At 40.8% G+C, this 57,671-nt stretch carries 46 protein-coding genes and 3 pseudogenes (1 of these 49 cut by a window edge); 3 read left to right on the forward strand and 46 right to left on the reverse strand.

Annotated features, from left to right (window positions below):
- Nucleotides 1–3 precede the first annotated feature (3 nt).
- The 38 genes and pseudogenes from NST47_RS32875 to NST47_RS33060 all read right to left on the reverse strand — a co-directional run bounded on the left by NST47_RS32875 (nt 4) and on the right by NST47_RS33060 (nt 47,568).
- Complete coding sequence (locus NST47_RS32875) at nt 4–1,074, reverse strand: S-layer homology domain-containing protein (RefSeq protein WP_341158901.1); 1,071 nt, start codon at nt 1,072–1,074, stop codon at nt 4–6.
- A gap of 186 nt (nt 1,075–1,260) precedes the next feature.
- Nucleotides 1,261–1,512 (reverse strand): hypothetical protein, encoded by a 252-nt coding sequence (locus NST47_RS32880; protein ID WP_341158902.1) that lies wholly within the window; start codon nt 1,510–1,512, stop codon nt 1,261–1,263.
- Nucleotides 1,513–2,388: 876 nt separating this feature from the next.
- A complete protein-coding gene (locus tag NST47_RS32885; protein WP_341158903.1) occupies nt 2,389–2,796 on the reverse strand; it encodes a hypothetical protein in 408 nt (135 codons plus the stop codon).
- A gap of 11 nt (nt 2,797–2,807) precedes the next feature.
- On the reverse strand, nt 2,808–4,163 hold the full coding sequence (locus NST47_RS32890; protein WP_341158904.1) for a deaminase domain-containing protein: 1,356 nt from the start codon (nt 4,161–4,163) through the stop codon (nt 2,808–2,810).
- A 531-nt stretch (nt 4,164–4,694) separates the two neighbouring features.
- A complete protein-coding gene (locus NST47_RS32895) occupies nt 4,695–6,044 on the reverse strand; it encodes a copper amine oxidase N-terminal domain-containing protein (protein ID WP_341158905.1) in 1,350 nt (449 codons plus the stop codon).
- A 149-nt stretch (nt 6,045–6,193) separates the two neighbouring features.
- A complete protein-coding gene (locus NST47_RS32900; RefSeq protein ID WP_341158906.1) occupies nt 6,194–12,796 on the reverse strand; it encodes a glycoside hydrolase family 78 protein in 6,603 nt (2,200 codons plus the stop codon).
- 321 nt (nt 12,797–13,117) lie between these two features.
- Nucleotides 13,118–14,206 carry an S-layer homology domain-containing protein gene (locus NST47_RS32905; RefSeq protein WP_341158907.1) on the reverse strand — a complete coding sequence of 363 codons (1,089 nt, stop codon included), beginning with the start codon at nt 14,204–14,206 and terminating at the stop codon, nt 13,118–13,120.
- A gap of 315 nt (nt 14,207–14,521) precedes the next feature.
- Complete coding sequence (locus NST47_RS32910; RefSeq protein WP_341158908.1) at nt 14,522–15,070, reverse strand: TcaA NTF2-like domain-containing protein; 549 nt, start codon at nt 15,068–15,070, stop codon at nt 14,522–14,524.
- Between the two features lie 79 nt (nt 15,071–15,149).
- Complete coding sequence (locus tag NST47_RS32915) at nt 15,150–17,123, reverse strand: C40 family peptidase (RefSeq protein WP_341158909.1); 1,974 nt, start codon at nt 17,121–17,123, stop codon at nt 15,150–15,152.
- On the reverse strand, nt 17,110–17,316 hold the full coding sequence (locus NST47_RS32920; protein WP_341158910.1) for a hypothetical protein: 207 nt from the start codon (nt 17,314–17,316) through the stop codon (nt 17,110–17,112). Before NST47_RS32920 ends, NST47_RS32915 begins: the two co-directional genes overlap by 14 nt.
- A gap of 60 nt (nt 17,317–17,376) precedes the next feature.
- Nucleotides 17,377–17,601 (reverse strand): hypothetical protein, encoded by a 225-nt coding sequence (locus NST47_RS32925; RefSeq protein ID WP_341158911.1) that lies wholly within the window; start codon nt 17,599–17,601, stop codon nt 17,377–17,379.
- A 521-nt stretch (nt 17,602–18,122) separates the two neighbouring features.
- Complete coding sequence (locus tag NST47_RS32930; protein ID WP_341158912.1) at nt 18,123–18,788, reverse strand: hypothetical protein; 666 nt, start codon at nt 18,786–18,788, stop codon at nt 18,123–18,125.
- Between the two features lie 315 nt (nt 18,789–19,103).
- Nucleotides 19,104–21,008, reverse strand: a complete 1,905-nt coding sequence (locus tag NST47_RS32935) for a hypothetical protein (RefSeq protein ID WP_341158913.1) — start codon at nt 21,006–21,008, stop codon at nt 19,104–19,106.
- Nucleotides 21,009–21,091: 83 nt separating this feature from the next.
- Nucleotides 21,092–23,308: a C39 family peptidase gene (locus NST47_RS32940; protein WP_341158914.1), complete on the reverse strand. Its 2,217-nt coding sequence runs from the start codon at nt 23,306–23,308 to the stop codon at nt 21,092–21,094.
- A gap of 31 nt (nt 23,309–23,339) precedes the next feature.
- Nucleotides 23,340–23,804 carry a hypothetical protein gene (locus NST47_RS32945; protein ID WP_341158915.1) on the reverse strand — a complete coding sequence of 155 codons (465 nt, stop codon included), beginning with the start codon at nt 23,802–23,804 and terminating at the stop codon, nt 23,340–23,342.
- Nucleotides 23,805–23,821: 17 nt separating this feature from the next.
- Complete coding sequence (locus NST47_RS32950; RefSeq protein ID WP_076238390.1) at nt 23,822–24,235, reverse strand: hypothetical protein; 414 nt, start codon at nt 24,233–24,235, stop codon at nt 23,822–23,824.
- Between the two features lie 128 nt (nt 24,236–24,363).
- Nucleotides 24,364–24,513, reverse strand: coding sequence for a hypothetical protein (locus NST47_RS32955; RefSeq protein ID WP_179097812.1), 150 nt, complete (start codon nt 24,511–24,513; stop codon nt 24,364–24,366).
- Between the two features lie 12 nt (nt 24,514–24,525).
- Nucleotides 24,526–25,410, reverse strand: coding sequence for a hypothetical protein (locus NST47_RS32960; protein WP_341158916.1), 885 nt, complete (start codon nt 25,408–25,410; stop codon nt 24,526–24,528).
- 17 nt (nt 25,411–25,427) lie between these two features.
- A complete protein-coding gene (locus tag NST47_RS32965) occupies nt 25,428–26,084 on the reverse strand; it encodes a hypothetical protein (protein ID WP_179097811.1) in 657 nt (218 codons plus the stop codon).
- Between the two features lie 323 nt (nt 26,085–26,407).
- Nucleotides 26,408–27,889 carry an ATPase, T2SS/T4P/T4SS family gene (locus tag NST47_RS32970; RefSeq protein ID WP_341158917.1) on the reverse strand — a complete coding sequence of 494 codons (1,482 nt, stop codon included), beginning with the start codon at nt 27,887–27,889 and terminating at the stop codon, nt 26,408–26,410.
- On the reverse strand, nt 27,886–29,061 hold the full coding sequence (locus tag NST47_RS32975; RefSeq protein ID WP_341158918.1) for an AAA family ATPase: 1,176 nt from the start codon (nt 29,059–29,061) through the stop codon (nt 27,886–27,888). Before NST47_RS32975 ends, NST47_RS32970 begins: the two co-directional genes overlap by 4 nt.
- Nucleotides 29,039–29,860 (reverse strand): SAF domain-containing protein, encoded by an 822-nt coding sequence (locus NST47_RS32980; protein WP_341158919.1) that lies wholly within the window; start codon nt 29,858–29,860, stop codon nt 29,039–29,041. Before NST47_RS32980 ends, NST47_RS32975 begins: the two co-directional genes overlap by 23 nt.
- A 472-nt stretch (nt 29,861–30,332) precedes the next feature.
- Nucleotides 30,333–31,232, reverse strand: a complete 900-nt coding sequence (locus tag NST47_RS32985; protein ID WP_341158920.1) for a hypothetical protein — start codon at nt 31,230–31,232, stop codon at nt 30,333–30,335.
- Nucleotides 31,233–31,280: 48 nt separating this feature from the next.
- Nucleotides 31,281–35,288: a glycoside hydrolase family 78 protein gene (locus NST47_RS32990; RefSeq protein ID WP_341158921.1), complete on the reverse strand. Its 4,008-nt coding sequence runs from the start codon at nt 35,286–35,288 to the stop codon at nt 31,281–31,283.
- Nucleotides 35,289–35,346: 58 nt separating this feature from the next.
- Complete coding sequence (locus NST47_RS32995) at nt 35,347–37,977, reverse strand: CARDB domain-containing protein (protein ID WP_341158922.1); 2,631 nt, start codon at nt 37,975–37,977, stop codon at nt 35,347–35,349.
- Nucleotides 37,977–39,233, reverse strand: a complete 1,257-nt coding sequence (locus tag NST47_RS33000) for an S-layer homology domain-containing protein (protein WP_341158923.1) — start codon at nt 39,231–39,233, stop codon at nt 37,977–37,979. Before NST47_RS33000 ends, NST47_RS32995 begins: the two co-directional genes overlap by 1 nt.
- A 32-nt stretch (nt 39,234–39,265) precedes the next feature.
- On the reverse strand, nt 39,266–40,312 hold the full coding sequence (locus tag NST47_RS33005) for an S-layer homology domain-containing protein (protein ID WP_341158924.1): 1,047 nt from the start codon (nt 40,310–40,312) through the stop codon (nt 39,266–39,268).
- Nucleotides 40,313–40,713: 401 nt separating this feature from the next.
- On the reverse strand, nt 40,714–41,100 hold the full coding sequence (locus NST47_RS33010) for an immunity 22 family protein (protein ID WP_076238404.1): 387 nt from the start codon (nt 41,098–41,100) through the stop codon (nt 40,714–40,716).
- Between the two features lie 40 nt (nt 41,101–41,140).
- Nucleotides 41,141–41,386 carry a hypothetical protein gene (locus tag NST47_RS33015; protein WP_179097815.1) on the reverse strand — a complete coding sequence of 82 codons (246 nt, stop codon included), beginning with the start codon at nt 41,384–41,386 and terminating at the stop codon, nt 41,141–41,143.
- 585 nt (nt 41,387–41,971) lie between these two features.
- On the reverse strand, nt 41,972–42,364 hold the full coding sequence (locus tag NST47_RS33020) for an SMI1/KNR4 family protein (RefSeq protein WP_256711691.1): 393 nt from the start codon (nt 42,362–42,364) through the stop codon (nt 41,972–41,974).
- A gap of 14 nt (nt 42,365–42,378) precedes the next feature.
- Nucleotides 42,379–43,263, reverse strand: a complete 885-nt coding sequence (locus tag NST47_RS33025; protein ID WP_341158925.1) for an HNH/ENDO VII family nuclease — start codon at nt 43,261–43,263, stop codon at nt 42,379–42,381.
- A 65-nt stretch (nt 43,264–43,328) separates the two neighbouring features.
- Complete coding sequence (locus NST47_RS33030) at nt 43,329–43,802, reverse strand: hypothetical protein (protein WP_341158926.1); 474 nt, start codon at nt 43,800–43,802, stop codon at nt 43,329–43,331.
- Nucleotides 43,774–44,007, reverse strand: a complete 234-nt coding sequence (locus NST47_RS33035) for a CdiA C-terminal domain-containing protein (protein ID WP_341159805.1) — start codon at nt 44,005–44,007, stop codon at nt 43,774–43,776. The genes NST47_RS33030 and NST47_RS33035 overlap by 29 nt, the downstream gene beginning before the upstream one ends.
- Before the next feature lies 1 nt (nt 44,008).
- Nucleotides 44,009–45,219, reverse strand: a pseudogene (locus NST47_RS33040) (IS110 family transposase).
- A gap of 148 nt (nt 45,220–45,367) precedes the next feature.
- Nucleotides 45,368–45,916 (reverse strand): annotated as a pseudogene (locus NST47_RS33045) (recombinase family protein); the annotation flags it as partial.
- Nucleotides 45,917–46,139: 223 nt separating this feature from the next.
- Nucleotides 46,140–46,613: a DUF4274 domain-containing protein gene (locus tag NST47_RS33050; RefSeq protein WP_076237638.1), complete on the reverse strand. Its 474-nt coding sequence runs from the start codon at nt 46,611–46,613 to the stop codon at nt 46,140–46,142.
- Nucleotides 46,614–46,641: 28 nt separating this feature from the next.
- Nucleotides 46,642–47,160: a SecY-interacting protein Syd gene (locus NST47_RS33055; RefSeq protein ID WP_179097730.1), complete on the reverse strand. Its 519-nt coding sequence runs from the start codon at nt 47,158–47,160 to the stop codon at nt 46,642–46,644.
- Nucleotides 47,161–47,190: 30 nt separating this feature from the next.
- Nucleotides 47,191–47,568 carry a hypothetical protein gene (locus NST47_RS33060; protein WP_341158927.1) on the reverse strand — a complete coding sequence of 126 codons (378 nt, stop codon included), beginning with the start codon at nt 47,566–47,568 and terminating at the stop codon, nt 47,191–47,193.
- A 200-nt stretch (nt 47,569–47,768) separates the two neighbouring features.
- On the opposite strand from NST47_RS33060, the pseudogene NST47_RS33065 reads away from it, so the two are divergent.
- Nucleotides 47,769–47,855, forward strand: a pseudogene (locus NST47_RS33065) (helix-turn-helix domain-containing protein); the annotation flags it as partial.
- A 427-nt stretch (nt 47,856–48,282) separates the two neighbouring features.
- Here NST47_RS33065 and NST47_RS33070 read toward each other — a convergent pair.
- The 7 genes from NST47_RS33070 to NST47_RS33100 all read right to left on the reverse strand — a co-directional run bounded on the left by NST47_RS33070 (nt 48,283) and on the right by NST47_RS33100 (nt 56,752).
- The gene (locus tag NST47_RS33070) at nt 48,283–49,047 is read right to left on the reverse strand and encodes a helix-turn-helix domain-containing protein (protein WP_341158928.1); all 765 of its coding nucleotides are present in this window, start codon (nt 49,045–49,047) and stop codon (nt 48,283–48,285) included.
- Nucleotides 49,048–49,574: 527 nt separating this feature from the next.
- On the reverse strand, nt 49,575–49,913 hold the full coding sequence (locus NST47_RS33075) for a hypothetical protein (RefSeq protein WP_341158929.1): 339 nt from the start codon (nt 49,911–49,913) through the stop codon (nt 49,575–49,577).
- Nucleotides 49,914–49,929: 16 nt separating this feature from the next.
- A complete protein-coding gene (locus tag NST47_RS33080) occupies nt 49,930–51,060 on the reverse strand; it encodes a hypothetical protein (protein WP_341158930.1) in 1,131 nt (376 codons plus the stop codon).
- A gap of 56 nt (nt 51,061–51,116) precedes the next feature.
- Nucleotides 51,117–51,254, reverse strand: a complete 138-nt coding sequence (locus NST47_RS33085; RefSeq protein WP_341158931.1) for a hypothetical protein — start codon at nt 51,252–51,254, stop codon at nt 51,117–51,119.
- A gap of 199 nt (nt 51,255–51,453) precedes the next feature.
- Entirely contained in the window at nt 51,454–55,650 is a 4,197-nt protein-coding gene (locus NST47_RS33090) for an FtsK/SpoIIIE domain-containing protein (RefSeq protein ID WP_341158932.1), read from the reverse strand.
- Nucleotides 55,651–55,698: 48 nt separating this feature from the next.
- Nucleotides 55,699–55,974 (reverse strand): hypothetical protein, encoded by a 276-nt coding sequence (locus NST47_RS33095; RefSeq protein ID WP_341158933.1) that lies wholly within the window; start codon nt 55,972–55,974, stop codon nt 55,699–55,701.
- 19 nt (nt 55,975–55,993) lie between these two features.
- Nucleotides 55,994–56,752: a hypothetical protein gene (locus tag NST47_RS33100; protein WP_341158934.1), complete on the reverse strand. Its 759-nt coding sequence runs from the start codon at nt 56,750–56,752 to the stop codon at nt 55,994–55,996.
- Between the two features lie 128 nt (nt 56,753–56,880).
- Between NST47_RS33100 and NST47_RS33105 the strand changes: the two genes are divergently transcribed.
- Together NST47_RS33105 and NST47_RS33110 are read left to right on the forward strand one after the other, a co-directional pair.
- The gene (locus NST47_RS33105) at nt 56,881–57,174 is read left to right on the forward strand and encodes a WXG100 family type VII secretion target (protein ID WP_341158935.1); all 294 of its coding nucleotides are present in this window, start codon (nt 56,881–56,883) and stop codon (nt 57,172–57,174) included.
- Between the two features lie 42 nt (nt 57,175–57,216).
- Nucleotides 57,217–57,498, forward strand: coding sequence for a hypothetical protein (locus NST47_RS33110; protein WP_341158936.1), 282 nt, complete (start codon nt 57,217–57,219; stop codon nt 57,496–57,498).
- Between the two features lie 78 nt (nt 57,499–57,576).
- Here the strand turns inward: NST47_RS33110 and NST47_RS33115 are convergent, their stop codons facing one another.
- Nucleotides 57,577–57,671, reverse strand: the 3' end of a protein-coding gene (locus NST47_RS33115; protein ID WP_341158937.1) for an FHA domain-containing protein. Its footprint extends 784 nt past the window's final position; the window shows 95 of its 879 coding nt (coding positions 785–879); its start codon lies off the right edge, out of view; it ends in the stop codon at nt 57,577–57,579.

A 57,671-nucleotide genomic window follows, 5' to 3' on the forward strand; every position in this document is an offset into this window, starting at 1 on the left:
TAATTATTCTGCGATAGTCACGCTATTATTACCAATAGTCATTATTAAAGGTTGTGATTTGCCTCTGTCCGCGAACTGGGCTTGTTTAATTGACTTAGCCACAGCGTAACCAGTCCAACCCGAATAGGTCCCTGGTTTTCCTGTATCTAGTCCTGCCACATTTCCAGTAGGATTAAGATTGGCTCTGAAGTTTACATTACCATACTCCACAAGAGTGTCTGGTTTAAAGAAATCTCGATAAGCATAAACCCCATTATCTGTGCCATCGACAACGATATCAATCTGAAATGCAATAGTAACAAATTTTGTAAGGTCCATTCTGCTATTAGGATTATACCCATCAAACAAATACCCATAAGGTTGATCCGCACCTTTGTTATATTCCAGCATAACAACCTTATTGACTTTGATCGTCACACCGTTCCCCCAATGACCTTCCACAGGTAATGCGACAGGCTTAATCTTCCAAACTCTTTCAATATTAGTACCTATCTTATTAATCGTCGCCATATCCAGCGCCGCTTCATCCACAGGTAGCTCCTTACCTGCTCGTTTGGACAGAATCCGTTCAATGATCGTGACCGCCTGAGCACGAGTCGTATTCCCCTTCTCGTCCAACTCTCCGCCACCCACGCCACCGATCAATCCGAGCTTAACGGCATCTTCCATAGCTGCAGCCGATTTCGTATCCGCAGCCTTTGTCGCTACCATAGCCATCTCGCTTCGTACCATCGGGTAAGCCATATCATCCGAGTAAAAGGTTTCCGATAAAATTCCATCATCCTGGAGCGCTTTTACATAGGGCAGGTACCACAGATTCGATTGTTCAGGAGTCACCTTCTTCCCAATTGCAGTGGCAACCATTTTAATAAATTCCGCACGGGTCACAGCCCCATCCGGTTTAAACGTCCCATCAGGATAGCCGTCCACATACCCCGTGTCCACAGCCGTACGGATACTCGGTTGACTCCAGTGATTCACCGTGTCTGTAAAATCTTTAGCGGCAAGGCTTTCATTCCCGGCCACGACAAGCAAAGCTGCTGCCGTTGCTACGGCTATCATGATTTTCTTCATTATGTTCGCTCCTCGTATAGTGTGAATTTTCATTATTTCTCTTTATTCAATTTGTAATAAAAACCTTATACGGGTATTACATGGGTTAAGTCTGTTATTGGTTGAGTAAAGGGTTCAATCGGCACTGGATAGCCCCCACCAAAAAAAAACTTGAATAGTAAGAGACCAATCAAGATTTTCTATAAATTATGATTCAAATGCAGTTCTTTCTGGAAACTTGCCGCCTTCCCTAATCAAACAAACCACAAGCCTTTGAGCGGCTCTGTCAAAATAAAATTTGGAAGGAATATCAGGGTCAGGTAAAGTCTCTAACTCTGCAAATTTCTTCGTTACCTTATTCAATTCAATTTTCCCCATGACATTTTCATTTGGACCAAATCGGTAAACAACGGTTTCATCATCTTCATGTTCTTTTAGCAGTAATACATACGAAGCCAAATTCACTCCTCCTCAGGTGGATACCACGGACGATCAGAATCAACTGTCTATCGTGTGCAGTCCTATAATCTTTTAAATATACCTTCAAATTTAGATTAAAAAAGTTCATGATTTAATAAATCAATGTCTTGTTGTTGAAAATTCCCTTTTTGAAGCTTGTCCCATGCTTGTGCAATTTCATAATCTGCTTCAAAACGTCCAACACCATGTTCTTTAATATGCTCTTTAAAAAACAGATCGTCTTTTGTTCTCTGGATTCTATCCTCGAAATTCCTGTATTTTTAGCAATACTCTGAACATCAACATTCGATTTTCTAAAGGATTCATACATTGCATCAGCCGTATCGAGGTGCTTTAGATATTCATCAACTGAAAGTTCTCTCCGAAATCTTTATTCAGGTATTACATGGGTTAGATGTGTTATTGATTGAATGTTGGGTTCATTCGGCACTGGGTAGTCCCTATTTCCCGTGATGAAAATATTCTGATAAGTCCTGATACTATAATGGTCAACGTATCCCTATAGAAAGTTGCGAACTCATTATATTCATCATGACTCTTACTTCATATCTATCGTTTTGACGTTTTACATTGTTGCGATTAATTTGATAAAACCGTGAGAAAACGAAGATAACAAAAACAGGTCAATCATAGTGGTAACTGACCATAATCAACCTGTTCAATGTAACTGCATTATGCTATTTAGGTTATACATTTTGAAGCATTTATGTGCGTACAACCAAAATGGAGAAATCTTTATACGGGTATTACATGGGTTAACTGTGTTATTGGTTGAATGATGGGTTCATTCGACACTGGGTAGCCTAGCCGCCCCCACATGATTATGTTTGTAGCAATCACCTATACAACTTAAATTTAATCAACTTTCAAGCCTAAGATGTAATCTACTCCTGCTTTAGTAGAATCGCTTGTTTCCCTGATTTTATATTCATCTTTATTATCAATTAACTTTTTACAGATTTGAATGTCTTGCAACAGTTCTTCAATGTCGTTTTTATCTATATGCTCTTCAAATTTAGTGTCTTTCAGATAACTATCCAGTTTAGAATATATAAAATCAGCAATTTCTTTATATTTCAAACTCTCTATTGCAATAGAAACAAAATATAATGTTTTAGTAAACAAACTAACGTTTACTCTTCTCCAATCTTCTTCTAAAATTTTCGCTGAAACCTGCGCCACATTTAAACCCTCTTCTTCAATATATTCCTCAAAGTCCAACATTACAGAATTTTTAATTCTTTCATAGCTTATCATGCTCATATTATCAGTCCTTATCTCATATTTTCAGAATAAACATTAAGCTTAATATTGGGGAACTTACGTCTAAATTCCATAATTAAATTTGTGCAACTTTGACAGGCGTCTAATTCTGTATATAAATCTATTTTACCAGAAACATTAGGGTCTTTTATCTGAGAAGAAATATCTTCAAGAATTTTAGCCTCCGTATCATTGAGACGAGGAAATCTATCTTCAACATAGGTTTCAAAGGACTTTGTTTCTTTTGAATGAGTAAAATCCCCTAAGTTATTACCCAAACTATCAGAGGAATGAATTTGACTATGCGCTTGAAATTCCTTTTTAATACCAGTAATCTCCACTTTTGCGACAGCAATGTTTCCAGTAGTTAATTTATCTAGTTTTCTATCAAGTTTATCCCTCTGTGTTCTTGAGAGATTTTTGTATTCGTCAGAATTTCTTATTTTTTCTATTTCTCTATTAATATCATTTCTGATATTTTGCTTTCTCTCATAAAGACTGTCAATTAATTTATTAGGTATATCACCTTTACCCGTCCCCTCAGCATCCTTCAGTTCCTTCACCAAGGGGCTATTACCGGTATTCTTCACCTCCTCTACGGCCTCAGTGACGTTCAGCGGCTTAAGCTTCGGTACCCGTTCGATCGTTCCTAACGCTTTGGCAAGGGCTCCCATCCCTTTGGTACCTGCTACCGCTATCGCTACCTTGGCTGTATATTCACCCATTTGTTCCGCCCTCTGCTCCAGACCCCCTTCCTTCCAGCGCTCCAGTTCCTTGGTTACTTCTTCTCCCAATGCATCCGTGATCGGCGTCAGATAGGCCGGATCACCCGTTGTCGCATAGTTGTACACCATTCCCCCTAAGACTTTCATCGCTTCCGCCGTTTCCGTGGCCGCTTCCTTGCTTTGATTTATCGGATCACTCCAGAACTTCAAGTATCCTTTGGCTATATCCTCAACCACTTTCAGCTCACCTTGTTGGAAATGCTGAACGAATTGACCCGCCTGTCCGACTAATTCAACCGTACTGTCGCCCACGCTTTGCATATACGCTATCCCTTCATCGAAGTATCTCACATATTCTGCATAAGGGGCAATCTGCTCGTAGGCTTGCTTATCCGTCTCCTTCATTTGTGCTGTACGCACATCAACCTCGCTTTGCCCACCTTGGCTGTAGGCTTTGGCTAACTCCTGCATCCAACCCAGCAATTCCTGATGGTAGGCCTCCCATTGACCTCTCAATCGAATCCCGGACGCATTCGCCTCCGCGAGCTCCTGAATGCTCTTTCCCCCACTCGCAAGCAGCGCGTTGCTTTTCGTTTGTTCCATCATTAGGTTTGCCGACGGCGGGACGCGAGTCCAACTCATGATACCTTCTACCACCTGACGTGTCGAACTCATATATTTGATGATCGGTTCTCCATACCCTGACGGTCCCGTAAACCAGCGACTCCATAGGTTCCACGTGCTGGAGCTTCTGGACGGTTCATCCGACTGCAGCTCACGAATCGCATTATACGTAGTCTGCAATACACTCAAGATAGCTCCCAATTGATCGTTCGAACGTTTATATGCAGCCTCTAGCTGGATGGTACCTGAACCTGATTGCGCATTCGCTATCCGGAGATACCCCTGGCTTTCCTTGTACATCTGCTCTATATTCCTTTGAGTTTCTTTGGCTTGATCCAGTAAAGGCTTGAGATGGTCCAGGTCCACTGTCAGCTTCGTCATTCTGGTTTCCCCTCCGTATTCAACTGAGCCTTGTTTATCTACGCCTTCCATCCTCACGCTGCTCTTGGCTTCCAAAAAACAAACAAATAAGGATATAGCCACAATGACAATACCAACAAATGATAAAAAAGAGCCAATAACTGACGGGACGAACTTTATTGGGCTAATTCACCTAACAATATTAGTAAAATCGATAGCTGGAAGACGACTAAATTCTGTGTTCCTCCATAAATGAAACTCTTTCTCGTTGATGGTCACTTTGTAATCCGATAAATTGTAAGGAGCTACAAAGTTAATCACGGCCATCTCTTCATTTCGCAAACTATCGTCAATCATGCCGATCTTCGCCCGACGGTCTTGCCCCTCCTGATACAAATAATAGAGCTTATCTCTATAATAAAACGGTTGTGTGAATGAGGTTCCCTTCAGCTTCTCAATCTTGTCTTTTCCCTTTTCGTCGAAATTGATCTGTCCGGTCTCATAGTCCAATTGTTTGGCTGTATTATTGGAAATAATATGTATTTTTTTAGAAGAGCGATTGATTATATACTGTGTATTCGAATTTGAATTTTCAAATAATATGTTATTGAGATCTTTAATATCCAAAAGACCATTAGTAGCTTCCTCCGTATAAAGAGATACACTATTTTTGGCACCTAGAATTACACCTACTTTACCATCATCATAACGAACGGCTGACATGATTTCTTTTTCTCTTTGATTAAATTTTCTGGCAACGTACACATCTTGCGTGACAGACCCGGTTCCATCGATAGAGGATTTCAAAACTCCATCCTGTGTGCGCCAGTATAGTGAGTTTTCATAAAAAAAGTATTGAAATGCTGAGGTTTCCTTCTTGACATATTTAAAATGATTATTTTGATAGACCCATTTTCCATTGTTCAAGTCTGCTATGGAGCAATAAAAGTCAACAAAAGGGCCACTCTTCAATTCTTCAGACCAGAACAAAAATAAATAGCCATCTCTTTCGTACATGTAAGGGTTTGTCCTTCCTAACTGGTTAGAAAAGTTAGTTGGATAGTAGCTTTCTCCACCGTAGTTAGAAACCGTAGGTTTCACACTGAACTTATCTACAATGTCTACACTATTGGTCGCCGGATCCCACGTGACGACCTTGCCCATGGACTCGGATACAAAACGCAATGGTACCATCGTATTGCCGTCAATGATCTTAGGCTCGACTTCAAGTAATTTCTGTTCATTATTTACTAAGACGGTTTTCTTTCCTATGCTCATATCAATTTTCACAGCATCATTGGTTCCAGTCACACGCTTATTTGAAGATTCCCAGCCTACAGTGAGTCCAAACTCTTCAAAAACTCCTCGAAATGGCACTAAAACACTACCTACTTCCAAGACAGGAGGTACTTCAAAAGCTAAGGCTTTACCCTGATAATTTACTCGAATAGCAGGCTGATTTGTTTCACTAGCAAAGGCATTTGGAAGAAATGAAAAAAAGAGAGAAATTAAAGTAAGTAAACCTAATATCCTTTTCATCCCATACAATCCTTTCTTAATTGACAGTTCCTGTAGTTCTTGATGGCCGGTTGAATGCCAGCATCCGGGAGAGCAGTTATTACCTGCTGCTCCCGAAAGTTGGTTTCATTCACCTGCTTCTGCATAAACCCTTTATATTCCTGAAGTTACTATCTGGATCGGTGCTGCCTCCAATACCCGTCATCATCGATGGTTACCTGCACATCAGCTATTTTGGTATAACCTGTTGGCGTGTGAACTGTGAATCGGAATGTAACATTCTGGTTATCCCATCTTAGCATCGTTTCATCCCACAGCTCTCCCGTCCATATCCCATCGAACGTTCCTCCGCTAGCCTTGTTCATTTCTGTATCGAATGAGGTTCCTAATATTTGTGATGTAGTTCGAATCACATTCCCCAAGGTCGCAGCCTTTAACAAGAAACGCTCACCTGGGAAAAATACTTCATAGCCGCGCGGACTTTCATCGGTCCTTGTCTTGGATTGGTTATATCTCTTTCGATTTGCGTTCCAATCGTCAGTATGGTTCACATATCCGAGAATCACCATTTCACTTACTCCAATGATTCGAGTTAAACTGCTGCTCACCCCGTATATGTCCGTCACTGTCAAGGTAACCTCATAATTGCCCGGCTGGACAAAAGTGAGAAAGGGATCCTCTGTGTAACTTGATGTCTGACCTGACGGATTTCGAATCGACCAGTTGGATGTTATCGTGTGGATATCAGGATCCGTCGACTGATTAATCAACTGAATATGATCTCCTTCCCAAGCCGGTCCCTCAAATACAGCAACTGGTGGATTCACCTTCCAGGTAAATGCCGCTATTGGGGGACGGTTGATATACAACCACTTGTAGGGTGACCAGCCTGAGTCGGCCCCATATTGATCCCAGACTTTAACCCTTACCATGAGGTTTTTACCTGCTGGTAAATCTATAAATGGTGTATGCGTGTTGGTCCCGCTCGTCGTATTTTGAAGCATCATTCCGCTATCATAGACTACTCCCCCCGACGATTCTGCAACCTGAATCTGATAATAACTAAAACTGTAGCCTGTATCAGGGTCGCTTTGATTCCAGCCTATTACAGGTCTGAAATTATTCAAAACTATGGTTGGGTCAGACTCCGTTCCAGAAGGGAAAGTTACTGAAGCACTCGGAGCCCTGTTAATAATAAACCACGTGTACGGAGACCATGCAGACCAGGCATACCCATCCGTAACTCTCACACGTATTTGAAGCAAACGATTTGAAGGTAAATCGGATCCTATCGTAAACGAATTATGGTTGGCCGTTGTGCCCTGCCAATGCTGTATAGTGGGCAGCACAGGCGTACCATCCTCATACAAAATATCAAACTCCGCATACGTATAATTCGTGCCTGGATCCGGATCAGATTGATCCCACTCAAATTTAGGCCTCACCGTATCAAAAAACGTAGGTGCCCATTGGGAACCGTCAGGTACCGCCATCACGGCTGAAGGTGGCCTATTCGTAATCATCCATCCGATATTCGACCAATCCGATTTGCTTTCACCATCCGATGTACGTACTTGAACCGAGTATTGACCTCCTATTTGTAGAGGGGTATCCATCGTCCAAGACCAGCTGTTACTGGATGTGTTCATAATTCTGTTATTCATACATTCTATACAACTTCCCCAAATATCTTTTATTTCGATATCAAAAGTAGTGAATGTTGTAGGTACATCGATATCAAATTGATTCCACGTAATCGTCGGTAATAAGGTTACAGGACTCGGTGCCGCATACGTGCCGTTCGGAAACGTTAATTCAACCGTAGGCGGATTGTTGGGCGGAGGCAGCACATCTGGAGGTACATCGATGGTTTGCTCGTTCCAATCGCTCCATGCTCGATATTCATCGCCCACTGCTTTGGCAATCGTATAGGTTCCTGATTCCTGCGGACGGATCAGCTGCCCATTAACCAACACACCGGAAGGCGTGATGTAATAGTACTTTTCATTATAAATCCCATGATTATATGCATACTCTGCCTGACAATTTCCAGTATTATAGCATCGATCAGGGTCATAGGATGAGTCGTTCCAGTCTACCCTGCCATATTCGTTCAATGCGACGGCGTATATTGATAAAGGGCGACGATGCACAATCAGGCTTTGTGGATACCAATCCGAATACTTCGCATAGTCCGCAAACAATCCATCTCCATACAGCTGCCGGTGATCAGGGTGAGGATCATCCTTTACGCGATAATCGATTTTGTAAACCCCAACCTTATCGAAGGTTAAGACTGGATTCGTAACCGTGCTGTTATTCAATGCTGAGTCTCCAGATTTGCCATCATTCGCGTCCAATAGCTTTGTAGCAGAGATAATAGAATAAGGTAAATAAAGATCTATAGCTCTTTGCGTACTGATCTGTTCATAATGCCATTGAGTAGCCGGATCTAACCGTGGATCGTTTTCAGGATCTTTGTAAGTGACTTCATAGGTTACAGCGGTATCCACAATAGAAGTGCCTGCGGTATCATAACTTAGATCAGCATCTGACCACTGAAAATTAAGTCCTTTGAACTCCGCATTATCAGTAGTGGAGTAAGGTCCCATAGTTCCTGATGAGAAAGTACCGTCCGTTACATCTATAGCTAGACCATTGCCTTCATAGACTTTTATGCGAGTCCCAGTAAGCCTGATTTTATACGACACCCAGCTACTATTAATGGACGATCTGTTTACGGATGAAAGAATTGTTTTCCTTCCGTTAACAATACGAACCAATCGAAGAGAATCCCTGTAAGACTCCAGCCTGTACATATTTTTATGATCCTGAATTCTGAATCCAACACCTGCAGACATATTAAGATAATTCAGCTTTGATGTTCTCATATTCCAGGAAACCGTACCATTTACCACTTGCTGAGAATAAGGGTTAATTAGCTGCCCATACGTGTAGTACTCATTAGTTATTGGAGTTTGCGCAGTCTCTGGAGTATAAGAGTATATGCTGCCAGTACTGGAATCAACAATAGTGTCCTCATTGTATATGATTCCAGGTAATGTACCAGTTCCTGTCATGTGGCCTGCATTAACATCTCCTAAACCAATAGTTGGTGAAGTCATAGTACCCCAACCACTTTGACCAACCGTAAAAGAGTTAGCGTCCCAAGTGTTTTTTGGCCCTAAGGTAGCAAATGTATCAAATGCGCTTGGGGGAATCCAAGTAGTAATAACTCCAGAAGCTAAGATGACATACTTTTGATCTGAAGGCTCATCTACCCAATACCCACTGCCGTCATCTCCATCAACATAATAGTGATACCCAGGAAAATATAATGATATATAGTTTCCGTCCGGTGTAACAGTTTTTGAGTATTTATCTTCTGATGGAAACCCTGATGAGTCCCAAAGTAATGATGGCATTCCTGTTTCTCTATCAAATTTGTACATCTTCTTATCCAGACCAAAGAGGAAATAATCCCCATTATTGTTGGGCACTGCGGATAAATAACTGTCATTTCCGTCTGAGCTACAGAAATCAGGGAATTTTGTGGAGTTACAATACATCAGCCTTGAATACCTGGCCACAGAAGGCATATTTGTGTAACTTTCTACTTTATAAGGAGTGGCCTCCTTATTTCTGTAAGAAGACACTGTTCTTGCAGTTAAATTAATTTTTTTGAAATCTTTGTCAAAAGGCAGGTAATCTCCGGATTTCACATAACTGCCGTCAGACCAATTAGACTTAGTTCCCGTTCTTTGGATATCCGCAGAGGACAATCGTTCATGGAACTGTTCCAAAAAGGTTCCTCCACGCAAATACGTAATATTTCCATTCCTAAGATCACTTAGCCTATATACCTGATACCTCTCGGTATTAGTAGAATAGTAGTCCCCTCCGCTTCCCCCGCTATAACTATTAGACGTGGGAATTATACTATATACCATAAATTCATCAGTAAATTCGTTCTTCGCCCAAGACATATTACTGTAGTAGGAGAAGCCACCACCAAAAGGCACCTGGAAATCAGGAAATAAAGGGAACTGTTTACCAACCATATCGGTACCCATTAAGTAGAAATAGTGGCTATACCCAACATTACCTGCATCTTTTCCCCCATCCCCTATAAATTTATTGTTACCTATATACGAGTAACGCAAACTATCAACAGTATTCCAGGCCACACAAGGGCCAGCGGGAAATCCACGATCACCACAACTCGGCATGTTCCCTTGTTGAATTTTGCTTAATAATACTGCGTCATTTAAACTTGGAAAAGATGCGGTAGTATCTGTTATTTTTCTTCTGGGAGAAACCAAACTTCCTTCAGAATTAGCTCCCCAACCATTGGCTACACTTGCACTGTCCAAGCTGGTGTTAGCCCAAGTCTTAAGAACTGATGGAGAATAGCCGGCTACATTTATAGGTGCAGGCTCAGTAGCGATCCCTGTAGCTGTAAACTCGGCATCTGGGTTGTCGTTTATTACATTCATAGTAAACACCTTGCTAGCTGATTTTCCATAATCCTCTATGGCATATACGTTAAAGCAATAGTTACCAACTCTAGGAGGGGTAAAGGTAAAATAACTTGAACTGTTTGATATGAAGTTCTCATAAGGGTTACAGGATCCGTTATTTCCAGCATCATACCCCCAGGTGACACTATATCCAACAATCGTATCTCCATCGGGGCTATAGGATCGATTCCTGAAATTAGCCTCAGATCGGGTCATGGATGAACGATAGTCAAAATCGATTACCGGCGGCAGATCGGGATTGACGATGATCGTATGCTTAGCCGTTTCATCGGATTTCAAATCGGTATTATCAAATACCTTTAGGGTGACGACCACGTTTCCGGGTGTGTAGTAGACCGATTGTTTATTCACCCATTCATCCTTGGCGTGATTAATCGTTCTTCCCGGTACCGGTGAATAGCTGCTATCCGCATCCAATGGTGGATCCAGAACTCGACCTTCACGAACTACGGTCGATCCATAGATGACAGGTATAGGTTCCGGACCGATGACATCCAGATACTCACAAGCCGTTGTCGAACCACCGCGATTGTCCGTAGCCGTGGCACATATCTTATGCGAGCCTTTGGTCGTCGCGCTAAATCCCCCATAGCTGCTGCTTGTATAAGGTGAAGCTAGTCCGCGTGCAGCAGGTAAAGCTCCTACCCAGGCTGAGCTGCCTGTGTATCCGGAGAATTTCCAGGTCGTCGTTACTGGATCTCCATCAGGGTCGTGTACGGAAATGACCTTAACGCCGACTGTATCCCCAACAATAGCTTCACTGATCTGAGCCGACATACTGCTATTAAACCAACCAATCTGCAATTCAGGGGGTTGGTTGGGCGGAGGGTCTCCTATTATAAAAGGCTTGGGTCCTAACTGCAAAAAGCCATCGCAGGAATCCCTCACAACACCCTGTACAGAAACGGGACCGGCAGTAATGTTTCCGGGATACTTGGTGCCCTGCCAAGCAAATATCTCGAAAGTGCCAGGCTTGCCGCGAACATCTATCGGATCGTAATAGGCTGTTTCGTACACGGTGCCTGCGGAATCGGTTAATATAAATTTGAGTTTGGATGCCTGGCAGGTCGCGGTATCATTATTATCGATCACAATCTCAAACATATTATTCGATTTCCATGGAATAAAGGCTTGATCGACTGTCAGCTTTCCTTCGAGGTCACTTTTGACCTTACACGAAGCTTGAGCCTGAAAGGTTTTACTTACTGTATTGTTGGAGGTTAATCCCCCTTCATCAATGGCATTGTTGGAGTTCACGTTGAACGTAAAGTCCTTGGGTCCCGTGTCTGCGAAGGTATAGTTGTAGCTGCCTCCGAGCAGGATTCCGGTATTCGCTCCCTCTACGGTCTTGGTTTCTTTCACCACTCCATCCAGCTTGAGCTGGATTTCAAATGAAGCTGAGGTGCTGACCCCATTGTTTTTAAAGGAATATTTAATGGCTTGCGTCGTTCCTGCTTCGATACAATCCACATCGACCTTAAGGTCAACGACAGCAAGATCGGGTTTAAGAGGGGTTTCATAGGTGATGTCGGCATAACCTTTGTACAGATAGGTATAGGCTGTCCATTTGGTCTTCACAGACATGAAATAGTTTCGATCTTGCCCGTAGTTAGTGCCTTCGGAGTCGACAAGGATCTGGTAATGTCGGTCGACTTGTAATGATCCGCTGAGTAGTCGCATCACCCTAACAGTATTAACCCCAGTACTATCCGAGTCCCAATAAAATCCCAGGGCATCTGGTGATTTTTCGCCATCAGCTTCGGTTCCGTAAATTTTAGTGCTGTCTGACACTACCCTATCTGATCCGTAGTACTCCCCTGTTTCATTGACAACATCCAAATCTGACTTCCAGTAATATGACGGCTTAGGTGAACTGGTTGAGTAAGTTACAGCCCATCCCTCTTTACTGTAATCCATTACCTTCTCACCTACCGGATTGTTGTACTTATACCGCAGGTCAGTACCGCCCTTATCATCACGATAAGCAAAAGATTTGCCGTCATCTACGCGTTCCCCTCCAGTTGGAATTAACCCTGGATACTGTGACACTCCCTCTACAAAATCGGTTGAGTCTGGATAAAATCTAACAGCAGTAGCTGTTGTTAGAGCCTTGTGTTCCCAACCTTTCCCTGTTGGCAGCCTATACATTCTATGACCAGGATCGGTTTCTGCTCTACCATAAACGTCAGTTTTAGCTCCGTCAAAAGCAGCAGCTACCAACTTTCCTGACACTATTGAAGCTGGTTTGGATAACCCATTTATGTTTAATGTCGCAGAAACAGGATTCCCTGACCCATACCCAGTAACATCAAAATTTATGCTCTTAGTTGAGCTAGTGGAAGCAGATGAAGGTAATTCTATGGCACTGTAACTTGGACTGGAAGTTTCAAAATTAATATAAATACGTGTTGGAGGATCAGCAGCCTTTACCACGTCAGAACCTTCCGGAACGAATGGTAATATTAATTGAGAAGCTAAGATAACCAGTCCAGTTAATCCGTAAAGCTTACGTTTTCTCATGTCTCACCCCTAGTTGAGAATAGTTTATGATTATCATTCGGCAATCATAATGATGTCATTACCTATTCTCATTTCCAATGGTCGGGACTTACCTTTATCTGCGAACTGTGCTTGTTTAATTGATTTTTTGACACCATAACCTACCCAACCTTTGTAAGTTGCCTGTTTACCTGCATCAAATCCAGCAACTTTTCCGGTTGGGTTAATAGAGGCGTTAAAATCAACATTCAGATGTTGCACTGCCGTGTTTGGCTTAAACAAGTCCCTATAGGCATATACACCTGAATCAGTTCCGTCAACGGACATTTCAATTTCGAAAGCAAGAACATCATATGTAGTTAGATCTATATCGTCATACTTACGAACGACATCAAACAAGTAACCATACGGTTGGTCATGAGCTTTAGCATAATCCAAGTAAACAACCTTGTTTAGCTTTATAGCCACCCCATTCCCCCACTTGCCAGTAACCGGCAAAGCAATCGGTTTGATGTTCCAGTGACGTTCGATATTGGTGCCGATGGATTTGATATCTAGCATATCCAAAGAAGCTTCGTCAGCAACTAAAGCTTTGCCAGCCCGCTTTGCCAATATACGTTCAATAACAGTAATAGCTTGTGCCCTGGTAGTAACCCCCATCTCATCAAGTTCTCCACCACCAACGCCATTTAAAAGACCCGTTTTCACAGCAAACTCCAATGTACCGTCAGACTCTTTATCAACAGCCTTAGATGCAACCATGGCCATTTCAGCTCGGATCATAGGATAACCCATATCGTCCTCATAGAAATGCTGCGACAGAATGCCTTCCTCCTTCATTGCCCTAACATAAGCCAAGTACCACAACGAACCTTGCTCAGGATCGACTTTTTGCCCCAACGCTGCAGAAACCAACTTAATAAACTCAGCTCTTGTTACTTCCTTATCTGGCTTGAAAGTGCCATCCTCATATCCATCAACATAACCTTTCGCAACTCCGTCTTTTACAGGAACATTAGCCCAGTGGTCTTTCATATCCATGAACTTGATTTCATTTTTTTCTGAAGCACCATAAGAAATTCCAGAGCTTAACAATACCAATGCCGATGCAATAATCAATGACTGTAATTTAATTTTATTCATTTTTAGTAACCTCCCACTATAATGTGTAGCCCTTACATTCCTTCGTCCTGCTTCGGTAATTTCTTGTTCAACAGCCCACGATATGGGCTCGCTGTCTTTTAATTGTCCCCGCTATCGTATGTCTGATAATGCTTTGATTTTATAGGTCGAGTTGTTTAAAGTACTTTCTTCATATTGAGCATTTGTTGGCAAGCATAATTTTTTTACCTCTATACTTTGTATTCATTCTTCCGTAGCAGCATATATTCGGCGACTTGCCGCTTGCCCAATCACTTCTCATTCACCAAAATAAGAATGCTTCTCTTCCTGCAGATCCTATTTAATCCATTTTTCTATATTACTTAGCCCTGCTTTCTCACCGCTTTTCAATATCGTGTATATCCAACTAAATTCTTTCGTCTCAAAATCTTGCTTTTCTGGATATTTAATTGCGATGCTCTCTTTTACATATGCCTTGTAAACATCCTCTGTATCTGTTCTCTCAATATCTTTAATAGTGAAGTTAATTAATTTTTCTTGTACTTTTCTATGATATAAATCTTCTACTAGTTTCTTTTGGGAATGATATAAGGGGCTGTTAAGGATTAAAAGATTTTCAATTGCTGAAAATTCATTGTTATTTATGGCATGAATGAGTAATCTCTCATAATTTGCAATAAGTTCCCCAATAAAGAAATCATCTGCTTTTGCCCCACCCAGTTTGTCAACATCTTCAGGAATTTTTGATAGATCGACTTCCTTTGATGATTTACTTGCCATTGTGGAATTTGGTTTATCATTATTAGTTAATTGATCGTTTACCCTTTGATGGGTACATGATATTAATATAAGCGTTAAAGCTACAAATACAAATAGCCTCTTCATTGAATCCCCCATTTTATAAAAAGAACATATTAAGGATGCGCGGAACTATTTAGCATCTTTAAATAAATTAGATTACCTATTAACTGTGTAACATTTTCAGTGCATCGTTTAATTCATCAATGTTTAACCTTTGCCAGACACCTACTTGAATTTCTGTTGAATTCCCACTAAAGTACCTTAGATATTTTCCGTAGATATCATTCTGTTTCGAATAATTTAATGCTCTATCTCTCGCTTGTTGATTTAGGACACAATTTGCTTCTGTCATTGCTCTTTTTCCAGTATCAACAACTTTACCACTTTCCGCATATATTGCTCTGATTATTTGCTCATCAGATGCAGAATCCATATCCAAAGTACTTAACGCATTCTCAATTACATTAGGTGCACCTCCAATTCCGTGTTGAACAGCTCTTGACCATATCACATTTTTTAATGCTTCACTTTTTTTATTAAAGTCTACGCCAGTATCACTCCGTATTTGATTGACCACTACGTCATAATAAGCATATTTGGTATAGTCATGTTGCAATTGTAGAAACAATGAACTATTCTCATTCGCAATTGCTAGCCATTCCGTGTTGAAATTCAGTTTAAATTTATTTCCATCGCTGTTGTAAGCATTTAAAAGCCTGTTATAATAATCATCATTTTCCCCTTTTAACCACAGTGTAAAGTCATATGGAACTCCAAAAGCACTAGCAAACTGATATGCACCATAAGAAGATCCCCCAATATCGCCACCTCCACCTGATATCGAGCCCGGATTTCCATTTGATTCATATTTTGCAGACAATTCTCCGAGTTTACTATCAACACCAACATAAGCCTCATTGTCTCTGGCTATACCTCCATTACCCGTATCATCCTCAATAATACGACCATAGTATTTAACGTTCATACTAGCTAGAGGGGAAAGCTTAACGGTACCTAATGAGTTAGATGACTCGGAACCCTCATGAATTTCTGTAGGAACGCCATTGATTAGTCCCGCATAGATACCTACATGGTCATGGTCTCCGCTGAATGATGAAAAAATCAAGTCACCTATCTTCAAATCATTGTAATCCGTAATTGTTTTAATCTTTTTTTGCTCCTTCAGCTGATTATACTGATCGCCCGTTGTTGCTCCGATGTCTATTCCAGTGATGGTATAATACACGGAGCACGTAAAGGCCGAACAATCCATCGTAGCCGGTATAGGATCTGTCTGGAGGTTTACTTTCCTTAATCCCCCCAGTTGGTAATCAATTTTACCCAACCACTTCGTCGCTTCGTCGACAATATCTTCTCTTGACTTGGCCGCGTTCTCTATTCCCTGATGCGTAGATTGGAGATTGGTTACTTTAACAGGCGGCTTATCAGCCGCTCCTCCCGCCACTTTACTTGAATCCCCTGTATAAAAACTACTGAAATTCATTCCACTACCCAGGACAGCGGCTGCCAAAGGAAATGCCATACTCAGCGTTTCCCCCAACTTCTGCTTGTACGCCTCTGCCGCCGCGAGATTACTGGTTTTGATCGTCTGATCCTGATATCCCTTATAGATGTCCATCGCCAGATCTGCTCGTCCCAACTCACTCAACATTCCTGCTAAAGCAGGGTTGTTTATAGCAAGGCTGCTCATAATGGATTTCATCCCGTCCACCGTAGTCGTCGTCTTCTTCGATTCCGATAGCAGTTCATACACAATCGAGGCCTCCGGAAATTGCTTGTTCATCAGATCACGATACTGGTTCGCGGTCTCATGAAGAGCATTTTGCCTTTCTTTTTTCTGCTCTGCCGTCAATGTGTCGTCCTCATCGACCTCAAACCATTCCTTCTGCAGCTTTTCGATCCTCGCTTGGTACGTACTTAGTGTCGTTAACGGTGATTCAGTAGCTTCATCAAAATATCGTGCATATTCCGCATAGGGCGCTACCTTCTCATAAAGCTCCGGATTGGTTTCTTTGAGCCTGGCCAATCGTTCCTCTACCGCACTTTGACCCCCTTGCGCATAGACCTTAGCCAGTTCCAGCATCTCATCGTACAGTTCTTTATTATGTTCTTTCAATTGTTCCCGCAATCGAATACTCGATATAATTGGCTTCCGCAAATTGCTGCGTACTCGCCTGATAGGCAAGCTCCGAGTTATTCTTCATTTTTGCTAACAATTGATCCACCGAGGGGGTCGTTAGCCAGTTCCATGCTCCTACTGCAACCTTACGGGCTAAACCCCAGATTGTCGGATCGCTATAGTCAACCATCTTCGTAATCCATTCCTGCAGTCCATTTCCGGTGCTTGGACTTCGGGGTGGTTCTGCGGCTTACAGCCCCATCAAAGCGTTATACGTCGTCTGTAAGACGTTCACAATCGTGTCCAGCTGTGTCTTGGAGTTCCTGTAGTAGGTTTCCGCCATATTGGAATCGGAACGTGCTATTGATAAATAAATTTTGCTTTGATTGTAGAGCTGCTCTATATTACCTTTCGTATCTTGAGCTTGTTTAATTAGAGGCTTCAGATCCTCCAGATCCACCGTAAGCTTGGTCATTCTTACCACTCCTCTATATTCAACTGAGCTCTGTTTACCCACAGCTTAGAAAATGGTCCTCTCTCACGATGTAAGACTCCCAAGTAGCAAAACAAATAAGGATATTGCCACAATGACAATACCAACAAATTATAAAAAGGAGCCAATAGCCCCTTATTAATTCCATAAATTTCATTAACACTTTTATTATGGTTCTAAAGTAATTATTTTCAAATAGGTCTGTTGGTTCATTATCGACATTTTTTCCCATCATTCTGCGCGGTTTTTGTCGAAATATGAATTATTTGATAGTTTGGGTACCCGTTCATTATAAGTAATTATCTTTTGTCAGTGTTTGGACAGAATCCGTATGATTAATACCTTATCCTTGAAGAACACTCATGCAAACTAGGGGAATCACCTTATTGGGGATCAAATGTTTCTTTTATCCGAAGCTTTTGTTGATACCTTTGCCATCTCGCTATGTATTTTCCGCTTACATACATTGGTATTTACGATTGTACAATCCCTGTAGGAATTGTTCACTTCGAAGATTGGTTATCTAGTAAGTTGAACAAATATGGACCTCTAAGGGAATTATTTGAGGATAAACCAAGATAGACATCGCCTGTTTGTAGATTTACTATCCACCTTTCATTCGGGTGACTAAGACTCTGTATCCATCCCCCAGCCTTGGACGGATGCTCCCCTACCCATTCCAAATCCTCTTCTAATAGATCCAATCTGCTTGCTAGTATGGAGAGAACGTTCTTTTCATTCAGTTTGGTTATTTGTGCCCTCGTCTGAGATTGGAACAATTTCGTATCAAAACTTGATGTGATGCGCACCCATGACGCCCAAGAAATGGATGATTCATTTGAAATATCGACAAATTCTTTTAACTTGTCCTTTGGAAGTTGATATGGCGCTTCTGTTGGCTTCCATAGTACCAACACATAACCATTTCTTTCTGCAATCTTGCGGACTGCCCCACCTACCTGCTGAGCTATCCAATCATCTTCCGTAAGGAACACAACACCAAATAATATGTCCCCTGTTATGAATTTGACATCTACTTTCTTGGCAGCAATATCTTCAGATATAACATATTTGCCCTTCCAGGTTTGGGGAAAATGGATCTCAATGCCCAGTTGATTATTTTTATAAATAAGGTCATTTTCAGCTTGAATAGTTTGGTGTGGAACCAAATCGCTTGTTGATGGTGAAACTGGTATCTGCGGTGTGTTGACAGTCTGCGGTGTGGCAGGACTACTCGCCGAAACCTCATCTCATTTAGTTGGATTGGTAGAGCAGCCATATATCAGTAAAGTTGCAACTAGCGTAAGGATCATGCTAAATATTCTTTTTTTAATAAACATATAATTACTCCATTTCTCCATAACCTCAGGCACATTAAAGAAGTTACGGAAGCTCTAATGATGGTCTCCCACCCTTATATTTAGCTGATAATGCTTTAGCCGTTTTATGGAAACCGTACCCAGACCTGCACAAGTATAGTTATCTTATTGATTTACGTATATGACTTTTTCCCCATTGATTGTTACTTGAATAGTCGATGGACTGTCACTAATGAAGGGAGGCAGACTTGAACGAATATTAGCAAGATCAGCTTTCTGGAACAATTTCTTATCAAAATCTATTTTCTCTGAAGTAAAAAGATGCCAATCCTGGCCTAGCCATTCTTGCCAGTCACTATAGTATTTATCTGGAGTGAACTCTAACTTAGCATTGTTTTGAAGCATGACTACGTTCTCTACTTTGCATTTAGGACAATATAAGAGAACAGGGATTTGTATTTTATTCGTATCGGGGTAATAATTGCCATAATCGGACAACCCATAGCCTACAGCCTCAACTCCAGCAACAAAATCAATTTCTTTAGAAAATGGATATATAGCATTCATATTTTTAAAAAATGGTAGTTTTGTTTGGATTGGCGGTAAAACTAACGCATCATCACATGGTTTGGTATATTCAGCCAGCTCTTTCATCCAGGTTTGCCGATTAACCTCAATTAATTTATTTTGTGGACCGATCTTAGTAGATGGCACTTCCTTTACATATGCGGTTTTACGTCCAAGTACCATCGGTTCATAGTATTCGTTTACTTTATTATCTGGAAAACCCTTGATTCCTTGTAGTACCCCGGTTCTCTTCGAATGAATTGTGGCAAACAATAAGGAATCGCCATACTTATCATTACGTGTTATGAAAATAGGGTTATCATTCATATAAACAGACTGTTCTGGATCACTGGCTTGAATCGAATTTTTGGTCATTAGGAAATTAAGTAGTGGGAATATACGCATCCCTGACTTGTAATCGACTGTACCTTTTTGCTCAGAAAACTGTCCACGATCCTCTAATACTTTTTGACATGCAGCGACACTGCTATTAGCAGAAATACTAGCAGGTTTGACAACTACAGTTAATGTCGGAGCAGTATCTTCCCTTAGCGCTTTGTTAATAATTAAAAACCGAAATTTCCCTGGTTCCTTGAATGTGTAGTAGTCTGTCTTTAAGCTATTAGAATTAATGCTTTTTAGATTTCCTAAGCTCCAAGTATCCATATATATTTGTATTTCTTTGTCTGAGAACGCTTTTTGGGTCTCATTGTTTTGTGGAACAAGCCAAATCGTTTCACCTGCTGTGATTGAAACCGTTGCACCCTCTAATACAGAAACCCCTGTTACTGACTTCTTATCCAGTTGAAAATGAATTTCTTTCTTGTTAGCAATCGTGCTTATGTAAGAGGGGAGAGTTTGCTCCATTAATTCATCCTTTTCTAAAAATATTTGAAGAAGCGTATTACTACCAACAATCTTGATTTTGCCATCGTTCTCTTCAATTCGCATAATGCCATCATTTAAAGACTTTTTAACCGCAACTTTGTTTGTATTATCAACAGACAAAATGATGACCTTACTACTTGGATCCGATACCCCGCCAATCATAATATTTGCTGTAACCAACGCCATATGCTGACTATCCTTTGGTTGCAGCGCTATAAAATCAAGTAAAATATCCCCTTTAGGTAACAAACCTGGCTCTGCATAAAGCGTGGAGTACGCGGGTGATTCCCATGCTGGGAACCAACGTTGCTTACTCCCATCATATTGAAACAAAACAAGTTTAACATGTGATGAGTAATCTTGAGTACGTGTCAAAACGACAGTAATCTGTGTATTTGGCAAAGTATTTAATGCCATTGTCTTATAAAGAAACCATGAATCATTTGCATATTGAACATCTTCTTGAGATAGAGGAGCAACAGTACTGAGTTTTGGATCACTTGGAATTGTACTTGTGGTAGATGAAGGATTTTCACTAATATTAGACGTCTGTTGACAACCACTAATTATAATAACAAGCAAGAGAAGTAGAATGATATAGGGCTGCTGCCTCATTCAATGAGCTCCATTCAGGATTAAATTGATAAATGCTTTTATTTAAAATTACTAACTTAAGGAATATTTGGTGTAGTTTTCAATTACTCTGATACCAATCTCCAACTAGAAACAGCTGCTCTACCATAATACTGAGCTTTATCCAATGTGGTATGTACTCCATTCCATGGGTCTATAATTTCCACGTCAGCGGCAGATACACCTTCTCCTGTTATTCCAACTACAACGACAAAATGAGATAAATTATTACCTAAAAGTTGAATAATTAGAGGCTTCCCTTCTAAATATGTTTCTTTTGCTTTCTCAATAACTTTCTGTTCTGTTAAACCGCGTGCTTCACTGTAAGTCGCTCCAATAGAATTAGCGGCTGCCTCAAACCTGAGCAAATAGTCCGAACGGTTCGTAATAAATTTCCTTTCCACGTCTGTATAGGTCACATTTGCACCATAATAATTAAGAACCATAGCCATCGAAGCAATAGCGCAACCATCGTCGTTATATTTTCTTTGGTCTATCGCCTCTATTTTAAGTTGCCCACCAGATTGGCTATTAATGTTTGGTATTGTAACTAGAGTTGGTGGCATTCCTGTGGAACCAGCCTCATACTTAGATTCCCAAGGTGAACTATTATAATATTTAAAAAAGTTTTCATCTCGTGCGTCTGTAGTGTTTCGATATCTGGCCATATTCGATGAGCCAGCATTATACCCAGAATAAACTGCACGAGCCACGTCTGTCTCACCTTTATTCAAAGCAACCTTATAATTTTTTGTCAGTTCATTTAACCCTGCGTCAACGTTATACCTCCAGTCGGATTTTATTTTTTCAAAGTCATACTCATTCCGCAACCAATAATCATTAAGTTGCATAAGGCCCCAGTCTGAGGATGTTATTTCTCCTGCTGAATTCTTATTATCACCGCGACTGGGTCTGCCATCATCTTCAAACTGAGTCATTTTATTTTCTGTCCACGCTGCTGCCAGACCAATTTGCGGCGGAAGGCCGAGTCGGTTGGATGCTTCTGTTATATAATCAATGATTTCTGTGTAACTCGGATTTCCACCCAACCTAGATTGAAGAATTTGATTGGTTTCTTGATTACTGCCCTCTGTCTTCTTAATGACTTCACGATCCACTTGCCCTTGAACAACACGAGCCGAATCCCCAGTATAAAAATTCTTGAAATCGGCTCCCGTACCCAGGACAGCGGCTGCCAAAGGAAATGCCATACTCAGCGTTTCCCCCAACTTCTGCTTGTACGCCTCTGCCGCCGCGAGATTACTGGTTTTGATCGTCTGATCCTGATATCCCTTATAGATCTCCATCGCCAGATCTGCTCGTCCCAGCTCACTCAGCATTCCTGCTAACGCAGGATGGTTATTGGCAAGGCTGCTCATAATGGATTTCATCCCTTCCGCCGTAGTCGTCGTCTTCTTCGATTCCGACAGCAGTTCATACACCATCGAGGCCTCCGGATATTGCTTGTTCATCAGATCACGATACTGGTTCGCGGTCTCATGAAGAGCATTTTGCCTTTCTTTTTTCTGCTCTGCCGTCAACGTGTCGTCCGCATCGACCTCAAACCATTCCTTTTGCAGCTTCTCGATCCTCGCTTGGTACGTACTCAGTGTCGTTAACGGTGATTCAGTAGCTTCATCAAAATATCGTGCATATTCCGCATAGGGCGCTACCTTCTCATAAAGCTCCGGATTGGTTTCTTTGAGCCTTGCCAATCGTTCCTCTACCGCACTTTGACCCCCTTGCGAATAGACCTTAGCCAGCTCCAGCATCTCATCGTACAGTTCTTTATTATGTTCTTTCAATTGTTCCCGCAATCGAATACTCGATATATTGGCTTCCGCAAATTGCTGCGTACTCGCCTGATAGGCAAGCTCCGAGTTATTCTTCATTTTTGCTAACAATTGATCCACTGATGGGGTCGTTAGCCAGTTCCATGCTCCTACTGCAACCTTACGGGATAGACCCCAGATTGTCGGATCGCTATAGTCAACCATCTTCGTAATCCATTCCTGCAGTCCATTTCCGGTGCTTGGACTTCGGGGTGGTTCTGCGGCTTGCAGCTCCATCAGTGCGTTATACGTCGTCTGTAAGACGTTCACAATCGTGTCTAGTTGTGTCTTGGAGTTCCTGTAGTAGGTTTCCACCATATTGGAATCGGAACGTGCTATTGATAAATAAATTCTGCTTTGATTGTAGAACTGCTCTATATTACCTTTCGTATCTTGAGCTTGTTTAATTAGAGGCTTCAGATCCTCCAGATCCACCGTAAGCTTGGTCATTCTTACCACTCCTCTGCTGCCATCATCTATCTTAGCGTTCCTTCCATTCATGAGCAGCCGTTCTAAAATAATTATTGGTTGGAGCTACAATAGAATATCTGGGCTTACCTACATTAATAGTAACAACAACAGTTGGGTCCCCAATTGCCTTGGAAAAGAATCCAGAGCTGTGATTATATAAAATGGGATATGTCGTATTGGAGTCATCAAAAAATTGAATGTTGTAGGTCACCTTGTCGACCCAATAACTTCCCGGCATAGGTATGTAATTATTGTCTAAATTTAGATCCTGCCTAATCACATATTCGGCTGCTTTAATTCCTTCTGTTTGGTCAAATACCATTGTTCCGTTGGAATAAGGTATCGATTGATAATATTGGGTGGCTGCTGCCGCTGCTTCCTCGGCTATATATTTGAGCTGAATAAAATGACGTTCAGCTCGATTGTATTCATTTTGAACATTCAAAAAAATAATATTTAATAGAAATAAACTCATCCACAAAATAAATATCTTCATGGGGCGAGTACCTCACTCGGAGCAGATCCCCGGATCGTGTACACACTCTTATTTTGTTCACTTGTAAAACCAAAATAACTTGCCATAGCAATAATTTCATTTATCGGGATTTGAATATCGTAGTCAATCATTTCACGTTGATCAAATGCATTAAATCGATATTTAGGTGTCGTCGTTACATTTACCATAATCTTGCTCAATGTAACATTACATCTCAAAGCAAGCTCATTTTTCATATTATCAATGTTACCTGGAGTAAAATAGCCATCTGTCCTGGCTTGTTGAACATGCTTGTGAACGATTTCTATAGCGTTCTCCATTCGATTGTGGTTGGCTTGATTTAATGTATATTGAACGATTGGGAAGAATACAAGAAGCATCATGGAAAAGGCTATAATAAATTTCGCCAAAGAATCACCTGCTTTACATATATGGACATCTTGAGATGTTGCCCGATCCCATTAACCGCAGTAATCCCAATAGTAATGATACTGCGGTTATTATTATGGAGACGAGTAAAGAGCTATTCAAGAGATTCTTATCTTTCTACATCTGCCATCTTTAGCATTTGTTTGTCAGCGACACGTTTTGTTTGGACTGTTGCCGTGTCGGTACTACCATTTATATAAGTGTAAGAAAGGAAGCTCCCTAGAATAACAAATGCAGCTACGATAATAAATTCTTTCATGTCCACTTCTCCTCATTGATTGATTTGTTGGAAACCTTTTAATAAATCCATCAGGAAACCCAAAACCAAAAAGTTCGTTAATACAGATATCAGGGATATAACAACAACAGCATATATCATGTGACTCCGATATTGATTTTGTTTCAGCTTCTCCGTTTGGCGTTTTTGTTTAAAATCCTCTTGAAATAGGATGAGCTGGTTCTTCAATTCAATTGGATTCAGTCCATCCAGCTTTTCAAACAAGCTTCCTATTTCCTGTGCATGATCCGTGTCCATTGCTTCAACAAAATACTTGCAAGCTGCTTCCTTTTGTCCCATCGTCCACATCATTAACATTCGATTAAAGATAGGCTTTGTTATCTTCGTAAATTTATTTAATTGCTCCAGGATGTAAAGCGATCCTGGTGGTCTCTCCTGTTTAATGATAATAAGATTTTTCAGTTGTGAAATGGCACGATAGACTTCTAAATTTTTTTTGTACTTGTACCTCGAAGTCAAAAGGTCCATTAAATATTTATAAGGGGTTTTTCGCTTGAAGATATACACCTTTGGGCTTGTAATCAGAAACACAAATACGATAAATCCCAAAGATGAAGTCATATCGCCTCCTTTCAGTGAATGGGATGCAAGGTTGCTAATCAATAGCAGACCTACAAGAAGATATCTGATGATTTGATATTGTGTTGAATTGATAGGTAACCCGGAAATAGCAAGAGTTTTCGTGACCTCATCGTCTCTAAAACGTTCCTGTACGATTTGCTGCAGCTGTGTGTATCGCCGCTTTTTGGCCTGGACTCTTCCAGCTAACAATATTGCTCTCGTTTTCCAAAACAGGTATATACCTGCTAATGATAATACCGATACGGCTGTGTAATAAGTAGCTTGTAGGTCTAACAATGACCACCCTTCTTTCCTTAAAAATCATTCTTAGGCTTTCGAATAAAATAATAAATGATAAAATTAGCTACAATACAGACCATTGTGTATACAAAATATTGCAGCCCTTGCGGATTTTTGAACTGATAATCAATAAATTTACTGGTTGAAAAACCCAAGTAATGTATAAGCCCATAGATACTTAATAAATAAGCTAAGGGGGCTACATACTTGATAATGAGAAAGGTTTCCGAATTATTTTGTTTATTCGTTTCATTTACAGCTTTTAGGGCAATCAGTTCATTAAGAATATCTTCGAGACCTTCTCTCACATCATCTCTGTAGGCAATAGCTTGATAAATATTATTCGATAACAGGATGGCCCACTCAGTTCCGATCGAAAAAGCAAACTCCTTAACAATCACTTCCAATTCTTCTCTATTTCTACATTCCTTTACATCAAGACTTAACCTGAATAAAGCCTTTCTTGTGTAAAGATCCCTTTTTAATCTAATAATCGTTTGGTCAATAGCTTCTACCATATTTAAGTAGTTCATTTTATACTGACTTATCAATTCAGTAACCAGAATATCGGCCTCATAGCTGCTGTTAACATTAATAGCGCGCAGTTTCATGTACAATAAGAGATATGGCGTTCCTCCAGCTGCTGTACAGGTGATTATGCTTGTTAACACTGTCTGGGAGCTCCTTATACAAAACAACAAGGAAAAGAAGGTCAACAATCCAGATATTAGAAAAAAGGTGTATATGGCTTGTTCGGACCTTGTATTCATGGCCACACGAATTGTCCGTTCGATATGACGCATGAAGCGGTTTTTTCTTTTTTTCCTTGAATCGTCTTCCTTCTGTGCTCCCTTGTAACGTCCGTAGGTTCTACCTTTGCGTACAGATGGTAAGATTAGGGAAGAAACTACCATCCACCCACATAGAAGAATGATGCAATATATGATGTATCTGGCTAACTCTTCAATCGTAGACACTAACATGGCTGCTTCACCTACCTGTTTAGCATGAATTTGATATAAGGTAGTTCTGTTACAGTTTCACCCTCTATTGGGCTTATTGCAGCCAAACGCTTGAACTCTCTTTGTACCACTTCAAATGCTTCATAATTTTCCATCTCGGCAATACCAACTTTATCCGAGCCAAAATCGTATTTGTAGCTCCAAGAATCCGTTCTAAAATTATATTTACATATTTGATGAATCGTAATTAACAAGGTTAAATGGTTGTATCTGATTTCGTAAATACCTTTGAGCCTTTTCTTGGATTTATCCTTGAGCTGGATAAATTCAAATAGATAATGTACATTTTTAGCAATTTTTATTGTATTTGCGAATACGTCCCCACCAAATTCCTGAACAATCCCATTAGCGGCATCGTAACAGAAATCAATGGGATCAGAAGTATGATAAGTAAATTTCACTCTTCTGGTTCCGCGATTCGTTGCTTCAACTACAATTGCCATGGCAACAGCATCCCGTGCTTCTGCCATTATGAGATAGTCCCCATCGGCACGAAGAAGTCTCTTAATAATTTTCTTTAGCCTAACACCGTCTGCAACAATTTGCATAATAGGTGCTTTTGGCATTAAAACATGCAAGGCGATTTCAGGATCTGTCTCGATCTGAATCCCTTCCAAAGTCCCATCCTCAAGAGACTGCCAGGTTTCCAGAAAAGTAGTTTTTCCTGTTCTTACAGGACCTATAAATCCTACATTGAATCCTACCAATGCCCAAGCTTCTAGAGCCGGTACCAGCTCTATTGGAACCGTTCCACGAGCAGATTGCTCTTTAAAGGTGAATTGTTCAATGATGTACTTACGAAATATAATTGTGGATTCTTTGGCCAAACCATCTTCACCATCCACGAATATTGCTATCCTCGTTCCATCGAGCATGTAGACTTCTGCATTGCCATCATCCAATCGTTTCTCAGGCGTTTGCAGCATAAGCGCTGTAATAAGCTGATTAATACGATCCTTCGAGATGGTTTGTTCTTGAAGTATCATTTTTCCATCGATCAGGAAGTAAATGCGCTGCCCTATGATTTTGCAAGAAGTGCTCTCCTTCATTTTGATTTTCCATTCCATAATCCCGGCCAGACCCCAATTCTCATGAAATATAGCGGATTTGAGATCTTCAAACCAATCAGGAAACCATTCACTCGAAGCATTGTTTTTTTTCAAATATTCTTCTATCTTTGTTTTAAAATAATTAACTTCTTTCGTATGACCGATAATGGCCCTTTTCTGCTGGTACAAGAATTGGTTGGTTTGGTCTGCTTCTGCCGATCCCGTTCCAATCCCATCTAACATTTCCATTTTTATTACTTCCTTAACGGCATCGCATATTTCATAAAATCGTTCCAGTCGATTAAAAGCCACGTTCGTTCTTCGGGATGTATCGGTGCTCTTCTTTTGAATCTCCTGAATATATTCATCCAGATGAAAGGGTCTTTTGGGACCAGTACCCATCATCCTGCCTGACCCCTTCCGAATAGCTGCTTGATAAATCCAGGCTTTTTCATTTCTTGTTCCCTATATTCTACTTTTAATTGTTTGGCAATCAATCTCGCTGTCAGCTCAATTTGCTCGATAAAATCTATCGAATTGAAATGGAGAAGTGTTTTGCGGTCCACTTCTGCCTGCCATCCCATAAATTCCAAATGTGGAGGCGTAGCTGCCAAGGTCATTTTGTAAAGATCAGCCATTTGTTTGCCATCATACATAGAAGTATCCTTCAGAAATTTATTGATAATAATCATGAAATCCGTTGTCTTCAACTGAAGTGATTTAAAAATCTGGCTCTGAACCTGTTCAAATTTGAGTCTCGGCTTCTCCTGCTGTGTAGTGACTAGATATTTGTGAGTTGCTGATCGCAAAACTCCAATGGTAAGCCCTAAGTTATAACTAGCCCCTGCGTCAATGATAATAATGTCAAACACATTGGATCCAAGCTCTAAAAGCTGCTCAACGTGCTCCGGGTGAAAATGACGCATATCGGGTAAATAGCGGGGGGCTTGAAGGATATAAAGATTGTTTCTTTGAACGCAGGTTTGCAGCAGTTTTTCAGGAGAGAGCACATTACTCCATAACTCCGCCTTGATTTCATCAATGCTGATATCCTCGTCCTCACGAAGTTTGACATAATAAGGGCCCATAGAGTCATTGAGAATATATAGTCCAATTTTGTATTCCGTATTTTGGGCTAATATTTCAGCGACAGATTGGCTAACCATAGAAGTTCCCACATCCCCAGCTGCTCCGAAGAAAGCTACAACTTTGCTATTTTTTCTTCCTATATCGGGAAACAAAGTATGGGTTAAATGTTCTATAATTTGATTTATAGTCATCTTAGGAGGAATAACCGTTATATCTCGGGCCTCACAAATATGAGCAATCAAATCATTTGGAGAATCCCCTTCATTGTCGGTGAGCATATAGAACAATTTTTTGCTTTTAAGCTGCTGTGCGTACCGTCCATATATATCTGACAACATATTATGTCCAATTAGTATACTGCTGATGATTAGTATATCCGCCTCTAAAGCTTCTTCTAAAATATCTGATAGTGTAACCTCTTCAAAATAACCAAGACCTCGCAATGGTTCCAACAGATCAACATTATTACTTACCAGTTTTACTTTCATGTACCGTACCCTCCCCATCACTATAACCTATGATAAACTTATTGCCTCCAGTTACTATGGAAGTCAGCAGATCGATATCCTCCTTAGTAGCTATAATCTCCAGGTCTTTTATCGTCGAATTGGCATCGATTCGATTAATAGGGCTGGTAGATACGACTTCCCGGTTTGCACTGTCTTTAACATAGCTAACTATAGTAGAGAAGATAGGCTCATTCTTTCCCATAAGTTTGTTTTTCTCATCCGGTTTTTGGGTTATTTGAACCTGAATGTTCTGATCTTTTTTTCCGATATCCTCAGTTATTTTACTGGTAGCATCAATCTGAATCTTTTTATCACTTTTCATTGCATCACTATTAACCTCATAAAATACAATTTGGTCTTTTCTTCTCAATGAATTAGGCATAGAATAAATCCATTCGTTAGGTATCTTCCAGTTCTTACGCTTATCATCTGTAAGCAGGTTCGGAGATTCAAAGAATTGTAAATCGAGTTGTAAATTTTTTGGAATATACTGCTTCGCTTCCAAACCTACAATGGTTCGTGGTTCTTTTATGAAATTTACGATTAATTTATCCTTTTCATATTTAACTGTTGTAAACATCTCTTCTTTAATTAAGTCTCCACGCTTCACATCATCTTTGAAAACCGGTACATCTACATAAAATGCTCTTTGTCTTCCATCTGCTTCCCACCACCACATCACCATGGCCAAAACAATGATAACTGCTATACCAAGTACAGGGATTAAGAAGCCCATATACTTTTTTATTTTTGCTTGAAAATTTCTCGAATTGAACACTTCAATCACTCCGATGCTAGAACTCACAATAGTTATTCTACTTCAGACTTTCCTGCTACCTTCTAATATTAGTCCCACCCTTTCTTGAAGTATCCTACCCATTATCTAAATCCTAATTAAAAAGCAAAATATTGATATCATCATTAAGATAATATCAATACTTTCTAAATATTAATTATCCAATCTCCTTCAGAACCCAACTTATTATTTATGGCTCATTGTCTAGTTCTACAGATACAGTACAAGACGAAATATAATGCTTAGTACTCAATTTAGATTCATATTCTTTGTTTATATTCCAAAAATTTCTTTTATTCATCTATTATGGTCTTTGGGTATTTATTTTCAAATAGGTCTATTGATTCATTATCGACAATATCCGCTCAACAATTTTGTTGAATAATGTCGAAGTGTAGCACATTTTAAAATATTTAGTCTGACCTTCAAATAAACAACTACTAATGATTGGTCTCTATGTCACTCGAATCCATACCATCTCTTGATTAAGGACTTCTACATATTTATCAGGTTTGATTTCTATTTTATCAATCCTATCAAGTGGATCTCCCTTCCAGATCGATACATGCATACGATCTCTATAAGTCTCGGGAACATATTGTTCCATATAATGATTCCTTAATTGCTCGCTTGACCATTTTAAGGTGTCCTCTGTCAGCTTAAACTCGGGGAGAGGATACACACTCTCATAATTTTGACCTATCCATCTTATCATCAACGTGGGCCAAAAACCTTGGAGACGGTTATCCATTTCTACATCCCCTGAGTCAGGGTAACTCAGATCACTGATTTCACAATAAAATAATAGATGCGAGGTATCTTTATACTTACTAATCTCACCCATCGTATAATACGGGCAAATTTCTTCAAGCATAAATACATCATTTCCACTGTGCACCTGATTCATTTTCAAGCTATTTGTCACATGTTCCAGCTTTTCTTGAATGATGTTTTCAATTATCTCCGCTGCATACATTCGACTAGGCAAGTTTATTTTACCAAAGGAAATAAGATATTTTTTGCCCCTTTGATCCTTAAGCCATACATAAACAACATTATCTATAGAATTGGATGAGTTTTCTATGGAGGCGGGTTCACATATAATATATAAGTTGTAGTTCTTCCTATCTTCTTCTCCGATTTTTCGATAAGGCTTGGAGTCTGCATATGTAAAACCAAGTCGATGACTGACATATTGTAAATCTTCGAATCCATCTCTTTGCCTACGATTATACAAGCATTCTCTCGCAACCCAGTCCCAATATTCAACCTTATGATCATAGCTGATCTTTATGGGTTTTTCTGAGATAGCTGTATCGTTAAGATAGAAATAAGCGCGAATAGATTCCAACATAGATAAGTACCACCTCAAATTCCTAATAGTTTTAAATACCTCTGAAAATCACCTTGATCTGTGTTGTCTCCAGAAATCATCATCGTCGATACGTACCTGCACATCTGTTACTTTCTGATATCCCGTTGGAGTCGTCGCCGTAAAGCGGAATACAACTACTTGGTTATCCCACTTTAACATGGTGTCATCCCACATCTCCCCTATCCATACGCCAGAGAAGGCTCCGCCACTACTTTTATCCATGTTGGTGTTGAATGTAGTTCCTATGATTTTGGAAGTGGTCTGTACGACATTACCTATTGTGTCGGCTTTTAACATGAACCTTTCACCTGGAAAGAAGACATCATAGCCACGTGGGCTTTCATCTGTTCTGGTTTTGGCTTGATTGTACTTCTTACGATTGGAATTCCAATCATCGGTATGGTTCACGTAACCCAATAACACCATAGGACTGACGACAATACGTCTTGTCAGGCTGTCGCTGGCTTCGTGAACGTCTGTAACAGTTAATGTTATATCATAATCACCAGGCGCTACAAATTTAATGTAAGGCACTACAGTACCTGTAGTGACGACTCCAGATGGATTACGTACTGACCAACTCGCTGTTAGGGCATCACCATCCGGATCTGTAGACTGATCGATGAGTTGAATATGATCTCCTTCCCAAGCAGGCCCCTCGAAAATAGCTACTGGTGGATTCACCTTCCAAGTGAAAATCGCTTTGGGCGGTCGATTGATCATCATCCACGTTTGTGGCGACCAATTGGATTCGGCCCCGTACTGGTCCCACACCTTGACGCGGACCCTCATCTTTTGACCGGTAGGCAGATCAACGGGAACCGTCATTCTCCCTGTCGTAGAGGTTGTATTCTGCCATGTTTTCCCTGAATCGTAAATCGTCACATCATTGGCCTCGTTTGTAATCTGGATCTGATACCAATAAAGGACATACCCAATATCCGGGTCTGATTGATACCAAGTTAGCTCGGGTCGTAGCGTATTCACGATGTTAGGAGCAGCTTGCGTACCATAGGGAAAGGTCATATAGGCAACTGGTGGGTTGTTCGTATTCATCCAGCCGATGTTACTCCAGTCAGACCACGATTCCCCGTCACTGACTTGTACCTGTACCCAATATTTTTGCCCCATGGACAGCATGGTTTCCATCGTCCATGCCCAGTTTGTTAAAGATGTATCCATCGCTCGATTTTTTACGCATTCAACAGGATTATTTGATATATCAAATACACATAGATTGAATGTAGAAAATATGGTGCCCGGATCGATGTCCGCTTGATTCCATGTTATTGTCGGTTGTAAGGACACCGACGAAGGATTTGCATAGCTTCCGCTTGGGAAGGTAAGCCATACCGTCGGTGGATGATTCGGCGCTACCGGCTGGTCGATTTGGATGGTCTGAACGTACCAATCCGACCATGCTTTATTCTCGTCTCGAACGGCCATAGCAACGGTGTATTCCCCACTCTCCAAAGGTCTGACAAGCTTGCTGTCCTTCTTCACTCCGGATGGAGTGATATAGTAAAACTTCTTGGCATAAATGCCGTTGTTGGCTGCAAAGGCTGCCTGACAATTGCCATGTGCATAGCAGCGGTCCGGATCAAAGCTCAGGTCCGTCCATCCTACTGTTCCATCCTGTTCGATATGCAGGGTAAATGGTGCTTCAGGTATACGATGCACAATTAAATACTGCTCGTAATCCTCCGAATATTTGCGATACGAATCAAAAGCGGCATTGTCAGGCCTTGGATTATCCGGTACTCGATATTTGAGCTTATATAAACCAACCTTATCGAACTGTGGAACGGGATTGGTCACGGTTTGACCATGCATTGAAGATACGCCGTAGTTCGCATCATAAGGTGCCCAGGTGTACGGTAGGAATCGGTTTGGATCAACGTGGTCAATGTACCACTGCGTTCCGGGTGCGTACATCGCATCCCTTTCCGGATCGTCATAGGTAGTTTCATACGTAATGGGTGTATTCACGATCGCAGCGCCCGGTGTATCGTAGCTCAGATCCGACTCTGACCACATGTAACTTATGCCTTTAAATTCGGTATTATCGGCTGTTGAATACGGACCAAGCGTACCGGATGTAAACGTGTTATCTACCGCATCGATAATGAGTCCATTTCTCTCATAGACCTTGATGTGTGAGCCTGTTATTTTAATTTTGTACGAAATCTGCTGTTCAGTCGTTAAGATGTGACTCACTGGTGGAGAAATCAAAGTTTTCCTGCCGTTTACGATACGAAACAGCTGTACATTGTCTTTATATACTTCGACTCTATACATATTTTGGTGATTTTGAATTCGGAATCCCATACCCGCGTGATAATCAGGACCGTCCAGCTTGGCAAACTTCATCGTCCATGAAATCGTACCGTTGAGCACCTGTTGAGACGAAGGATTGAACAGTTGGCCGAATGTAATAGGTTCGTTGCTGTATGGGGATTGTCCAGTGCTTGGCTTGTATCCGTAGGAAATCGAATATTCGACTCCAGCTTTAGTCGTGGAACCTCCAATATACCTTGTGCTGCTAGTAGGTAGTTGATTGCTACGAGGTTGTGGATTAATTTCAACCCCGGAAAGAAGGTCAATCGTCTTGCCAGTAATCCGGTGTGTTCCATAGCCGTTCTTATAGGTTGTATAATCTTTGTAACCATCAGAGGTACTTGTGCCTTCCGACCATTCGAAGAAATCTGAAGGCTTGGTTGTCGTTACCGCACTTGTACTCAAATTTTCGTAGTAGTAATTACAACCAGCAGGTGTCTCATATTCAGAGTCATAAGGCCAACAATAGGATAAACCAACATATTTTTGATCAGCTGATACTCCGCCTCCGGTAAATCCATTGATATAATCATGAGCTACAATTTGTTTAACAATAGAAGGAAATCCAGTTTCAGCATCCCATCTAATTAAGTGGGGTTTATTGTTAATTCTGCTTAAAGTATAATAGTTGCCTTTCGGATCTCCAGCTGGTGCCCAATACCCGATATCCTCATCATCAACACTTCGCTTAGCCCCACTTGATGTTCCTAAAATTTGATCCAAGCCGTCAGGTAGATACGCGATATAGCCATTCTGTGACGTGTTACCGGGATTTGATCTGGGCTCGGCAGGAATATTGTCAAATGATTCTGTCTTATAGGGGGTAGCCATATTGTCAGGCTTAAACGATTTAATTGTCCTGGTAGTAAGATTAATTTCCTTAAAATCTGAATTAAACCGCATACGGGCATAGCGACCAAGCTCATCCCCATTACTAAATGTTCCTCGTGCGCCCGTATAAGATGGTCTACCTGAATCGATTTCTATCAAAAAACTTCCAGATGCCGATGCCGATGCTCTTAATGCAAGAAGATCATCAATTCGGTACCTCCACCAATATTCATTATATTGATATCTACTCCCACCTGTATTTCTAGGCGAAACTATAGTTCGGAACATAATTTCTCCTAAATCTTTGCGCACATACATCACTGGAGCGCTACCATTAACTGCAAAGGGGCTCAGTAGTATTGGATCGTGCGTATCTCCTAGTAGATAATGCTTACCATAATTCGTATCTGCAAATGTCGCGCTACTTACATATTCTCCTTGACCCAAATAATGGTAAGGCGCGGCCCCACCGTAAGGTAATTTAATCTCCTTTGGATCAAGATCCATATTTTCGGCTCCTATCGGCAAGGAGAATTTACTATGCACTCCATTGCCCATCCTAGCGCTTATTAATCGACCATCGGCTGATGCAAACCATCCATTGTTGATCCAAGATTTATCTAGGCTGGTGTTCGTCCAGCTCATAAATTCGGACGCTGGAAAAGGAGTTACATTGATTGGCATAGGCTCTGTGGCTATGCCTGTAGCTGTAAAAGTGGCTTCCGGATTATCATTGATCGTATCTCCACTTCCAACGGTATTTACAATTTTTTGGCTGTAAGCTACGTTGTCATTAAATACTAAAGTAAAAAGGGATATAATCAATAACAGAGATATAGTAATGTTTTTGGATTTTTTAAATCTCAACTCTTTATTCCCTCATTTGCCTCAGCAGAGTGGATCTATGCCACTCTGCTGATTTATTTTAATATCTGAGATCCGTAGGTTGTCCGGGAATTTCAATGCCTTGGAGTCTCCACTGATAGCCTCCCACATGCTTACCTTTCAAGGTGAGGATATGTGCATTTGTTTTGGTTACGATAAGTGGTTCGGACCCTGCCATATACGTATACTCCCAGCCTATAATTAATGCTTCTTCGTCAATGGCGGTTGTCGTTTCCGCATCATTGAATGATTTATCGTTGTTAGCATCGTAACTAAAATACCAGAAACGTTTGCTGATAATATCCTGGTCAATCGACATCACGGTACCCTCTATTGTATAGGTGGCGAGCCCTCCGTCGGATAGTTCTCGCGTAGCCCTGCTGTTCGCTGTGTTGCTAGCAATCGGGTCCAGATCTGGTGCCACATCGATGATTTCAACTGCCTCGCCCGTTAAGCCTTCGGTATCTGTGACGATAAGAGATATTTTATACTGACCAAGCTTCGAGGTTTTAAAATCTTTCAGTTTGCCTGTTAAGGGATTGATATAAGTCAAGTCTGCCAAGGTTCCTTGTGTCTCGCCCGCTACTGGATTGATTGACCACGCATAGGTTAATGTAGAATGCTTAGGACTGCTGCTACGTTCACCGGATAGCTGGATACGTCGATCTTCCTTTAGCCAACCACTAACATCGATTACAGCTGTCGGTTCCGGCCCTATAACATACAAGATTGAACAACCTGTAGCGCTGACACCAGACTCATTCGTGCCTGTAACACATACTTTATGCGATCCTTTTTCAGACGCCGTTATGTTATTGTACTGAGCTGCATTTAGCGGGCTAGACCAGCCTTGAGCTAATGGTAAACCTGCTACCCAAGGAGAACCGTTGTTAAAGTTCCATAGCCGCGTAACTTTTTCATTGCGACTATCTGAGATCGTAGGCTTTAAGTAGACATTTGCGCCTTGAACAACCTCGATTACCTCTTGATTCGTGGATGTATCGTACCAAGCTAACGATACAGTGGGCGCACCTGCCGTTTTAATAATTTCAAACGACTTGGGACCGGCATAGGCTGTTTTCCCGCAGCTGTCAAGAAGGGCGTAATACACTTTGACGTTGCCAGCGGCCATGTCTCCCGGATACTTCGTCCCATTCCAAGCAAATGGGATATCGTCCGTCATACCGGATACCGGGCGATAGGGGTACTGATAGGCCTTAGTACCTTGTTCAATGGCAAACCTGCCCTCTACCGGTGTACAAGTGGAATTATTAGGATTTTTTATATCCACTTCGAAGATATTCATATCCTTCCATTCAATAACAGGAAAGCGAACCGATAATTCTACGACCAAGTCGGGTGATTCTTCCATACAATGATTAACTGCTGTAAAATTTACTGTTAGGCTGTTGTTATTATTGTTAGATCCCTCATTAATATCGTCATTACTATCCACAAATATAGTTATACTTTTCATCGTATTTGCCGAAAAGGTGTAATCAAACTCACCAGTGAGTGTCGTAATCCCAATCCCGGTAGGAAAGTCATGGGTTGCTATCGAAATTCCGTCAACACTTATGGATGTTTTGAACCCTTTAGAAACAGCGACGTATTTGTTTTCTATGGTGTATTTGAAGTGAGCTGATACGTTTGATTCAATACAACCTGGTCCTGTAAGAGAATTAACTGTAAGGTCAGGATTAGTTGCTGGTGGACCTGTAGTAGCATAGGCTTTTAATTTAGGGTATTTGTAGGTATTTCCACGAACTTTGATGGTCCAGTTGTCAAACCATTCAATAACTATTCCGTTTGAATCATCGGATATTAAATTGTCATAAACCGTATCGAACGTTATTGTATAATCGAATCGATAGCCGAATGTAGATTGATTGATAGGCATGATTTTTGTATTTGTGATATTACGTTTTCGAAGACTCATTGTAGCATCTGGAGTAAATTCTAGATCTTCTTCCTGTAAATTAAAACCGGATACATAGTTTCTGGGTATTTTAATAGCTCCATAATTGAAGTCGAACGCGGCTGGCATACTTAAGTTTCCAGATCGTGTTGTGGTTGCTTGGTTACAAGGCCTGTTGTCTGGAAATGTAGTAGGGAATGGAGACAAATTTTCGATAGGTCTTACTGTGTAATCACAAGAAACTTGTGAAGGTTGAGGTACAATATCTGGATTCCTCAAATAATGCCTATTGGTTTGTGTAACCGTTAGCGGATCTTCTCCCACAGCTGGCGGTTCATCATAGTCGTACATCCATACTCGCCTATTCCCAGGGTCACGGAACCACTGGAAGGGTCCCTTTCCTAATTCTAAGGAAAGAGAACTTACCACCTCAATGCGTTCAGCAGTTAAAGGAGAGCTTAAGCGATATTTATTCCCTCCCGCGTTAACCAGTGTCCCATGAACATTACCAGAAGCATCCTTTAACTCTACTTTAGTAATAGGATCTGTTGAATCTATGGTCACATCCTGAATATTCATTGTGCTAGAATTTGAAAACAAAAATTCATCGCTTGGACTTGCTTGGTGTACAGGTGATGAATAAACGACATCAGCAGGAGTTAATTCGGCTGCTTCGGATATATTGGGAAATGTAAGTATCAGATTCAAAAAGGTAATAGCTACCATAAAATAACTATAAAACTTTTTGTTCATTATTTGCCTCCCAAGGAAGCATCAAATTCAGAATCATAAATACCTAAACCATATTGTTCACCAAGTGACCTAGCGTTGCTTTTGTAGATGGATGTACTTCTATCTTTTGTAAGTAAAGGCTTTTTAGGACCTATTTGACCTGTAATTAGACGAGCCTCACTTTCTCCTTCCTCAAAATGAAGGATACCTCCTTGATAGTAATATCCAAGGCCATTACTCACATAAGGCGCGAGTCCAGCAATATTTATTAAGTTACCATCACTATCTACACTGTCATCATTACCATTATTAAACATATGGAGATATAATGTTGATATTTGAAAACCATTTATTTTAGGTGTCTCATATCGTATTACATGATTAAAAGAGAGGAAAACATATGAATTTGATGGAATTTCTGCGACAGGCGTACGTGTGTTTCCAACTGCCTTATTCCATCGCATATTCTCCTGTAAATATTTCTTGTTCGGATCACGCGGATCATCCATATCAATCACAATATACTTTTCAACCTCAGACATGCCTAATTTGCTTTCATATCGAATTTCATCCCAAGGAAATATCTGTTCCCGCGGAACACCATTATACTTCTTAGCGCTACCAAAATACTCAGGTGCCATCGAATATACATTGGTCCGATGCCAAGCAATTTCTGCTTCTGACGTTGCGTATTTATCCGCAGGCAATACCGTTCCTGACTTAATTTTCAAAATACGTTCGATGACGGTAATTGCCTCAGCTCGGGTTGTAGGCTTGTCCATGCCTAATTCACCGCTTTCATTCAATCCGGTAATGATTCCTTTACTTGTTGCTAAATACATCCACTTATTTTCTTCATTTGTAGTTGCACCTGTTCCTCTAACAGCAATTTTGGCCATTTCATCGCGAAGGATATTCCGATTTAGGTCTGAATCAGAACCCGTTTCATCTTTGGTGATTAAACCATTCACTTGAGCCGATGCTAAGAACTTGCTGTGCCAGTACTCACTATTGGCAGGATCAGTTTGAAAGGCTAGACCCGTTACCAGCATTTTTACAAACTCGGCTCGGGTGATCGAATTATTCGGTTTGAAGGTTTCATCCACGTACCCATCTACGTATCCTTTGGATACAGCAAGTCGGATATCCGACTCGGCCCAATGTCCGTTTGTATCCGTGAAGTGAACAGCTGCCGCTGCTTGTGTTGAGGCAAGAGGAACGAAAGCTGTAATGCTTGCTAGCAAAGTAACCATTTTAATCGATTTGATTAGTTTCATAAGTATTCCCTCCATTTTTTTGTTAAATTAATTCAGGATTGTTCATAAAACAAAGGATATTCCTTTCCCCCAATCGCGTAATTCCAACCACCTTTTAATAGATACTCCTTCAACTGTTCTTTGTCGACACTCACAACCAGCTTCGTTCGGGTGATTCCTGAATCTTCGTAAGTCACAAACTCAGGACCTGATCCTTGAACCGAACCTGGTATAAGCTCATCCATACGAAAGTAATCTGCTACTTGCAGATCTTGCTGCAGCTTACTCAGATCCCATGACAATTTAAAAGAAAATGCGTAACTTCCCGATACATTCTGTTCCTGTATCTCAGAGGCAAAGGGGGTTGTAGGATCATCGCCATCGATCACCGTAATTTCCTCGATAGTGAGCCCTACCTCCCCGATCCGATACTCGACAGGAAACTTTCTGGATGCTGGTTGGCCCAAGACACTCATGAAATTGGTACCCGTCAAGGAAAGATCGGTTAACTGAATAGCACCCTTATCAACAGGCAAAACCCCACCGTCTTTCAATCGCAGTACACGATCGATCACCATGACCGCCTGTGCGCGTGTTGTCGATTCACTCAGTCCGATTCGTCCCCCTTCCAATCCTTGTATTAAGCCTTTCTTCGCTGCGCTATATACAAGTGCCGGATCCTCTACCGTGATAGCAGGATTTCGCAGTTCTATGTTGGTAGCACGAGTGATCAAACGCACGATTTCCAGCCTGCTGATCTCTCCGTTCATATCCTGGGTGAAATCCATATCCCGATGCACTCCTGATTGGGTCGCCGCCTTCGTATAGGGCTCGTACCATTCTCCAGATTCCGACGTAAGCTGCTGACCTATCGCGGCCATCAGCATTTTAATAAACTCAGCCCGGCTGACAGCTGCATCCGGCTTGAAGGTACCATCCGAGTAACCATCTATATAGGCTTGCGTAACGGCTTTTTCGATAACCGACTGGCCCCAATGATGGTTGATATCTTGAAACCTGCTTTCTTTGGCCTGAACGACGCCCAGACTTGCGAAGAGCCCAGCTGTTACAAGAGTACTGGTTACGATTCTTTTGATCATCCGTAAGGTCTCCTTTTAGAATTGCGGGTTTTGTGGAGCTAGGGAGGATATGGCCTACACCTCGTTATAAAGTTATAACTTTCCGTATAGGGATAAACAAATTATAGGCTTCTTATTTTGAGTCTAAATACCTGTTTTTTATCTATAATTCCATAATTTTCTTTTATCCACCTATTATGGTCGATAGTCTTTTACATTCAAATAGGACTATTGATTCATTATCGTAAGTCCTCTCCTGATCTCTGAAATGGTTTTCATCCATCTTTGCAAAAAAATATTTAGGTAATACTTTTCAAGCATTTTGTGTGAGTACTAACGAAATGACTAAATCTTTATACAGGTATTACATGAGTTGAGTGTATTATTGAATGATGGATTTATTCGGCACTGGGTAGCCCCCATTATTGATATTCTACCGTTCCTAAGAATCTCAGGTAATTCGATTGAATTGTAGCTTCGACAATTTCCCCAGTATACTTAAAGTTATAAAGTAAAACTACTGCATTAATATCATTTGGCAATTCTTCCTGCACTAGCGTATCAAATCTCGGGGCAATTTCATCATCATAAGAGAATCCTTCAAGTATTTGATTCAGGTCATTACTCGCCTCTTCATAATATTCTGCTTCTCTAACAGCATCGTCATATCTACGAATCTCAAAGTGTTTAGCAAATATCGAAGGAACAAAATCTCCTTCATCAGAATAAGAAACAGCGAGCAATCTATCCAACTCATGGGTGGTTTGAACATTCCCTACCCACAGAGATACGAATCCTTCCTTTTTCATGTTAAGCCTCCTCAAGGTTTTAGCCCCTCCGGCAGAGCATCTACCCCACCTTCGAATCTATAATTTGCCAATAGCACTGGCTCTGGTCACTCATATAAGCAACTAGGTCAACAAGAATCAGTTTCTCATACGGACTTAAACCATAACACTGATGGATTTTATGCGGCAGGATGGTATATCCTTTGTGATGTCCTGTAAAGTTGCTCTCCTTGGCAACTTCGTCCATGTACGCATTAGCGGCTTTGTTATTCTTAACCAACCAGAAGTCGTTGTACTTCGTCTTCATATGCAATACCTTCCTTCTTGTGCTGTTATTCCGCCACTCGGCGGCTATGTAGTAGGGAAGGCGGCTAGCCCGAAACGTATCCTTACCTGTTTTATGCCATTTTATGTTGACTGGTCGTCACCAGATTTATTGACTTGCACAATAACTATCGCATCTTATGTCCAGATTGTTACGGAGCAAAATAGATATTCTAGTCCCTGTCCTATAGTGGTCGGGCTATGTCGCTTTGAAGTTGCGGATTTCTCCTTTCACTCTCCCGATCGGGGCGGCGTATTCTACAGTTGCATAAGATTTTGAAAAAACCGTAAGAAAACGAAGATAACAAAAAACAGGTCAATCATGATAGTATCTGACCATAATCGACCTGTTAGATGTAACGGAGTAACGATTTTCAGGTTGTACTATTCAAGCATTTATGTGCGTACAAACAAAATGACGAAATCTTTATACGGGTGTTACATAGGTTATATGTGTTATTGGTTAAGTTGTGGGTTCATTCGGCACTGGGTAGCCCCCCACATGATATACTAGGGGACTGGCAAGACCATCATATTTATAAGTTATCAATACCTTCTTGAAACATATCTATTGTATAATCATCAAAGGTATCATAGCGGACGGAAAGTTCTCCCCCCCCCTAATACAACTAAATACTCTTTCGTCATTAACATCAGCGGAGTACATACATCGAACAAATTCTCCTGAATCTTCAATCACAATTAGCCCCATATCTAACCCTATGTTTCTCCATCTTTCAGTCGCCTTTACTACAGACGCCCCAAGATTTCCCTGAACGCCTACGATTTCAACACCACATATTCCTCCTGAGCCATATTCTTTTAGAAATTCTCGGTAACTTTGAGGAAACTTTAAACCAAGCATTTCTTCAGCATTAAGAATATCTTCCTCTGATGCTCCTCCGAAAAAATCCCTTTCTTCACCATGTTCTTCGATCATTTTTATTATTTTCTGATTCATGGTATCCCTCTTTTCTATTCTTCATTTGCACGCATTTTCCAGTAATTGCTTCTAAAATTATTATACTGTTTTTCAAGCAACGGATCATTCCTGAAGCTATTTCCATCCTCTACCAAACCATGTAATTGACTGCTGTACTTATCGTGGGTAGATTCAGCTATTTCAACCATACCTCCTGACTCTTTTTGAATCAAATGTTGCAGTTCAAATTTACTCTCCACTCCGTCTTTTACAACATAGGGAGATTTCCCTTTCGACATTAGTTCCTTATTAGTTAGTCCGTCTGCGGCCGGATCTTTCGGCACATAGTTTTTATCAATCTCGATTTGGTACACTCTTCTTGATACATCTACATCTTTTCCTGCCACTTTAACAGATCCTTTTACTTCTACAGCAGTATATTTATCTGGTAACCAATCCAGTTGGATTTTTTCAGAAGATAGTTTTGTGGGTTTTAGTCTACCATCACCCGTCCCCTCAGATGAAAAATTATGGACGCCATCTGCGATCTTGCTCACTCCATTGCCGATCGTTGTTACACCCAAGGCTGCAACAGCCAAAGAGGGGGCGATGATGACAGCCGCGACCCCCACAGTTTCAGGAATAGCGACGATTCCCGCACTTGCAACGGTAATTCCCTCTATGGTCTCGATCACTCCGATGCCGGCCGCTGCAAGGCCTCCTGCAATTTCGCCCGCTGTATATGCCAGGTTACTATCACCTTTATTGGTAGTATCATGATAGATCCCGTTACTGATCGCGGAAGCTCCTACATTCCAGGCACCACTTGCAAATGATTGTAATGCTCCTAGGACATGATGTCCACCTGGATCCTCATTTTTTGTCTGAGCATACTCGTCCTCCTGGCTGCTACTTTCATTGAAAAGCAAAAACCACAACACGGGCGGCTAACTCGCATTGTGGCAATCTCTTGATAATGGTTGTATTGTAGGATAGATTACTTTTAGTTTGACAATTTCTTTTCAGTATAAGGATGGTCAAGTAAGCTAAGCAGACTTGTGCTTAAGTATTTTGTCTGGTATTGATTCAAATCTTTATTGATAATTAACTCACCGTTTTCTTTTCTAAGTAACTGATCTGAGCCATCTTCTAAAAATAACAGATTCCCATCAATTTGTTTCATAAGCTTCCCCATCATTTTAAACAAAAGCTCCAATCCTAGATAAAAGGTGTTACTGAACAATTGAACTCTGAGGCATACATTAACATCTAGGTTATAATGATTTCTAACAAAAGAGATATCAGAAGTATCCTCAATTTCAAGAGCCAATGAAAAATACTCTGATCCGATAATTATTTCCTCTTCATTACAATTAACTGACACCTCTGCGTTCGCTAACTCGTTAGTTATTCTTTCTATCATTTCTCCAAGTGATTTATAACTTAAATTAGATAGTAAAAGCAATTCGCAGTCCATGCATTTCTATCCCCCAAACACCTTCATAATTTTTCCATACTTCACAAAAAAATAGTTCTTTTAAGTTTTTCAAGTCCCCGTTAGGATTTGCTTTTCTTAAAATTCCTTCAACGATCTCCGTAACTTTTTCAGGAGCGAAATTATCTAAATTAAGAACAATTCTTTCTGCCTGTGTTTTTGTCTTTGTTCTTATGTTTCTAATAATATCATCCTGCTTTGAGTTCCGGCAGAGGACTCACCACCCTGTATTCGGTTTTGTTCTTCATCATGCTATAGATAATGTTCACGAGCCTTCTCATGACGCATATGAGGGCTTGCTTCTTCGTCTTACCTTCTGCTAACTTCCGTTGATAGAACTCATAGAACAAGGGATTATGCTGTCTCTTGTTCTTCCCTTTGGCTACTTGGATTTGCTGTACAGCAAGGTTGTGGAAGATACTGTTTAGTACCCGATTACCTTGACCGCTTGCTTGGTCTTTGACTTTGGCGCCCGAACTAAAGCGTACTGGAGCGATTCCGGCAAATCGGGCTAGCTTATCCGCATTGGAGAAGCGGTGAATGTCTCCAATCTCAGCGACTAGTTCTGCCACAGTAACCACGTTAATACCGTCCATCGACTCTAGCTTGTAGTCGGTTTGAGCTAATACATGACGAAGTTGTTCCTCTGTCTGCTTGATTAGTTCTCTGCTTCTCCGCATGTCATGAACCATGTTAACGACTAGGAAGTCTCTATATTCTTGGAAGTTCCGTTTCGTCTCCCCATCCTGCCTGACCAATTCAAGTATTTCTTCTGCCTTACGGGTAGAACAAGTGTTATTACTGGATTTACGTAGATATTCCGCTAGTTCTTCGACCCCCACCGTTAGTGCTTGATGTGGTGCAGGATACTTCTCCCAAAAGGCAAGAGCGGCTTTACCGTCTATGTCACAGAAGAACTTCTTATAGGACAGCTTAATTGTTGGTGCATTTGATTCTTCAAGCCACTGGCATGTTTGACGATAGAATTACGTCTTGCTACCAGTTGCCCGACTGTCCAGTAAATATCCTGCGGATTCGCATCCGGCAGTTCATCCAATCTGGCGAGCAACACCCTGGCGATGCAGTACGCATCCCAACTATCACTCTTTTGTGTGGTTGCATTACTCATACGTTCATTGTAGGAAAGAGCGGAGTTGACTTCTTTGACAACTTGCTTGTTTTCTACAAGGTGAACGGCTAATGATCTGCCATTGCCACCCGTATCCTCTAATCCATAGACAGGGGTCAAGCCTTTTGAACATTACTTCTTGACGAACTTCATCAATTCATCGAAGGTTGTTGGCTTGTTCTCGATTTGAATCTCACCGAGTCTTTCGTTCCAATAGTTGACGATTACCGCTGTATGATGGGCTTTATGTAAATCCAAACCGACATAAATATGTTTCTACTTGTAGTGTGTCAAAAGGATTCACCTCTGTGTATGGATTATGTCGTGACTAGGGTAAAAGAATAGGGGCAACCTCAGTTCGAGCGTTAACCTTACGGTTCGCAGTGGGACGTAAGCCTCTCTATTCCCTTCCTTGTTGTCACAGTATGGCTTCATGTAAACCAATTGCTTCTATATCTCCATAGCGATATGTACCGCTATAAAAATCACGTTTATCTAAGATTCGTTTTACTTGCACTTTCGTAAATAAACTGCCTTGCCCAGTCGTAAAACCTTCTTCATTCAATGATTCTGCTATTCGAGTCAACGTCCATGTTGGATGCTGTTCTTTTGATTCAAGCACTCTACGGACAATTTGTGCCTGCTTCTCATCTACTTGGATGCACTTCTGACCTTTCTTTGCCTTGTATCCGAAGGTTGCCCTTCCACCTGCATAGCCGCCCTGTTCAGCTTTCTGGTTTCGACCTCTTCCTAGCTTCGATGCAATCTCCAAGCGTTGGTACTGGTCAAGCAGTTCCATAAGCCCGTTAATCAGGAAGTCATTCGGGTCTTTCTTGTGGATGCTGTAGGTGGGTTGTTCAATACTCCGAACGTCCACCCCATGCTTCTTAAACTCCCGATGTACCAACACTTTCACAATGTCAGACCGCCATAAACGGCTTGTATTGAGGGCAACAACTGCATCAATGGATTGGTTAATAACAAAAAACAGGTCAATCATGGTGGTATCTGACCATAATCGACCTGTTTAGTGTAACGGAATAGCGTTATTTAGGTTATGAAATTCAAGTGTTTGATGTGCGTACAAACGAATTACTGAAACCTTTATACGGGTATTACATGGGTTAGATGTGTCACTGGTTGAAAGTAGAGTGCATTCGGCAATGGGTAGCCCCCACATGATACTAGAACTAGAGGACTGGAATTTCTATGCCATCACCAGGCGACTTTTCCAAGAAGACATCAGGATTACTAGGGTTTGACTTTCTTAGCTTAAAAACTTGTACTTTTGTTAATGGTGGAGTAAAAGAAATCGACTTATTAGAGAAGTCGTTATCAAGTATTCTTTCATATAACTTTGAGATGAACTCTTTCCATTCACTCGAAGTGGACGCAGAGAAAGCGTCTTTTGATTCGAGTAGACGATAACCATCTGCACGATAAAACATTAGCAGACCCGTTCCAAAATCACAATTTTCATTGCTTAATATAGCCTTTGGAACCTCAAAGCCGCTGTTCCAGTTATAGTTAGCGGCTAAGATATGGAGATCCAGAGGATTCTTATTTATAATTTCTGTAATAATCTTGCTATTATCCTCACTGTATAATAGGTCTTTTAGCTCCTGTAGTTTTTCACCATGCGTAACGGTTGTTTTATTATTCATCATCGGTCTATTGATTCACTTTGTAAATCTATCTTTTTAGCCGTAAAGTTGTAATTAATTGCTCAATACCCTCTGCGATCACTTCAAATGAATTTCTTTCATAGTCCTCAAGTTTCACATACCCATCTTGATTATCAACTACAACCATAAGCCCATTGCCCTCTATGCCTATAGGGATATGCTCAAGTTTGTTATTGTGGTTATTCTTGTATCCCGTAAGTATGTTGCTGTAAGATTCAATATCTGCCTTTGGTAGTACCGATTCTAGTTTTATATAGTGGTCTTTAATAAACCCATCTAGATCAGCAAACCAATATGAATTGTAATATTCGATAACAGACGGATGAATTCTGATACCTTGGTTCTCTTCTAGAGATTTGAAATCATTAAAGTCTTTTTTTTCAACAGGTCTCCAAGAGATATACTCATCCTCGTCAACTTCTCCAACATAAATAAAGGAATCAACATCTTCATCGAATGGTATTTTAAATAAAAAATCTAATCCCTCATCCGCGGTGGCTTTCCTTAACGAAAAATATTGATTCATTGCTTCCTTTATAGACAAAAATATCACCCTTTACTTGTTCAAGAATTTTTCCAATAATTCAGCATAATGGCTATCACTGCCCCAAACTCCTGCTTCTTTTTCAGCATTGTGTATGCCGCCCGAGCCAGGATGTAATTTGGAGGGCACTGCAACAGCCTGACCACCACCACCAATATGATGATGAATTAGCGTGTCATTATACAGTTCTTTAATATCATACTGCGGAAAATGTTGTCTGAACTGCTTATCATTAATTGGTGAGAAACCTAATTCAATTTTTTGCTTATTGGCTTTACTTATACTTTCGGGGTATTTTTCCAATACCTCTTTCCAGTAATAATCTTTATCTCGTAACCATCCTTCTGAATTTGTACCATTCTTCCCATTACCTACATAAGGCATTTCCACTGTCAGTCTAGGATCAGCGGTATATTTAGTTTCGAGTTTACTTAAGTCAGCATTACGATAGGTTCTAATTGGAATATCATCAATTTTACCCGTCCCCTAAGTAGTAATCTTAAACTTGGGAATAAAGAAGGTGGAAACTGATTTTCCAATTACCACCATTATATCAACTTGCTTGACGCTCTGTTAGAGGAGAAACGACTGATAGGATTTACATCAGCACCCTTGAACAGATATGCAAAGCCTTGAACATACACATTCACGAGCTAATTGATATGGAAGATGAATAACGTTTTCGTGCCGACGCTCCAGATTTGATTTCCCAACAGCCCGTATAGCCTTCTATACGGCGCGTAGCGCCTCGTTGTTAGTATCACAGGGGAAACTGTAAAGGTTTCCTACGCGTTCTCATAGCTCCGTATGAAGCGCACAACGGGGCAAAGCAAAGGGACGGCAGAAGTCTTTTCAATTGGATGAGTAAAAGCTTAGTTTACCGCCCCTCTCTTTTCTAACCATCCAAAACAAGAATCTCCCCCGAAACCGCAGACCGCCAACGGCGTGTCTGCCAGTATTTCTTCTCTTTATCTTCTTTACTTGCTTCTTTTTAAGTTCTTATTATTCTGAGGCAATTCATAACTTCCTTGGAGATGATGCTTGGCTACTCCGAACACATAAGACGACTATCCCATAGTTTATTTTCACCTTCGAGAACCATGATTATTGTTGTTGAATAAGCTCATCTTCGTCAGTGCCATCGTTCTGTTCTTCTTCAGATGCAAGGTAGTTATCCCAATCGCATTCATCCCCATCATCAAATCCAATACGCTCAAGGTATAGATTGAAATGCTTCTGGAAATCCGCAAATATCGGTACTGACACTAGCAACCCTTTCTCATCCCTAAGCTTATTTCTGATTTCCATCATCAACTCCAATTGAGTGTCTAGTACGAGATCGGGATACGATTGGTCTGTATATGGTGAACGATACACTTCATATAGTTTATTTGCATACTTAGCATATGAATCGCTGTTGACCACAGCAGATATAACCGATTGGATAGCAGACCTCTTAATGTATTTGGGCTGATACAGCCTCAAGAAGTAATGAATGGTTTCAGACATTCCGACATACGGATTATCTTCCAGTGCATCAATCCTATAACGATTTACGTGACCTCTCCTGCGTACAGTTTTGATGAATCTTTTCTTCACAAGGGCGTTAATAGCCGATTTTACAGTGGACTCACTAAGACCTAAATTACAAGCTATTGTTTCTTGAGAAGGAAAAGCTTCATCGTTTTCTCCTAAATGACTGATAATGTCAAGCAATACACTCCGCTCATTCATGCTCAAGCCGTAGCATTTTCGAAGCATATGGGGATATGGGATATAGTATTGATTTCGTTGGAAATGACCATGAAAGTTATGCCACTCCATATCCACCGCCCATTTAATCAATCTCTCTTGAATACTCTTTGGCATTAGAACTACGTCCTCTCTGAAAGTTTTTTTGGTAATAGGAAAACAACTAGCCCGTATGTCAACTGGTCGTCACCAGAGTTATTTCTTTCACAGTAACAATCGCTATAGCTTGCCATTCTGTTGCTGATAAAATCAAAAATGTTTTCAATTTAGCCGCCCTACTATTAATTGTCGTGCTACACACACTAAAAGATGCGATTGTTTAGCTTCTCATCCTCTCTATCGGGGCGGCGTATTCTACAGTTGCGATAGATTTCAAAAAACTGTGAGAAAGCGAACATAACAAAAAACAGGTCAATCATGGTGGTATCTGACCATAATCGACCTGTTCAATGTAACGGAATAGCGTTATTTAGGTTATAAAATTAAAGCGTTTGATGTGCGTACAACCGAAATGGAGAAATCTTCATACGAGTATTACATGGGTTATATGTGTTCTTGGTTGAATGATGAGTTCATTCGGCACTGGGTAGCCCTTTTAAGTTGCCGCCATCATTACTGGCATTGTTCATGTGCATTCTCAACAGTTAAATAGACTTATTTTCTATTTTTTCAATTACAGCCCAGTCTACTCCATCTTCAAGCTCAATATCTATCTCTTCTAATAATTTAAAACCTTCTTGCTCGATTCCTTCGTCATGCCCATGTAATTCAAAATAGCGTTCTTTAAACTGTACGAACCAAAAATAAATACTATAATAAATACTCGGTTTGTCCAAAGGTATTAAGTTAGCATTTTTCTTAAAAAAAGAATAGCGTGATAACAACTCATTCAAGTGGGCATCTTCAATATTTTCATTGTAATACTGTCTCAGCTTTTCATCAGAAATAAACTGTCTTACTTCGTCTTCTTTTAAAATTTTCATATACAACACCTAACCTTTACTCAGGGAAGTATTTTACAATAATATCGATATTCTTAGTTTTAAATAGATTTGTCAATTGCTTCACAGCCTCCGCATCAGAAACCAACCATTCTACCTTATAACCTGCGGCTAATGCTGACTCTTGCTGTCTTAATGCCTCCTGCAATACCTTATCTTTGGCGAATTGCGGTAGATCATCTACATGATAAAACGATTTCGGCTTAATAATAAGCTTGCCATCTTGCAGAACGTTACCTGCAAGGTTTTCAAACTGAACATAGCCCCCATTAGGATGCGGTAAGTAATAACTTTCGTTATTAGGATTTATCTTCAACTCGTAGCCATCAACTCTTGGATTACTTTGAGGTATTCTTTCTCCAAAGAATCCTTTACCGTATGGTCGTGCATTAATGTCATTGATGCCCCACTTAATCTTTGTATCATACTTACCAACTTCTCCCGTCCCCTCAGATGAAAAATTATGGACGCCATCTGCGATCTTGCTCACTCCATTGCCGATCGTTGTTACACCCAAGGCTGCAACAGCCAAAGAGGGGGCGATGATGACAGCCGCGACCCCCGCAGTTTCAGGACTAGCGATGATTCCCGCACTTGCAACGGTAATTCCCTCTATGGTCTCGATCACTCCAATGCCGGCCGCTGCAAGGCCTCCTGCAATTTCGCCCGCTGTATATGCCAGGTTACTATCACCTTTATTGGTAGTATCATGATAGATCCCATTACTGATCGCGGATGCTCCTGCATTCCAGGCACCACTTGCAAATGATTGTAATGCTCCTAGGACATGATGTCCACCTGGATCTTCATTTTTTGTCTGAGCATACTCGTCCTCCTGGCTGCTGCTTTCATTGAAGTATCTCACATACTCCGTGTAAGGAGCAAGGCTCTCATAGGCTTGCATCGCAATCTCTTTGATTTGCTCTACACGTTTAGCAACCTCGTTTTGCCCACCTTTGCTGTAAGCTCTGCCCAAATCCTGCATCCAACCAAACAGTTCCTGATTGTAGGCTTCGAATTGACCTCTCAATCGAATCCCGAAGGCATTCGTATCCACAAGCTCCTGGATGCTCTTCGTTCCGCTCGCAAGCACCGCGTTGTTTTTCATTTGTTCCATCATTTGGCTCACTGGGGGCGGTACACGAAACCAGTTCCAGACACCTTCTACCACCTGACGTGTCGAACTCACATAGGGAATAACGGGATCTCCATACCCTGACTGTCCCGTAAGCCACCGGCTCCATGGATTCCCCGTTCCTGTACTTCTGGAACCTTCATCCGATTGGAGCTCGCGGATCGCGTTATAAGTCGTCTGTAATACACTGACGATACCTCCCAATTGATCGATCGAACGTTTATAAGCTGTTTCTAATTGTGTTGCATCCTGACCGAATTGGGTATTCGCTATCCTTAGATACCCCCTGCTCCCACTGTAAATCTGCTCTATTCCTTTGAGTTTCTTTAGCTTGATCGATTAATGGTTTTAGATTTTCCAAATCTACCGTAAGTTTCGTCATCTCTATCAATCACCTTTATCGATCTGAGTCCATATTCGTTTACTCAAAATAAAAGTTCCATCATCTTGCTGCTCCTGACGTATCAGTAAACTAACTGAAAAATTCTCATCCTCACCTCGGTTTTCCTGCAACGAAATGTACTCAACAGCTATTTGGATCGCATCTTCTTCGTGATAAATGTCTTCCAGAAAATACATGTATTCAATAATTACATTTAAGGTTAGAAGTAACAGATCGCCCTCGTATTGCTTCCAAAATACCTTATGATTAAGGTTTGGTACGATATTAGCCATTCCCAGCCATTCATGAAGATTTGCCATTTCATTGTTTTCACTTTTACGCTCTTTGTGAAACTCTTCCAATCTTAAAATTTCCTCGGGATACTGATTCCATAATGATGTACCAAAAGAAATAAATAAATACTGCTTGTCCTTAGTCTGTTGACTTGCCATCAAAAGTTCAATTTGCTGATCCAAGCTGTTCGGGACTAGCATCTCTTGAGCACGAGGTTCAAGACAGATTGCCATAAGCTCAATCACATCTGCTTGTTCTTTACTATCAATTAATGGAATAATTCCATCTATGAACGGGTCCTTCTCAGCTAATTGGTTCAAAATTAGACCCAATGCTGCAGCATGTGATTCACGGTCTGTGTCCTGCGGAGAACGGTACAATAGAATTGGATAACGTATGTGTTCACGTTTATGTGTCCAGTTAGACAACTGCTCTATTTCCAGTTCAGTTTCAGGAATATTCTTTAAGTCTATATTTCTCTTTTGCAAATAGTTTCTAATTGCAATAGTTTCTGCTGAATTCATAGTAAGTGTTAAAGACTGTGATGCAACATGAAGATCTGCTTGATGACTTACGTGTACTTCCTGCTTACTCTTATCCTCCTGAAGCCGAGAGATCCATTCGCTGGAAACTATCAGGTTCCTTTCTGTAAGCTGTAATTGTTGATTCAAATCCTCAATTGAGTTAACCATGGCATCTTCTGGCCTTTGATCCTCCAATATGGAGAGGAACGGCATCACCAACTGTACCTCGCAACAGATTTTCTTTATGGTTTTTCCTGACTTCCAGTCCAGACGCACGACAGTTCGCCCTGGTACTTCTTCAGTCATTCTAAGTCCTTCCCGCCCATAGAAGTCGAAACAAAGCTCGGTGGATGCAAGAGGAATAATGTGATTGAATCCTCGTCTTCCCCGTGAGCGTGATGCAATGCTCGTATTATTAATCGATGCGATAATATAAATTCCATAACGCGATGCGTCACTGAGTAGTGACATCAATAGCTGGTTATCATCCATTGATTTTTGTTCCAGATAATCAGTAACACGAACATAACCATCAATAACCAGGACATGGTAAGATAAATCATAATTGTCATGTGTATGCGACATCTCAGATTTGGCTCGGAACTCGTGCCATCCCGCCCCATCGAATCCAGCACTGAAGTCTTTGCGTTCTTCCATTTTTGCTGCCAAAAACTGAATAACATCTTTCAGTCTCTTTATTCCATTGTCTCTATCATCCACATATTCAACAATATGGGGTAAGGATTTCCATTTTTTCAGCGAATAGCTATCCCAATCAACTAACCATACATTGGCATCCTGAGGTGTAAATTGCTGAATCGTTTGCATAATGACAGTATGGAGTCCCATGGTTTTACCAGATTTCATAGGTCCAGTAAAAGCAAGATTACCCTCCCCAGCCAAATCGTAGACCCACTTCAGCTGCTTCTGCTGCTCCGGTAAATCAATCAATCCCATCGGCAATCGGAAACCAATATCATCCTGCTCCTGCTGAGAGCCTTCATATGTAATCAATTCTTCCAGATTTAAAACTTGTGGTAGAGGTTCCAACACAATGGGGGATAAAGTAAAATCCCGAGACAGATACTGTAGTTCTTTCGTGATAGCCTTTACACGCTCCGGCTTTGCGTAAGCACCCTGAAACTCAAGCACCTCTTCTCCCAAACGAACATATCCGCGTCCCTTGGAACGGATGCGAATGGCTCGTTCATCACCAATCATGGCTTTGCTTGAGTCACGGTCCTCGACCTTCAGCGCAATCATGTAGTCAAGATTATGCGCTACACGTTGTGCTTCACTTGGACTATGACCACTGAATAATAAGCGTATTCCATAAGATCGGCCCTGTCCGGCCAGGCGCTCCAAGGTAAGTAATAAGTTGTCAACAATATCGCTGTATTTCTTAGAGCTAAACTTAATTAATTGGCCCAATTCGTCAAAAACAACAAGCAACAGCGGTAAATTTGGGCGAACCTTGATTGAAGAATCCTTGAGGTACGCTTTCTTTTCCTTGTAATAATCCCTCATATAGTCTTTCCATTCAAACTGTCCCACTTCTTTAAATGCCTCATCCCGTTTTCGAAATTCGGCTTCAATAGCTGTTAAAGCTCGTTGAACGATAAATAATTCTCCACTATCGGCTGTACCAAGGACATGGGGTAAATGCTTTAATGGTTCAGCCATGCCACCGCCTTTACCGTCAATAAGAACGAAAGCAACGTTTTCCGGACTGTAAGATACTGCTAAAGAAAGTAGATAGGCTTGTAAAAATACACTTTTACCCGAACCTGTTGTTCCCCCGATAAAACCATGATTTCGCTTATAAAGATCAATATGGAGGTTCTTACCTTCCCAACCACGGCCAACAATCGTCTTGATAGGATTTGCTAATGCAGAAGAGATATCCTGATTGTCCCAAATGCGTTTGATCTCCTTGGCACGAAGGAACGGGTTTTTGTTCATCCCTTCATCAAGCCCGTCTTCACTGTCTGTGAACAAATCATCAAATAATATGGAATCAGGGATAATCGCTTGTTTTAAATTGCTTTGCGGGGCATTCGGATAATAAATATTTGACATGAATACAGCGTACTGCTGCAGACCTTGCTCCGGATTTTGAATAAAACGTGTTAGTTCCAGTTCATCCTGCATTCCGCTTAATTCGACGATTTTTTCCCCATTCCTATATACATTGGCACCTGAGGTATTGGCATGAAGCTCCAATGCAAGAACTTCTTCCCCTTTAGGAATATCCATTATTGTATTTACTTCTATCATTGTTATAACCCCTTGCTCACGACTCATATGCAGTAATCTTTTGGCTAAGGGCTCTTCTTCAAAAGAAGACCAATCATCAATGACAATCAATGCATAGTAACCACGCTCTTCGACTGAGGATCTGAACAACTCTTCGTTCTCCTCGATAAAACTATCGATTTGCTGTTTACTGTATATACCCGCACTGCCCATAACATGAGGCAGGTGGTAATACCATGCCTGGGAATCACCTTCATCCACTTCTTCGTCTGGTGTTTCCGTACGTTCAAATGCACCACTTGTCAAAATAAACAATCGTAAATTATCATAGCGATGAGTCAAACACAGACGCGTAACAAAAGCCCGAATCCATGCTAAACGAAATTCAGAGCTACTCCCGCACCCGGCTATAAAAGTATATTCTGCCAAATTGACAACATAGGGAAAACCTTGTCCAGTCGTAAACATTTCATTCAAGCCTACTGCTTGCTGCAGCAGTTCGGCATCTGCCTCGTGTGCATCACGATTATCCAGTTCAGCTTGGACCCATAGAGGGACCGGCCCCTTGCCTAAAGATGTATTCATATAATGGTCACTTTCCTTGCCAATCCACCAGAGACGAGTCGACAATGATTCGTCTGTTTTTTTGTGCATTAGCTCCTCAAGCTCATGAAATAGTTCAGGCAACGAAGGATGCCAGGTTTGCAACGCCTGCATTTGAGTCTCTCGTGCCTGATAAAGCTCTTTATACCAGTTACTTAGACGACTGCGATATGAGACATATTGTTTTTCTACCTGCTGCTTTTGCTTTTTCGTTTGTTTTCGTTGCGAGTTCAAAGACACCATTGCAACTATCAGCATTAGGAATGTAGTTACAATTGAGCCAAAGATCATCACCATTCTTGAACCGACTGTCCCATTATCCGTGCGCGTCATCATCGTCATAACCAAGATAATCGGTCCGATGGTAGTCATTAGCATGCTCAATAATGTAGTTACTACTTGTGATTGATCCTTAGAGAATGGAGAAGGTGGTGTGTCCAACCGAATTGTCTTACGTTCAGGTAATTTTTTATCTATGCTCGGCCAAGTTATCCGAACCAACTGCTGCTGCTTACGCTTAGCCAACCATACCACCTCAAATTTTTATAATCAATCCAGCCTTCGCTTTCTTTGTTATGCTCGCTGTCTACGCTGTGCTTGCTCCTGTGACAGTAATTGATCTCCATATCTACGTGCGTTTTGTACTGCGTTGTTTAATTCACTGACTAAAGAACGCATTGAACTGTAGGCTTTGGACCAATCATTATCAACAGACATATCCCCTAAATCTTTGACCGCACTTACAATTGAGCTTCTTTTACGATTGAATGCATCTGCTTCCTGCTGTAGACGGCTAGCAATTCTATCAAGCTGGTTCGCCGCATCGTATACTTCACTTGAGGTCGCCATTTCATATTCCTCCTACTAGCTATTCCTGATCGCTTCCAAAGTACCCGTTCACCTGATCATTCGATTTTATCGCAACTTTCCACTTTACTATTCGATTTTCTCCACCCGAAAAGGGGGAAAATATCTCAAACTGTGCAATCCAAGAATCCGAATTTTGAATTTGGGACAACAAACCCGGATTCTGATGATTGCCTGTTAAACCCATCAACTTCTGTTTGGGGTAGACATGGGACACCCACTGAAATGTTTCTGGATACGCATGAAGCCAGGCTTTCCAAAACTCTGAGTTATTGGGGTACCATTCAGAGCCAACGGAATTCCAAGTAATTGGTGAGTCATAGATCCGCTCGAACATCGATCTATACAACTGATAATTCGTAGTCCCTAGTACCCGATATTTATATTCATTTCCTTTGTTTATTTCTCTTATGGTCAGATGTGAGCCTATAGCAGGTTCTACAGTTGAATAAGAATGCAGACATTGATCAGGAGACGTTGAATCAAACGTCAGAGTCCAGAAATTATAGCTATCAGCAGTATTAATAAATTGAAAAAATGAAGGATCTGCCTCCCAATTGTCCGTTTCCTCAACATGACGAATGGCTTTGGCTTTACGTAGAAACAAAAGGGTTTTGTCTTGCTTAGGATCAATAACAGTCCCTTTGTCCACTCTCCAGCTATGAAATGGAATTTCCTTCAGCTGCTCGGATTGTTCCCGAAATGAGAAGTACATGGAAAATAGTTCTTTGGACGTATACTCATTATTCAACCAGCTCACTAATCTCACTCCAAACGGCATGGGTCTTTTTTCATACATTATGCTATAATATGACATTATTTTCAAGGTAGTTATTGACAATTTTTGAACATTTCACTATGATGTATTTAAAACTGGGAGGGATTCTAATGAGCAAAGTGATGATAAGCACGGATGCATTACGAACACATGCCAAAAAGGTTAAAATTTTTGAAACTACAATTGATGATATGAATAGCAAATTAACTGCTATGACCAATCAGCTTAATTCTGCTTGGGTTGATACAAACTGCACAGCTTTTTGCAATACTGTGCAGGACTTACAAAAAAATCAAATTAAATCCTTTCGTGAAAATCTTGTTTCACTACAAACGTATATGGAATCACGGGCAGCTGCATATGAGACTGCATTTACCAAAATTAAACAAAGCTCTCAAAAATAATAATTTAACTATATTGAATTCATACTGAAGGGGCTGAAATTCATGGGCGCGACAACAACAATTACTCCTCAACAACTTGACCAAACAAAAAATTCCTTAAAACAATTGAAAGAAGAAATAACTACCTTTCAAAGAGATGTTGGTCGATGGATAGAAGATATTACAAATAGTTGGGACGATGCAAAAGTTCGCGAACTACAGAGAGCGTACAAAGATAGTTATAATAGTGCTTTGAATAAATTAAATCAGCAAATTGTGGACTTTAATACGCACGTCAGTAATGTACAGGAAATATATCAAACCTTGTCAAACACCGACTATTAAAAGTTTCAATAATAAGGCTTAAGATAGTCGATCTCACCATTCAGCCCCCCCTCGTTTAAATGATCGAGGGGGGTTCTTTCATTTTACAGAAAATAAATAGCTGTGCTGATATATCTTAATAAGATCACCATGTTTTAATTGAAACTCCTCTTGCTCTAATAGTCTTTTACCAT

The sequence above is a fragment of the Paenibacillus sp. FSL H8-0034 genome (assembly GCF_038000305.1).
GTDB lineage: Bacteria > Bacillota > Bacilli > Paenibacillales > NBRC-103111 > Paenibacillus_S.

Bases quoted from the DNA above. Each gene is read 5' to 3' on its own strand.
- NST47_RS32995 (WP_341158922.1), bottom strand. From the start codon at position 37,977: ATGAACAAAAAGTTTTATAGTTATTTTATGGTAGCTATTACCTTTTTG.
- NST47_RS33030 (WP_341158926.1), bottom strand. From the start codon at position 43,802: ATGGACTGCGAATTGCTTTTACTATCTAATTTAAGTTATAAATCACTT.
- NST47_RS33000 (WP_341158923.1), bottom strand. From the start codon at position 39,233: ATGAAACTAATCAAATCGATTAAAATGGTTACTTTGCTAGCAAGCATT.
- NST47_RS33075 (WP_341158929.1), bottom strand. From the start codon at position 49,913: ATGAAAATTTTAAAAGAAGACGAAGTAAGACAGTTTATTTCTGATGAA.
- NST47_RS32955 (WP_179097812.1), bottom strand. From the start codon at position 24,513: ATGAAAGAATTTATTATCGTAGCTGCATTTGTTATTCTAGGGAGCTTC.
- NST47_RS32985 (WP_341158920.1), bottom strand. From the start codon at position 31,232: ATGTTGGAATCTATTCGCGCTTATTTCTATCTTAACGATACAGCTATC.
- NST47_RS32920 (WP_341158910.1), bottom strand. From the start codon at position 17,316: ATGGTTGACTATAGCGATCCGACAATCTGGGGTTTAGCCCGTAAGGTT.
- NST47_RS32945 (WP_341158915.1), bottom strand. From the start codon at position 23,804: ATGAGTTTATTTCTATTAAATATTATTTTTTTGAATGTTCAAAATGAA.
- NST47_RS32925 (WP_341158911.1), bottom strand. From the start codon at position 17,601: ATGACCAAGCTTACGGTGGATCTGGAGGATCTGAAGCCTCTAATTAAA.
- NST47_RS33055 (WP_179097730.1), bottom strand. From the start codon at position 47,160: ATGAATCAATATTTTTCGTTAAGGAAAGCCACCGCGGATGAGGGATTA.
- NST47_RS33095 (WP_341158933.1), bottom strand. From the start codon at position 55,974: ATGGCGACCTCAAGTGAAGTATACGATGCGGCGAACCAGCTTGATAGA.
- NST47_RS32910 (WP_341158908.1), bottom strand. From the start codon at position 15,070: ATGAAGAGGCTATTTGTATTTGTAGCTTTAACGCTTATATTAATATCA.
- NST47_RS33050 (WP_076237638.1), bottom strand. From the start codon at position 46,613: ATGAATAATAAAACAACCGTTACGCATGGTGAAAAACTACAGGAGCTA.
- NST47_RS32935 (WP_341158913.1), bottom strand. From the start codon at position 21,008: ATGAGGCAGCAGCCCTATATCATTCTACTTCTCTTGCTTGTTATTATA.
- NST47_RS33015 (WP_179097815.1), bottom strand. From the start codon at position 41,386: ATGAAGACGAAGTACAACGACTTCTGGTTGGTTAAGAATAACAAAGCC.
- NST47_RS32940 (WP_341158914.1), bottom strand. From the start codon at position 23,308: ATGACCAAGCTTACGGTGGATCTGGAGGATCTGAAGCCTCTAATTAAA.
- NST47_RS33005 (WP_341158924.1), bottom strand. From the start codon at position 40,312: ATGATCAAAAGAATCGTAACCAGTACTCTTGTAACAGCTGGGCTCTTC.
- NST47_RS33110 (WP_341158936.1), top strand. From the start codon at position 57,217: ATGGGCGCGACAACAACAATTACTCCTCAACAACTTGACCAAACAAAA.
- NST47_RS32895 (WP_341158905.1), bottom strand. From the start codon at position 6,044: ATGAAAAGGATATTAGGTTTACTTACTTTAATTTCTCTCTTTTTTTCA.
- NST47_RS32970 (WP_341158917.1), bottom strand. From the start codon at position 27,889: ATGATGGGTACTGGTCCCAAAAGACCCTTTCATCTGGATGAATATATT.
- NST47_RS32975 (WP_341158918.1), bottom strand. From the start codon at position 29,061: ATGAAAGTAAAACTGGTAAGTAATAATGTTGATCTGTTGGAACCATTG.
- NST47_RS32875 (WP_341158901.1), bottom strand. From the start codon at position 1,074: ATGAAGAAAATCATGATAGCCGTAGCAACGGCAGCAGCTTTGCTTGTC.
- NST47_RS33105 (WP_341158935.1), top strand. From the start codon at position 56,881: ATGAGCAAAGTGATGATAAGCACGGATGCATTACGAACACATGCCAAA.
- NST47_RS32885 (WP_341158903.1), bottom strand. From the start codon at position 2,796: ATGAGCATGATAAGCTATGAAAGAATTAAAAATTCTGTAATGTTGGAC.
- NST47_RS33020 (WP_256711691.1), bottom strand. From the start codon at position 42,364: ATGAATCAGAAAATAATAAAAATGATCGAAGAACATGGTGAAGAAAGG.
- NST47_RS32905 (WP_341158907.1), bottom strand. From the start codon at position 14,206: ATGAATAAAATTAAATTACAGTCATTGATTATTGCATCGGCATTGGTA.
- NST47_RS33010 (WP_076238404.1), bottom strand. From the start codon at position 41,100: ATGAAAAAGGAAGGATTCGTATCTCTGTGGGTAGGGAATGTTCAAACC.
- NST47_RS33070 (WP_341158928.1), bottom strand. From the start codon at position 49,047: ATGCCAAAGAGTATTCAAGAGAGATTGATTAAATGGGCGGTGGATATG.
- NST47_RS32890 (WP_341158904.1), bottom strand. From the start codon at position 4,163: ATGAGTTGGACTCGCGTCCCGCCGTCGGCAAACCTAATGATGGAACAA.